Origin of the sequence: Pseudomonas sp. BT-42-2 (assembly GCF_025847435.2) — a bacterium.
GTDB lineage: Bacteria > Pseudomonadota > Gammaproteobacteria > Pseudomonadales > Pseudomonadaceae > Aquipseudomonas > Aquipseudomonas urmiensis.
Genome location: NZ_JAOYTM010000022.1, coordinates 1 through 57073, shown reverse-complemented (window position 1 = coordinate 57073; position 57073 = coordinate 1). Strand labels below are relative to the sequence as shown.

Below are 57073 nucleotides of genomic sequence, written 5' to 3'. Positions count from 1 at the left end.
AGCCCGCTCCCACGCCTGCGCCCTGTTGAAGATAGACAGGCGTGGGAGCGGGCTTGCCCCGCGATAGGGCCTCTACTAGCACTGAGAAACGCACGAAAAGCCAATAAATTCAATTTCTTGCCGTAGAACACGGAATCCCGCTAGCATCGCCCCCGCCATTTGCGCCAATAATAAGTCCAAGCCCGCAGCGCCCAACCATCGAGGCCAGCATGTACATCTATCGTTTGGTCCTGCTTCTGGTCGTGGGGATCTACTTGTTCTCCCCGGCCATCATGGACTGGTGGATCGAGCCGACCGGAGCCTGGTATCGCCCTTACCTGCTCTGGCTGATCCTCATCGTCGTCACCTTCATCCTGCAGAGCCAACGAGATGCCGATGAGCTTTAGCCTGACCCAGATGATCCTGATCAGCGCCGGGTACCTGTTGGTGCTGTTCGGCGTGGCCTGGATCAGCGAACGCGGGCTGATCCCGCGCTCGGTCATCCGCCACCCACTGACCTACACCCTGTCGCTGGGCGTCTACGCCAGTGCCTGGGCCTTCTATGGCTCGGTGGGCCTGGCCTACCAGTACGGCTATGGCTTCCTGGCCTGCTACCTGGGGGTGTCCGGGGCCTTCCTGTTGGCGCCGGTGCTGCTCTACCCGATCTTGAAGATCACCCGCACCTACCAGCTGTCGTCACTGGCCGACCTGCTCGCGTTTCGCTTTCGCAGCACCTGGGCCGGGGCCCTGACCACCATCTTCATGTTGATTGGCGTATTGCCGTTGCTGGCCTTGCAGATCCAGGCCGTTGCCGACTCGATCAGCATCCTCACCGGCGAACCGGTCAAAGCGCGAGTGGCGTTCGCCTTCTGCGCCTTGATCATCCTGTTCACCATCTTCTTCGGCTCACGCCACATCGCCACTCGCGAAAAGCACGAAGGCCTGGTGTTCGCCATCGCCTTCGAGTCGGTGATCAAGTTGCTGGCCCTGGGCGGGGTCGGCCTGTATGCCCTGTACGGCGTGTTTGGCGGGCCGCACGGCCTGGAAGTCTGGCTGCTGCAGAACCAGACCGCCCTGGCCGCGTTGCACACACCTTTGCAAGAAGGCCCATGGCGCACCCTGCTGCTGGTGTTCTTCGCCTCGGCCATCGTCATGCCGCACATGTACCACATGGCGTTCACCGAGAACCTCAGCCCACGCTCGCTGGTCAGCGCCAGTTGGGGCCTGCCGCTGTTCCTGCTGTTGATGAGCCTGGCCGTGCCGCTGATTCTGTGGGCTGGTCTGCGCCTGGGGGCGAGCACTAACCCTGAATACTTCACCCTCGGCCTAGGCATTGCCGCAAACAATGAGGCGCTGGCGCTGTTGGCCTACATTGGCGGGCTGTCCGCCGCCAGCGGCTTGATCATCGTCACCACCCTGGCGCTATCCGGCATGGCGCTGAATCATCTGGTGCTGCCGCTCTACCAGCCACCGGCGGAAGGCAACATCTATCGTTGGCTGAAATGGACCCGGCGCGCGCTAATCGTCGCCATTATCACCGCCGGGTTCATCTTCTACCTGACCCAGAACACTCACCAGAGCCTGGCCAACCTGGGCATCGTTGCCTTCGTCGCCACCTTGCAGTTCCTCCCTGGTGTGCTGTCGGTCCTGTACTGGCCAACCGCGAACCGGCGCGGCTTCATCGCCGGGCTGTTGGCCGGCATGCTGGTGTGGATGGTGACCATGCTGCTGCCGCTGCTGGGTAATCTGCAGGGCTTCTACATTCCGCTGCTGAACATGATCTACGTGCTCGACGACACCAGCTGGCACATGGCGGCAATCGCCTCGCTGGCGGCCAACGTCCTGCTGTTTACGTTGATCTCGTTGTTCACCAATGCCAGCAGCGAAGAAATCAGCGCCGCCGAAGCCTGTGCGGTGGACAACGTGCGCCGACCACAACGCCGCGAGCTGCACGCTGCCTCGCCACAAGAGTTCGCCACCCAACTGGCCAAGCCGCTGGGCGCCAAGGCCGCGCAAAAAGAAGTCGAGCAGGCCTTGCGCGATCTCTACCTGCCCTTCGACGAGCGCCGCCCGTATGCCCTGCGCCGCTTGCGCGACCGCATCGAGGCCAACCTGTCCGGGCTGATGGGGCCAAGCGTGGCCCAGGATATGGTCGAGACGTTCTTGCCGTACAAGTCTGGCAACGAGAACTACGTCACCGAAGATATCCACTTCATCGAAAGCCGCCTGGAAGACTACCACTCGCGCCTGACCGGCCTTGCCGCCGAACTCGATGCCCTGCGCCGCTACCACCGCCAGACCCTGCAGGAGCTGCCGATGGGGGTCTGCTCGCTGGCCAAGGACCAGGAAATCCTCATGTGGAACAAAGCCATGGAGGAGCTGACCGGGATCGCCGCCAAGCATGTGGTCGGTTCACGCCTGATGACCATCAGCGAACCCTGGCGCGGCTTGTTGCAAGGCTTCATCAACGTACCCGATGAGCACTTGCACAAGCAGCGCCTGGGCCTGGATGGTCAGATCCGCTGGCTCAACCTGCACAAGGCGGCCATCGACGAGCCCCTCGCGCCGGGTAACAGCGGCTTGGTCCTGCTGGTCGAAGACCTCACCGAAACCCAGGCCCTGGAAGACAAGCTGGTGCACTCCGAGCGCCTGGCCAGCATCGGCCGCCTGGCAGCCGGGGTGGCCCACGAGATCGGCAACCCGATCACCGGCATCGCCTGCCTGGCGCAGAACCTGCGCGAGGAGCGCGAAGGCGACGGCGAGATCACCGAGCTGTCCAGCCAGATCATCGAGCAAACCAAGCGCGTATCGCGCATCGTCCAGTCGCTGATGAGCTTCGCCCACGCCGGCGGCAGCCAGCAGAACAGCGAAGAGCCGGTGTGCCTGGCGGAGGTGGCGCAAGATGCCATCGGTCTGCTGGCCCTCAACCGGCGCAATTTCGAAGTACAGTTCTTCAACCTCTGCGACCCTGATCACTGGGTCGAGGGCGACCCGCAACGCCTAGCCCAGGTGCTGATCAACCTGCTCTCCAACGCTCGCGACGCCTCGCCACCGGGCAGCGCCGTGCGGGTGCGTAGCGAGATGAGCGAGCACGCCGTCGACCTGATCGTCGAGGACGAAGGCAGTGGCATCCCGAAAAACATCATGGACCGCCTGTTCGAACCGTTCTTCACCACCAAGGACCCGGGCGAAGGAACCGGACTGGGGCTCGCTCTGGTCTATTCCATCGTGGAAGAGCATTATGGGCAAATCACCATCGACAGCCCCGCCGATATCGAACGGCAGCGTGGCACCCGGATCCGCGTGACCCTGCCCCGGCATGTCGTAGCGACGTCCCCTGAAATTCGAGACCGTCGAGAGAATTGAATCAATGCCGCATATTCTGATCGTCGAAGACGAAACCATCATCCGCTCGGCCTTGCGTCGACTGCTCGAGCGCAACCAGTACCAGGTCAGCGAAGCCGGCTCGGTGCAGGAAGCCCAGGAACGCTTCAGCATTGCCACCTTCGACCTGATCGTCAGCGATCTGCGTCTGCCTGGCGCGCCCGGCACCGAGCTGATCAAGCTCGGCCAGGGTACCCCGGTGCTGATCATGACCAGCTACGCCAGCCTGCGCTCGGCGGTCGACTCGATGAAGATGGGCGCGGTGGACTACATCGCCAAGCCCTTCGACCATGACGAGATGCTCCAGGCCGTGGCGCGGATCCTGCGCGACCGCCAGAACGCCCCCGCCGCAGCGCCAGCCAGCGCCGAGCCACGGGCCAATGGCAAGGTGGGTGCTGTCGACAAGGGCACCAACAACGCAGCCAATGGCGAGATCGGCATCATCGGCTCGTGCCCGCCGATGCAGGATATGTACAGCAAGATCCGCAAAGTCGCCCCGACTGACTCCAATGTGTTGATCCAAGGCGAATCCGGCACCGGTAAAGAGCTGGTCGCCCGCGCCCTGCACAATCTATCGCGACGGGCCAAGGCGCCGATGATCTCGGTCAACTGCGCGGCCATCCCGGAAACCCTGATCGAGTCGGAGCTGTTCGGCCACGAGAAGGGCGCATTCACCGGCGCCAGCGCGGGTCGGGCCGGCCTGGTCGAAGCGGCCGACGGCGGCACGCTGTTCCTCGATGAAATCGGTGAACTGCCACTGGAAGCCCAGGCGCGCCTCCTGCGTGTGTTGCAGGAAGGCGAAATTCGCCGGGTCGGCTCGGTGCAGTCGCAGAAAGTCGATGTGCGCCTGATCGCCGCCACTCACCGCGACTTGAAGAACCTGGCCAAGGCCGGCCAGTTCCGCGAAGACCTTTATTACCGCCTGCACGTGATCGCCCTGAAGCTGCCCGCACTGCGTGAGCGTGGCAGTGACGTCAATGAGATCGCCAATGCCTTCCTCGCCCGGCAGAGTGCGCGTATCGGTCGCGATGACCTGCACTTCTCCCACGAAGCCGAGCAGGCCATTCGTCATTACAGCTGGCCGGGTAACGTGCGCGAACTGGAAAACGCTGTCGAGCGCGCGGTCATTCTCAGCGAGAGCCCGGAAATTTCCGCCGAGCTGCTGGGCATCGACATCGAATTGAGCGATCTGGACGATGACGAGCTGTTGAACAACCTGCCGACCATCGGCGGTGTCAGCGCCAACAACGCCAGCCATGAGCCGACCGAGGATCTGTCGCTGGAGGATTACTTCCAGCATTTCGTCCTCGAACACCAGGACCACATGACCGAGACCGAGCTTGCCCGCAAGCTGGGTGTCAGCCGCAAGTGCCTGTGGGAACGGCGCCAGCGCCTGGGCATTCCACGGCGCAAGAGCAACGCTACCAGCGATAACTGATACATCATTCTTGGGGCTGCTTTGCAGCCCTTCGCGGGCAAGCCCGCTCCCACAGGCTGTGCGCCGCTCTCAAGCTTAGCGCTGTACCTGTGGGAGCGGGCTTGCCCGCGAAGGGCCGCAAAGCGGCCCCAAAAGCTTCGGTAACAGATCAGTTCGCGCAAAAATCTGTTACCTCACCCCTCCCGCCGTAACAGATGCCGAGGCGTACGGTAACGAAATTTCTACATTTGCCCGCCCGGCAACCCCGCCAAAATCCCGCAACCCCCTGATTTTGCTGGACCTGCCAAAGTTGGCACGGCACCTGCTATATGTTTGGTACAAGAACAATAACAAGCACTGCAACTCAGAATAAGAACAAGACGAAACGGCTCACGCACAATAAAAACAAGACGGCGGAGGCGCAGCTAACTGATTCTTTTGGAGAGGAGTTGTGTTTGGGGCTTGCCCCACAACCAGGCAGAGAACAACAAAAACTGCACTAAAGCAGCGCCTACACTGGTTGGATCGACAGATCAGCATCACCTCAGCGGCCAAAGCAATCCGTTTGCTCTTTACCCCCGGTTTGGGGGTCGTCCACAAGTTTCGAGCTTTGTGGACAGGGCACTCAACAAAAACAAGAAGCCCAGCAGAAAAACAATAAGAGCACGCAACGACTTCTTGGGGAGCTTAGGCTCCCCTTGTCGTTTCTCCCTCCTGGAACACCCCTTGGCGCATCGCCTACACCATTCCCCCAGTAAATGCTAGAATCCCCGCCCATCATGCGGCCATTCTCCTATCCGTGGCCGAACATTCCTTCAAACAGTGCATCCCATGCTGAAGAAGCTGTTCCAGTCATTCCGTCCGCCCACCGGTGGTCAACACCACAGGCGCACCACGCCTGAAGTGATCAACAAGAGCCAGCACTCGCTGCAACGCAGCCAGTTCAGCCGCCATGCGGTAAGCATCGTCGACCGCCTGCAGGCCGCCGGCTATCAGGCCTACCTGGTCGGTGGCTGCGTGCGCGACTTGCTCCTGGGGATCAACCCCAAGGACTTCGACGTCGCCACCAGCGCCACGCCCGAGCAGATCCGTGCCGAGTTCCGCAACGCCCGAATCATTGGCCGTCGCTTCAAGCTGGTCCACGTGCATTTCGGCCGTGAGATCATCGAAGTCGCCACCTTCCGCGCCCATCATTCGGACGAAGGCGAAGGCGATAGCCATCGCTCATCGCACAATGCCAGCGGTCGCATCCTGCGTGACAACGTCTACGGCACCTTGGAAGAAGACGCGCAGCGCCGCGACTTCACCATCAATGCGCTGTACTACGATCCGGTCAGCGAGCGCATTCTCGACTACGCCAACGGTATCCATGACATCCGCAACCGCCTGTTGCGCTTGATTGGCGACCCGGTCCATCGCTACCAGGAAGACCCCGTGCGCATGCTGCGCGCCGTGCGTTTCGCCGCCAAGCTCGACTTCGGCATCGAAAAGCACACGGTCAAGCCGATTCGTGAGCTGGCGCCACTGCTGCGCGAGATTCCCGCTGCCCGCCTGTTCGAAGAGAGCCTCAAGCTGTTCCTTTCCGGCCAAGGCGCAATCGTCTTTGAAATGCTGGTCGACCTGGAGTTGTTCGAGCCGCTGTTCCCAGGCAGCAGCCATGCCCTGGAAGAGCGTCCGACCTATACCCATACACTGATCAGCCAGGCACTGGCCAACACCGACCTGCGTGTCAAGCAAGGCAAGCCGGTTACCCCTGCCTTCCTCTTTGCCGCCCTGCTCTGGCCAGCCCTACCGGGCCGCGCGCTGTATCTGCAAAGCCAGGGCGTGCCGCCAATCCCGGCCATGAACCAGGCCGCGCACGACTTGATCGCCGAGCAGTGCCAGCGTATCGCTATCCCGAAACGCTTCACCCTGCCGATCCGTGAGATCTGGGACATGCAGGAGCGCCTGCCGCGCCGCAGCGGCAAACGCGCCGACATGCTGCTCGACAACCCTCGTTTCCGTGCCGGCTACGACTTCCTGCTGCTGCGTGAAAGCGCAGGCGAGGAAACCGAAGAGCTCGGCCAATGGTGGACTGACTACCAGGAAGCCAACGACAGCGAGCGTCGCGACATGATCCGCGACCTGGGCAACCGTGACGATGGCGCCGGTGCCGCCCCACGCAAACGCAAGCGCAGTGGCTCCAAGCGCAAGCGCAGCGGTGACGAGGCCTTTGACTGAGCATGCGCAGCCGCGTCTACATCGGCCTGGGCAGTAACCTGGCCGATCCCGCCGAACAGCTGCGCAATGCCCTCGATGCCTTGGACAAGGCCGAGGGCACCTGCCTGGCAGGCGTGTCGAGCTTCTATGCCAGTGACTCGCTGCTGCCAGGCCAGCCGCGCTACACCAATGCCGTGGCCGCGCTGGACACCTCGCTGACCCCGCTGCAGCTGCTCGATGTCTTGCAAGCCATCGAGAATGAGCAGGGGCGGGTCCGTCAGGAGCGCTGGGGGCCGCGCACCCTCGACCTGGATGTACTGCTGTTCGCAGACCAGGTCATCGATATTCCCCGCCTGAAAGTGCCGCATTACCACATGCAGGCGCGCCCCTTCGTGCTCTATCCGCTGGCCGAACTAGTGCCGGCGGATTTCACCCTTGCCGATGGCCGGCGCCTCGCCCAGCTGCTCGAAGACTGTCCGTTCGTCGGTCTGGAACGCCTGTAATTCGGGCGTTGCAGGCGACGGTAACGCCAGTAACACCCGCGCCGTAACAATGCGGTAACAGGGTCATTGACTTCGCCCCCCTCGCTCACGACTATAGGCGTCCCGTGGCGTCGATGTGCCACATATCACCTATTTAGGCCCGGACGGACCTGTGCCCGAACATCACAACCGATGATGTGCCGCTCCGGAAGATGAATGCATGCGTTGTTCGCAGTCGTTTTTCACAGCGCCTGAACGAGGATTTCCTACATGCCTGAATTAACCCTGACCACCCTGCACGGCCGTAAGGCCAAGGGTGAGAAAATCACCATGCTGACCTGCTACGACGCAACCTTCGCCAAGGTCGCCAGCCAGGCCGGTGTGGACGTACTGCTGGTGGGTGACTCGCTGGGCATGGTCCTGCAGGGTCACGACAGCACCCTGCCGGTCACTACCGCCGAGATGGCCTATCACACGGCCTGCGTCAAACGCGGCAATGACGGCGCATTGATTCTTGCCGACTTGCCGTTCATGGCCCACGCCACCCCCGAGCAGGCCTTTGCCAACTGCGCCACACTGATGCAGGCCGGCGCGCATATGATCAAGCTCGAAGGCGCTGCCTGGCTGGCCGAAACCATCCGCCTGCTAGCCGAGCGCGGCGTGCCGGTGTGCGCGCACATGGGCTTGACCCCGCAAACTGTCAATGTACTGGGTGGCTACAAGGTCCAAGGCCGCCAGGAAGCCCAAGCGCGGCAGATGCGCGCTGACGCCATTGCCCTGGAGCAAGCCGGCGCGGCCATGCTGCTGCTCGAATGTGTGCCTAGTGAGTTGGCGGCGGAGATCACCCAGGCGGTGAGCATTCCGGTCATCGGTATTGGTGCCGGCAGTGCAACTGACGGCCAGGTGCTGGTGCTGCACGACATGCTCGGCCTGTCCTTGAGCGGTCGCGTGCCGAAGTTCGTGAAGAACTTCATGGTCGGCCAGCCGGATATCCACAGTGCGTTGGTCGCCTATGTCACGGCAGTCAGAGACGTCAGCTTCCCCGCCAGTGAACACGGATTCAGCGCATGAACACAGTCAAGACCGTGCGCGAGCTGCGCGCCGCCGTTGCCCGCGCGCGTGGCGAAGGCAAGCGAATCGCCTTCGTCCCGACCATGGGCAACCTGCACAGCGGCCATGCTGCGCTAGTGACCAAGGCCGCCCAGCGTGCTGATTTCGTGGTTGCCAGCATCTTCGTCAATCCGCTGCAGTTTGGCGCCGGCGAGGACCTCGACAGTTACCCACGAACCCTGGCCGCCGATCAGGAGCGCTTGCTCCAGGCTGGCTGCCACTTGCTGTTCGCACCCACCGTCGAAGAGATGTACCCCGACGGCATGAGCGTGCAGACCCGGGTCAGCGTGCCGCAGTTGTCCGAAGGCTTGTGCGGCGCCAGCCGTCCTGGGCACTTCGAAGGTGTCGCAACCGTGGTCAGCAAGCTGTTCAACATGGTCCAGCCCGACCTTGCCGTGTTTGGCGAGAAAGACTTCCAGCAGCTGGCGGTAATCCGCGCCATGGTGCGCGACCTGAACATGCCGATCCAGATCATCGGCGAGCCGACCGTGCGCGCCGAGGATGGCCTGGCACTGTCGTCGCGCAATGGTTACCTGAGCCCGGAGCAGCGCGCAGCGGCGCCTGCCCTGTATCGTGAACTGAGTGCGATGGCCGACGCCATTCGCCATGGTCAGCGCGACTATGCAGCGTTGATCGTTGCGGCTCAGGCGCAGCTGCTGGCAGCAGGTTTTCGCCCGGACTACCTGGAGGTGCGGCATGCGCTGACCTTGCGCCCGGCGATGATCGATGATCGCGATGTGGTGGTAATTGCTGCAGCGTACCTGGGTACTACACGACTGATCGATAACCTGTACCTGCATCTGGATGAACTGACTGCCTAGGCCTTGGGGGAGCAACTGACTTTGCTGTGTCAGTGCCGGCCTCTTCGCGGGCAAGCCCGCTCCCACAGGGATTTGCATGTTTCACGCGATCATTGTTGTGCCTGTGAGGCCCATTGTTTGCCGTGAGTCTTAGCGAATCCCTCAAGGTCATCTCGATCCCTGTGCCGGCCCCCACAGGGATTTGCATGTTTCACGCGATCATTGTTGTGCCTGTGAGGCCCATTGTTTGCCGTGAGTCTTAGCGAATCCCTCAAGGTCATCTCGATCCCTGTGGGAGCGGGCTTGCCCGCGAAGGCCGCGCAGCGGCCCAAATTCTCCCTGCCTGCCCCCATTCCCCCCACGCAAGCAATGCCTATAATGATCCCCAGCCTGCAACCGGCAGCGACTGCCCGTTGTCCAAGGCACGATCATGCATCAAGGAAACCATCCGCAATGGCGTATTACCGTACCCCCCATGATGTGACGGCGCTGCCCGCTTGGCAGGCGCTTGTGCAACACCGCGACGCCATGCAGGGCTTCAGCATGCGCGAAGCCTTCGCTGCCGATTCCAAGCGCTTCGACCAGTTTTCCCTGAGCAGTTGCGGGTTGTTCCTCGACTACTCGAAAAACCTGATTACCGAGCAGACCCGCGAACTGCTGGTCAATTTGGCCAATGAAGTCGATCTTGCCCAGGCCATCGAGTCGATGTTCAACGGCGAAATCATCAACGCCTCGGAAGGTCGCCCGGTGCTGCACACCGCGCTGCGCCGCCCGGTGGGCGACAAGCTCAGCGTCAATGGCGTCAACGTGATGCCTGAGGTGCACAAGGTCCTCAACCAGATCACCGAGCTGGTCGGCCGCATCCACGATGGCCTGTGGCGCGGGTACAGCGAAAAGCCGATCACCGACGTAGTCAACATCGGCATCGGTGGCTCGTTCCTCGGCCCGGAGCTGGTTTCCGAAGCCCTGCTGCCCTACGCCCAGCGCGGGGTACGCTGCCATTACCTGGCGAACATCGACGGCAGTGAATTCCATGAACTGTCGGCCAACCTGCGCGCCGAAACCACGCTGTTCATCGTCTCGTCGAAGTCGTTCAACACCCTCGAGACCCTGAAGAACGCCATGGCCGCTCGGACCTGGTACCTGGCCCAGGGCGGCTCCGAGGCCGAGCTGTATCGCCACTTCATCGCCGTCTCGAGCAACAAGGCCGCCGCCGTGGCCTTCGGTATTCGTGAAGAGAACATCTTCCCCATGTGGGACTGGGTCGGCGGGCGCTACTCGCTGTGGTCGGCCATCGGCTTGCCGATTGCCCTGGCCATCGGCACCGCCAACTTCAAGGAGCTGTTGTCTGGCGCCTACACCATGGACCAGCACTTCCAAACCGCGCCGTTCGACAAGAACATGCCGGTCCTGCTGGCCCTGCTCGGCGTCTGGTACGGCAACTTCTGGGGCGCCAACAGCCACGCGATCCTGCCGTACGACCACTACCTGCGTAACATCACCAAGCACCTGCAACAGCTGGACATGGAATCCAACGGCAAGAGCGTGCTGCAAGACGGCACCCCGGTGAAAACCGAGACCGGCCCGGTGATCTGGGGTGGCGTGGGTTGCAATGGTCAGCACGCTTATCACCAGCTGCTGCACCAAGGCACCCACTTGATCCCGGCGGACTTCATCGTCCCTGTGGTGAGCTTCAACCCGGTCGCCGACCATCACCAGTGGCTGTACGCCAACTGCCTGTCGCAGAGCCAGGCACTGATGCTCGGCAAGACCCGCGAAGAGGCGGAGGCCGAACTGCGCGGCAAAGGCCTAAACGAAGCGGACATCGCAAAGCTCGCGCCGCACAAGGTGATCCCGGGCAACCGCCCGAGCAACACCTTGGTAGTCGAGCGCATCAGCCCGCGCCGCCTCGGCGCACTGGTGGCGATGTATGAGCACAAGGTGTTCGTGCAAAGCGTGGTGTGGGGCATCAACGCCTTCGATCAGTGGGGCGTGGAACTGGGCAAAGAGCTCGGCAAGGGTGTTTACCAGCGTCTGGTGGGCGCTCAGGAAGAGTCCGCCGAAGACGGCTCTACTCAGGGCTTGATCAACTACTTCCGTGGGCGTCACCGCGGCTGATCCGCCGCTGCCCACTCTCCAGCGCGGGGTAAGCCCGCTCTCACGCAGCCTTGAGGGGCGTGGGGGCAGGCTTGCCTCGCGATGGTTTCTGCCCTGCCCAATTCGTGGAACACGTTCGCTGACTACACTGTCCATCGAATGATTGCCACGACAAGAGCAGGACAACCCGCCATGTTCGATCTCAGCAAATACCCCACCGCCTTGGCCGTCAGCCAGTCCGCGCAGCTGACTGTGGACGATTACCAACGCCTCTACCGTCAGTCGGTAGACGACCCAGACAGCTTCTGGGCCGAGCAGGCCACACTACGCCTGGATTGGATCAAGCCCTGGACCAGCGTGCAGCAGTCGGACCTGAAAACCGGCGAGGCGCGCTGGTTCGACGGTGGCCAATTGAATGTCAGCTACAACTGCATCGACCGTCACTTGGCCACGCGCGGCAAGCAGACCGCACTGCTTTGGGAAGGTGACGATCCGCAAGACTCGAAAGCCATCAGCTACCGCGAACTGCACCGGCAAGTCTGCCGCCTGGCCAACGCGCTCAAGGCCCGCGGCGTGAAAAAAGGCGATCGGGTATGCATCTATATGCCGATGATCCCTGAAGCTGCCTACGCCATGCTCGCCTGCGCTCGCATCGGCGCGATTCACTCGGTGGTCTTCGGCGGCTTCTCCCCCGACGCCCTGCGCGACCGCATCCTCGATGCCGATTGCCGCACCGTGATCACCGCCGACGAAGGCGTACGTGGTGGCAAACGCATCGCGCTCAAACAAAACGTCGACAAGGCCCTGGCCAGTTGCCCCAACGTCAGCAGCGTGTTCGTGGTGCGGCGCACCGGTGGCGAAGTCGCCTGGGACAACAACCGCGACCTCTGGTACCACAACGCGACCGAACTGGCTGGCGACGACTGCCCGCCCGAGCCAATGGCAGCTGAAGACCCGCTATTCATCCTGTACACCTCCGGCAGCACCGGCAAACCCAAGGGCGTGCTGCACACTACCGGCGGTTACCTGCTGCAAGCCACGCTGACCTTCAAGGTGGTGTTCGATTACCGTGAAGGCGAGGTGTTCTGGTGCACCGCCGATGTCGGCTGGGTCACTGGCCACAGCTATATCGTCTACGGCCCATTGGCCAATGGGGCGATCTCGCTGATGTTCGAGGGCGTGCCCAACTACCCGGACACCTCGCGGTTCTGGCAGGTGGTCGACAAACACCAGGTGAACATCTTCTACACCGCGCCAACCGCCCTGCGCGCGCTGATGCGCGAAGGCTCAGGCCCACTGCAAAGCACCTCGCGGCAAAGCCTGCGGCTACTTGGCAGCGTCGGCGAGCCGATCAACCCGGAAGCCTGGGAGTGGTACTTCGAGGAGGTTGGGCAGAAGCGCTGCCCGATCGTCGATACCTGGTGGCAGACCGAAACCGGCGGCATCATGCTCAGCCCGCTACCAGGCAACCCGCAGCTCAAGCCAGGCTGCGCCACTCAGCCGCTGTTTGGAGTGCAGCCGGTGCTGCTGGACGACCAGGGCAAGCTGATCGAGGGCGCAGGCGCTGGGCTGCTGGCGATCAAGGCCAGCTGGCCTGGACAGATTCGCAGTGTGTACGGCGATCATCAGCGCATGGTCGACACTTATTTCAAACCGCTGCCCGGCTACTACTTCACAGGTGACGGCGCCCGCCGCGACGCCGATGGCGACTACTGGATCACCGGGCGGGTCGACGATGTGATCAATGTCTCTGGCCACCGCATCGGCACTGCCGAGGTGGAAAGCGCGCTGGTGCTACACGACAGCATCGCCGAGGCAGCGGTGGTCGGTTACCCTCACGACCTCAAGGGTCAAGGCATCTACGCCTTTGTCACGCCGATGAATGGGGTGAACCCTGACGATGCTCTCAAGGCTGAACTACTGGCACTGGTCAGCAAGGAGATCGGCAGCTTCGCCAAGCCCGAGCTGATCCAGTGGGCGCCGGCCCTGCCCAAGACACGTTCGGGCAAGATCATGCGGCGTATACTGCGCAAGATCGCCTGCAACGAGCTGGACAACCTGGGCGATACTTCGACCTTGGCCGACCCCAGCGTGGTCCAGGGCTTGATCGACAAACGCCTCAACCAATGACGGCGGCCCATGGCGGGCTGCCCCCAACAGCAGGTCGCCATGGAAGCCTTACGCCGTCGTATCGAAACCCAGGTCATGAGCCTCACCGGGCTGGCCCTCGGCCAGCTCGACCTGGAATCGCCCAAAGGCGATCCTGGCTTGTTTGGACCAAAGAGCATCAGTTGGCAGGTGCATGGCGACTTCCCCAGCATGCTGGTTGGCGGCATTAGTGCGCTGATGCTGCAACTGCTGCATCCGCTGGCGTTGGCCGGGGTGTGGGATCACTCCAACTTTCGTCAGGACTTGCTGGGTCGCTTGCGCCGCACCAGCCAGTTCATCTCCGGCACCACCTTTGGCTCGACCCGCGATGCCCAATGGTTGATCGACAAGGTGCGCACCATCCACCTGCAAGTGGTCGGCACCGCTGCCGATGGCCGCCCGTATGCCGCCAGTGATCCCGACCTGCTGACCTGGGTGCATGTGGCCGAAGTCAGCAGTTTTCTTGCCGCGCACCTGCGTTACCGCAACCCCCATCTGTCGCGCGCCGACCAGGACGCTTATTACGATGAGATCGCACTGATCGCCGAGCGCCTTGGCGCACGCAACGTGCCTCGCTCCTGCCAGCAGATCGACGACTACCTGCAACGCATGCGCCCGCACCTGCAATGCGACGCCCGTAGCCTTGAGGTAGTGAGCATTCTGCTTGAGGCCCCTGCCCCCAGCCGCCTGGCTGAGCCTGTGGGCAAACTCATGCTGCAAGCGGGCATCGACCTGCTGCCGGACTGGGGCCGGGACATGCTCGGTCTGCACCAGGGGCAATTGCGCAGTCGCATGATCCGCCTGGGCATTGCCCGCACCGCGCCGGTCTTGCGCTGGGCCATGCGTGATAGCTCGGCGCATCGGGCCAGGCGGCGCATGGGCATCGACTAAGGTAATTTGGCTGGTTCTGCGGAACCGATTTAACGTGCCATACTCCAAGCACTCCCGCTTGGATAGACGAAGCTGCACATGCCCAAAGGATTGACTCGCGCCATCGGCGCCTTGCTGGCCCTCGTGGCCCTGTATAGCCTGCTCGGCTTCCTCATTCTCCCCGGCGTCGGCCTGCGTATTGCCAACCAGCAGTTGGCCAAGTACGCCACGGTGCCGGCCCAATTGACGCGTATCGAGCTCAACCCCTTCAGCCTTGAACTGACGCTTTGGGGCTTGCAGATTGGCGAGCCGGGTAAAGAGCAGGTCGGCTTCGAACGCCTTTACGCCAACCTCTCGCTCGACAGCCTGTGGAGCGGCGCGCTGCACCTGGATGCAGTGGAGCTGGACAAGGCGCGCAGCGAAGTGCTGTTCGCCAAAGACGGCAGCCTCAACCTCACCCAGCTGTTCAAAGTGCCGCCCAGCGAGCCGAAAGCCGAAGAGCCGGCGAGTGATCCTTTCCCGCTGCGCATTGGCAGCATCAAGCTCAACGAAGGCTACTTGCACTTCAAGGATTTGCGTCCGAGCGAGCCAATCGAATTTCTTTACGACTCGATGAACCTTGAGTTGAAGAACCTCAGCACCCTGCCCGAGGACAACGCCGACATGAGCCTGGTCGCCAATGGCCCGGCCGGTGGCCGCATCGACTGGAAAGGCACCTTGAGTCTGACCCCGATCGCCTCCGAAGGCACCCTGAAGATCACCGACGGCAAAATGAAAGCCTGGTGGCCTTATGTGCGCGATGCTGTGCCGTTGGTCCTGGAAGACGGCGTAATCAGCCTCGACACCCACTACAAGCTCAACCTGGCGAAGGAAACCGAGCTGTTGCTGGACAACACCTCGGTGCGCATCGCCCCGTTCGCCATCAAGGCCCCGGACGGCCGCCCATTGGCCCGCCTGGCGAACCTTGAGGTCAGCGACACCTCTATCGACCTGGCCAAGCAGTTGGTCACCGTCGGCAAAATCCGTAGTGAGAAACTGGAAACCTGGGCAGCACTGGAAAAAGATGGCCAGCTCGACTGGCAGAAGTTATTCGCCAGCCAGCCGGCCAAGGCCAGTCCAAAAGAAAAAGCCGAGCCTGCTGCTGCTGAACCCAGCAGCGAGGAAAAAGCCGCGGCAGAGCCGAGCAAGCCTTGGCAGGTGTTGCTCAAGGATGTACAGGCGCGCAACTACATGATTCACCTGGCTGACCGCAGCCAGAAAGAGCCGGTAGCGTTGGACGTCGGTCCGCTCAATGTTGACCTGCAGGGTTTCGACAGCCTCAACAAGTCGCCCTTCACCCTCAAGCTCGACACTGGCGTCGGCAAGCAAGGCAAGCTGCAGGCCGCAGGCCAAGTCAACCTGGCACCGGTAACGGCCAAGCTCGATGTCACTACCAGCGATATCGACCTGCGGGTGGCCCAGGCCTACATCAGCCCGTTCATTCGCCTGGAACTGCGCAGTGGCATGCTCTCGAGCAACCTCAAGGTCGACCTCAAGAGCACCGAGCCGCTGGCCTTCAGCGTCGGCGGCAAAGCCCAGGTCAACCAACTGCACACCCTCGATACGATCAAGAACCGCGACTTCGTCAAATGGCAGCAACTGAACCTCGACGGTCTGTCCTATGTGCATGGTGATGCCCTGTCGATCGACAAGGTCAATCTGCTGCAGCCGTATGCGCGCTTCATCATCAACGAAGATCGCACCACCAACGTCGATGACCTGTTGATTCCTCAACCGGCCGGTAGCGCGAGCACAGCCCAATCCAAGCCGGCAGCGGCCAATAACGACAAGCCGCTGGGTATTCATATCGGGCAGATCGACATCAACGATGGCTCGGCGAATTTCGCCGACCTGACCCTGACCCCCAACTTCGCCACGGCGGTGCAGCAGCTCAATGGCCAGGTTGGCACCATCGACAACCGCAAGCCGGCTCCGGCGAAAGTCGACATCAAGGGCAAGGTCGACCGTTATGCCCCGGTCACCATCAAAGGTGCGCTCAATCCATTCAACCCGATGGCCAGCCTGGACATCGCTACCAGCTTCAAACGGGTCGAGCTGACCACCCTGACGCCCTACTCCGGCAAGTTCGCAGGTTTCCGCATCCGCAAGGGGCGGCTGAACCTCGACCTGCACTACCTGATCACCAACGGCCAGCTCAAAGCCGAGAACAAAGTGGTGGTCGAGCAGTTGCAACTGGGTGAGAAAGTCGACAGCCCGGATGCCGTGGATCTGCCGATCCGCCTGGCGGTGGCGCTGCTCAAGGATACCGAAGGCAAGATCTCGATCGAGCTGCCGGTCACCGGCGACCTTAATAATCCCCAGTTCAGCGTCATGCCAATCGTCTGGCAGACCCTACGCAACCTGGTGCTGCGTGCAGCCCAGGCGCCGTTCAAGTTCATTGGTGGGCTGGTCGCCGGCGGTGGCTCGGAAGACCTCGGCACCGTGGCCTTTGCTCCAGGTTCCAGCGACCTGAGTGGCGACGCGCAGTCGGCCCTGGACAAGCTGGCCTCCGCCCTTAAAGAGCGCCCGGAACTGCGCCTGGAAATCGAAGGCACCAGCGCCCAGACCAGCGACGGCCCCCTGATCGCCGAACAGCGTCTGGAGCGCGAGTACCAGGCTACTTGGTACAAGATCCTCCAGCGCCGCGGTGACAAGGTGCCGGCCAACGCCTCCATGTTGGTGGTAGATGACAGCGACAAGCCGGCCATGCTCGAAGGCATCTACCGCACGCGCTTGAAACAGCAGCCCCCGGGCGAATGGCAGGAACTGAGCCGCGATGAACGTACGGCCAAGCTGCGCGAAGCGGTGATCAAGTCGTGGGCGGAAAGCGCTGCGCTGCTGCGTCAATTGGGCCAGGAGCGCGCCGGCACTATCAAGGATTACCTGGTGGACAAGGGCAAGCTTGAGGATGACCGGGTGTACTTCATCGATACCACCCTGGGTAAAGCCGAGAGCGATGGGCGGGTGATCACGCCGATGCATCTAGACGCTGAGTAGCTCTCAAGCTTGTATCGTCTGTTTTGGGGCTGCTGGGCAGCCCTTCGCGGCGTCCCGCTGCTCCACCAAGCCCGCATCTACAGAGCGGCGCGGTCCCTGTAGGAGCGGGCTTGCCCGCGAAGGGCTGCAAAGCAGCCCCAAAACAGCCAACTCAAATCGCAACCCTGCAACTGCCCCCCCCGCCTAGACCAACCGCTGCCCCGATACTGCCGGGTGATACAGCGGCTGCACTTTATTGCCCGCAGGATCGAGTAAATGGAAACTGCGCGCGCCATCGCCATGATTGAAAGGCCTGTCCAGCAGGGTGACCCCATGCGCTTTGAAATACTGGTACCAGGCGTCCAACTCTTCCACGCTGTCGACAATGAACCCGTAGTGGTCCAAGGTCTGCAGCCCGTTGGCAGCCCCAGCGCCACGCCCCAGCGATAGGTTGTCGTTGCCGCAAGTGAGATAAATCAGGTCTTCGTTGGCTCGGTGCAGCACTTCCATACCGAGTACATCGACATAAAAGCGCTCGCACTCCTCCAGATTGGGTACCAACAGGGCAATGTGGCGTAGACCGTTGAGTCGACCAGGGCGTGCAGGTAATTCGGACATTGGCAGGGCTCCATTTTTGTATACAATTCAAAACAGAATTTAAAACAAAAAGGACGTCCTGTGTACAGCCTGTTCATCAAGACCCGTGTCAAACCCGGCAGCGCCGATGCTTTCCTGAGCGCAATCACAGCCAACGCCGCTGCTTCCGTGGCGACTGAACCTGGCTGCCTGGTGTTCGACGTATCCCAGGATCGCCTCGACCCAGATGTGATCTATCTCTACGAGATTTATCGCGACGACGCCGCTTATGAAGCGCACACGCAGACTGCGCACTTTCGCGATAGCCGCCCACTGGTAGAGCCGTTGATTGTCGATCAGGCGTGTTTCGAAAGTGACGTGGTGGCGCGTAACCCGGTGAGTTGAAAGTCCCCCAGGCAAATAAAAACCCCGGCCTGAGCCGGGGTTTTTGTGTGGGTGGCCAAATCCTTGTGGCCGTCGGGACAATCCTTATTCGGCTTTCAGGCCGTCAGCCGAAACGGCTTGAACGCCTTTGATTTTCTTGGCGATGTCAACAGCGGTAGTTTTCTGGGCTTCGGTGATAGCGACGTCCGAGGACAGCGAAACAACCCCTTTGTTGGTCTCGACCTTGATGTCACTGCCTGGAATGCCTTTTTCAGTCAGCAGATCAGCTTTCACCTTGGTGGTGATCCAGGTGTCCTTGGTCTCTTCCTTGGCCTTGGTGACTTCACCAGCCGCCAGCATCATAGGCGCCTGGGTTGGCTGCTGGGCAAAGGCCGCGTTAGCCATGGTCAGGGTCAGAGCGGTTGCAGCAGCGGCAGCAATGGCGAACTTCTTCATACGAGACACTCCTGTTGTTCGAAAGGTCTGCGCCAGGTCTTTTGGCGTCAGGTGAAGATACTATTGCAGGGGCTGTGCCAGGTTTTTATATTCAATAAAATCGTTATAAATCAATAGATTAAGATTTTTACTCAGGAGTAGCTATCGTGCATTTTGCATGTAGCGGGATAAACCTGCGTGCAAGATGCAAGTACACCAAGGGTTTGTTGCCAGAGAACCAGCGGTAAAACCCAGGCCAAAAAAAAGGACCCCGAAGGGTCCTTTTCTTACGCTACAGCTGTGCTGTTAAACGCCCGAAGCCTTGGCCGCGGCAACGTCTTTGATCGACAGCTTGATACGGCCGCGGTTGTCCACGTCCAGTACCAGTACTTCAACTTCCTGACCTTCTTTGAGCACGTCGGTGACTTTCTCGACACGCGCATCGCTGAGCATCGAGATGTGCACCAGGCCGTCTTTGCCAGGCAGGATGTTGACGAACGCGCCGAAGTCGACGATGCGCTCAACTTTACCCACGTAGATCTTGCCGATCTCGGCCTCAGCGGTGATACCCAGAACGCGCTGGCGTGCTGCTTCAGCCGCTTCCTTGGTTTCGCCGAAGATCTTGATCGAGCCGTCGTCTTCGATATCGATCGAAGCCTTGGTCTCTTCGCAGATGGCACGGATGGTCGCGCCACCTTTGCCGATCACGTCGCGGATCTTGTCGGTGTCGATCTTCATCGCGATCATGGTCGGAGCGTTGGCCGACAGCTCGGTACGCGATTGACCGATGATCTGGTTCATCTGGCCGAGGATGTTCAGGCGCGCTTCCAGGGCCTGGCCCAGGGCGATTTCCATGATCTCTTCGGTGATGCCGTTGATCTTGATGTCCATCTGCAGCGCGGTAACACCTTTGGCGGTACCGGCTACCTTGAAGTCCATGTCGCCCAGGTGGTCTTCGTCACCGAGGATGTCGGTGAGGATGGCGAACTTCTCGCCTTCCTTGACCAGACCCATGGCGATACCGGCAACCGGCGCCTTCATCGGTACACCAGCGTCCATCAGGGCCAGCGAAGCGCCGCAGACCGAAGCCATGGAGCTCGAGCCGTTGGATTCGGTGATTTCCGAAACGACACGGATGGTGTACGGGAACACGTCAGCAGCAGGCAGCATGGCCTGAACCGAACGACGAGCCAGACGGCCGTGGCCGATTTCGCGACGGCCAGCACCGCCCATACGACCACACTCACCTACCGAGAACGGTGGGAAGTTGTAGTGCAGCATGAAGGGGTCTTTCTTCTCGCCTTCGAGGGTGTCCAGCAGCTGGGCGTCACGGGCAGTACCCAGGGTCGCAACGACCAGGGCCTGGGTTTCGCCACGGGTGAACAGGGCCGAACCGTGAGTCTTTGGCAGAACGCCGACTTCGATGTTCAGCGGACGTACAGTCTTGGTGTCGCGACCGTCGATACGTGGCTTGCCGTTAACGATGTTTTCGCGAACGGTGCGGTACTCGATCTCACCGAAGATCTCTTTGACTTCGGCGGCAGAAGGCTGGCCTTCTTCGCCGGAGAACTTGGCGATCGCTTGATCGCGCAGCTCGCCCAGGCGCGCGTAACGGTCGGCCTTGACGGTGATGGTGTAGCCCTGGGAAATAGCGTCGCCGAACTCAGCGCGGATAGCGTTGAGCAGTTCGGTGTTGGCAACGGCAGGTTTCCAGTCCCAGGTCGGCTTGGCAGCTTCGGCAGCCAGCTCTTTGACAGCCTGGATAACGGCCTGGAATTCATCGTGAGCGAACAGCACAGCGCCCAGCATCTGGTCTTCGGTCAGCTCTTTGGCTTCCGATTCAACCATCAAGACGGCGTCGGCAGTACCGGCGACGACCATATCCAGGCTCGAAGCGGCCAGTTGCTCGTAGGTTGGGTTGAGCAGATAGCCGGTGCTCTCATGGAAAGCAACACGGGCGGCGCCGATCGGGCCTTCGAATGGAATGCCGGAGATCGCCAGGGCAGCCGAGGTACCGATCATCGCAGCGATGTCCGGATCGGTCTTCTTGCTGGTGGAAACGACGGTGCAGACAACCTGCACTTCGTTCATGAAGCCTTCTGGGAACAGCGGACGGATCGGACGGTCGATCAGGCGCGAAGTCAGGGTCTCTTTCTCGGAAGGACGGCCTTCACGCTTGAAGAAACCACCTGGGATCTTGCCCGCGGCGTAGGTTTTTTCCTGGTAGTGAACAGACAGCGGGAAGAAGCCCTTGCCTGGATCAGCTTGCTTGGCACCGACCACGGTCACCAGCACGGTGACGTCGTTGTCGACGGTGACGAGCACGGCGCCGGATGCCTGACGGGCAATGCGGCCGGTTTCGAGCGTAACGGTCGATTGACCGAACTGGAATTTCTTGATTACCGGGTTCACGGTTTCCTACCTTTTCAGTGGCTCTGGGGGAACTGGTTTCTTACGAATTCTTGGGCAGAACGGGGAATCGGCCCCATTGACCGTCCAGATACAAATCGAGGCTGGGAGCCTGGCTACTGAGCGGATAAACCGCTCAGCGATGCCAGGCTGCCAACCTCGAAGATACGCGTAGCGTGTCCGACGGTAGCGCTGCCAAGCAGCACTGCCGAAGAATGCGACACGCCATGCACACCACTGGCCAGGCCGCTATTAGCGACGCAGACCCAGACGACCGATCAGGGCGCTGTAACGAGTGGTGTCTTTGCCCTTCAGGTAGTCCAGCAGCTTACGACGCTGGTTAACCATACGGATCAGGCCACGACGCGAGTGGTGGTCTTTACCGTTGGCCTTGAAGTGGCCTTGCAGTTTGTTGATGTTGGCGGTCAGCAGAGCAACCTGCACTTCCGGGCTACCGGTGTCGCCGGCGGCTTGCTGATAGTCGGCAACGATTTGAGCTTTTTCTTCAACGCTGAGGGCCATTTGGCATCTCCAGATAAACGGATCCCGCAAGCGGGGTCCAATAGGCCAGGGACGAACCCTGTATTAATAAAAAGAGGTGTGACCGTGCCTACTGACAGCCATCCTCGTATCCACCTGTGTCAGCCGAGGCCTTCGCAGCTGGTATCGGTCATTCCGACCGAATCAAACGACGCGGCGCAATGCGCCCGTCTTCGCTCACTTCACCGATACCGATGAAGCGACCATTGTGATCTTGTACCCGGACCATGCCGAACTGCGGCGCATCCGGCGCACGTACTGCCTGGCCATGCAGCCAGTAGAACGCACTGTGCTCGGATAGGTGCACCAGCGGCCAGTCCTGCAACCCGCTGTCAGACGGCATCAGGAAGCGATCGAGCGCTTCATTGCCACCTTCGGCATGGGCTTGTTCGAGCTCCTCGAGGGTCACGGTCTGTGCCAACTCGAAGGGGCCAGCCTGGGTTCGACGCAGTTCGGCGACATAGGCACCACAGCCCAGCGCCTCACCGATATCCTCCACCAGGGTGCGGATATAGGTGCCTTTGCTGCAACCAACCGACAGGCGCGCACGGGTGCCTTCGCACTCGAGCAGCTCCAAGCGGTTAATAGTAACAGAACGCGCCTCGCGCTCCACTACCTCTCCTGCACGGGCCAATTTGTACAACGGTTGACCGTCACGCTTGAGCGCCGAGTACATCGGCGGGATCTGGCTGATCGGGCCGCGAAAACGTGGCAGCAAGGCCTCGATATCGGCGCGACCAACGGTCACCTCGCGAGTCTGCAAGACTTCGCCTTCGGCATCGGCGGTATTGGTAGTCTGCCCCAACTGCATGACCGTCTCGTAACCTTTATCGGAATCGAGCAGGTATTGGGAGAACTTGGTCGCTTCACCGAAGCACAGCGGCAACACGCCGGTGGCCAGGGGATCGAGACTGCCGGTATGGCCGGCCTTCTCGGCATTGAGCAACCAGCGGACCTTCTGCAAGGCGGCGTTGGAGGTGAACCCCAATGGCTTGTCGAGCAGGATGATGCCGCTAACGTTGCGGCGGATTCGTTTGACCTGGGCCACCCGTTACTCCTTGGTGTCCGGCTCGTTGGAACCCTGATGCAGACGGTCTTCAGCCACTGCACGCTCGATCAGTGCCGACAGGTGCACACCGCGGCTGACGCTTTCATCGAAATGGAAATGCAATTGCGGCACGCTGCGCAGTTGCATCGAGCGCCCCAGGTGCAGGCGCAGGAAGCTGGCGGCGCTGTTCAGCGCCTTGACCGACTGCTTGATCGCGTCGGGGGCATCTTCCTGGCCCATGACCGTGATGAACACCTTGGCATGGCCCAGGTCACGGCTGACGTCGACGGCGGTGATGGTCACCAGGCCGACGCGCGGGTCTTTGACTTCACGGCGGATCAGCTCGGCCAGCTCACGCTGCATCTGATCGCCAATGCGTTGGGTACGGCTATATTCTTTTGCCATTCTTTGCTACCTGTAACTTAAAGCGGCAAACGCCCGGCCAGGCTTGAAGCCGGACCGGGCGCTACCTGCAGAGGCGTTGCCAACCGCCCTGGGGCGGGGCTTCTGCCAGCTCGACCCTTACAGGGTACGAGCCACCTGGACTTTCTCGAAGACTTCGATCTTGTCGCCGACCTTGACGTCGTTGTAGCTCTTGACGCCAATACCGCACTCCATGCCCGAGCGGACTTCGGCCGCGTCGTCCTTGAAGCGACGCAGCGATTCCAGCTCGCCTTCGAATATCACCACGTCCTCGCGCAGTACGCGGATCGGACGGTTGCGGTGAACGGTACCCTCGATGACCATACAGCCAGCGATGGCGCCGAACTTCGGCGAACGGAACACGTCACGCACTTCGGCGACACCCAGGATGTTCTCGCGAACATCGCTGCCGAGCATGCCGGTCAGGGCTTTCTTGACGTCTTCGATGATGTCGTAGATCACGTTGTAGTAACGCATATCCAGACCTTCCTGCTCGACGATCTTGCGTGCACCGGCATCGGCACGCACGTTGAAGCCGAACAGCACCGCGTTGGACGCCAGGGCCAGGTTGGCGTCGCTCTCGGTGATACCACCGACGCCACCACCAATCACGCGCACCTGCACTTCGTCGTTGCCCAGGCCGCCGAGCGAGCCCTGCAGCGCTTCGAGAGAACCACGAACATCGGTCTTGAGGACGATGTTGAGGGTCTTCTTCTCTTCTTGACCCATGGTCTCGAAGATGTTTTCCAGCTTGCCAGCGTGAGCACGGGCCAGCTTGACCTCACGGTATTTGCCTTGACGGAACAGAGCGACCTCACGGGCCTTCTTCTCGTCAGCCACTACCGACAGCTCGTCACCGGCTTCCGGCGTGCCGTCCAGGCCGAGGATCTCGACTGGAATGGCCGGACCGGCTTCTTTCACAGGCTTGCCGTTCTCGTCGAGCATGGCGCGAACGCGGCCATAGTTCGAACCGCACAGGACCATGTCGCCCTGACGCAGCGTACCGTCCTGAACCAGGATGGTGGCAACTGGGCCGCGGCCCTTGTCCAGGCGCGATTCGACCACGACACCACGGCCAGGCGCGGTTGGGGTGGCCTTGAGCTCGAGGATCTCGGCTTGCAGCAGTACGGCTTCGAGCAGCTCGTCGACACCGGTACCCATCTTCGCCGAAACCTTGACGAATGGAGTGTCGCCACCCCAGTCCTCGGAGGTCACGCCCTCGACGGACAGCTCGTTACGAATGCGATCGAGGTCGGCACCCGGCTTGTCGATCTTGTTCACTGCAACGACCAGCGGAACGCCAGCTGCCTTGGCATGCTGAACGGCTTCGCGGGTTTGCGGCATTACGCCGTCGTCCGCCGCCACCACCAGGATGACGATGTCGGTCGCCTTGGCACCACGGGCACGCATCTGGGTAAACGCAGCGTGACCTGGGGTGTCGAGGAAAGTGACCATACCGCGGTCGGTTTCGACGTGGTAGGCACCGATGTGCTGGGTGATACCACCGGCTTCGCCAGCGGCAACCTTGGCACGACGGATGTAGTCGAGCAGCGAGGTCTTACCGTGGTCAACGTGACCCATGACGGTCACTACCGGAGCACGCGGTACGCTCTCACCTTCGAACTTCAGCGATTCGGCCAGGGAATCTTCCAGGGCAGTGTCGCTGACCAGGGTGACCTTGTGGCCGAGCTCTTCGGCGACCAGCTGAGCGGTCTCCTGATCGAGCACCTGGTTGATGGTGACCGGAGTACCCATCTTGAACATGAACTTGACCACTTCAGCGCCCTTGACGGACATCTGGTTGGCCAGGTCGGAAACCGTGATGGTCTCGCCGATGGTCACGTCACGGATGACTGGACCGGTCGGGCTCTGGAAGCCATGCGCGTTGCGCTTTTTCAGCTTGCCCTTGCCACGGCCACCGCGACGGAAGCCATCGCTTTCTTCTTCGGTGGTACGCGGAGCGGCACGAGGCGTCGGAGCTTTTTCTTTCTCCTTGACCTTGACCTTGATCGAGACGCGCGGCGCTTCGCCACGACCACCACGACGATCTTCATCGCGGGTGCGGTTTTCGGTGCGACGCGCTTCTTCTTTCTTGCGCTCGGCTGCGCGGACTGCGGCTTCTTCGCTCACAGGCTCCTGGGCCGCAGCTGGGGCAGCAGCCACCGGGGCAGCGGCAGGCGCGGCCTCAGGCTTGCTGGCAACAGCGGCTTGTGGCGCTTCGCGACGGGATTGCTCCTCGGCGCGCTGACGCGCTTCGGCGTTAGCCTTGTCGCGTGCAGCGTTTTCAGCGGCGCGGCGCTCTTCCAGCTCGCGGTTCTGCTCAGCCTGGATCTCTTCCGGGCTGCGCTGAACGAAAACTTTCTTCTTGCGTACTTCTACGCTGATGCTCTTGCTACCGGCGACACGCAGGGTGCTGGTGGTTTTGCGCTGCAAGGTGATCTTGCGTGGCTCTTCCACTTTTGCCTTGTGGCTGCTCTTCAGATGAGCCAGCAAAGCCTGCTTCTCATTGTCGGTCACTACCTGACCGGCGTCGGTGTGCGGCAGACCTGCCTCACGCATCTGCTGCAGCAGGCGCTCAACCGGTGCAGCGACCTCTTGGGCCAATTCTTTCACCGTGACTTGCGTCATGCACTTCTCTCCTCAGGCCGCGCCTAATTACTCGAACCAGTGGGCTCGGGCGGCCATGATCAACTTGCCGGCACGCTCTTCGTCGATGCCGTCGATGTCGAGCAGGTCGTCAATCGACTGCTCGGCCAGGTCTTCGCGGGTAACCACGCCGCGCACCGCCAGTTCGGCCGCCAGGTCCTTGTCCATGCCCTCAAGCGAGAGCAGGTCTTCGGCCGGATGGGCGTCTGCCAGTTTTTCCTCGGTAGCGATGGCTTTGGTCAACAGGCGGTCCTTGGCACGAGCGCGCAGCTCGTTGACGATATCCTCGTCGAAGCCATCGATGTTGAGCATTTCTTCCAACGGTACGTAGGCAATTTCTTCCAGGCTGGTGAAGCCTTCGTCGACCAGCACCTGGGCGAGTTCTTCGTCGACTTCCAGCTCGTCGATGAAGTTGCGCAGGATGTCGCCAGTCTCGGCTTGCTGCTTGGCCTGGATGTCCTTCTCGGTCATCACGTTCAGGGTCCAGCCGGTGAGCTGGCTTGCCAGGCGAACGTTCTGACCACCACGACCGATGGCCTGGGCCAGGTTGTCCTCGGCCACGGCGATATCCATGGCGTGGGCATCCTCATCAACGATGATCGCCGCGACTTCAGCCGGCGACATGGCGTTGATGACAAATTGCGCGGGGTTCTCGTCCCATAGGACGATATCCACACGCTCACCGCCCAACTCGCCGGACACCGCCTGGACACGCGAACCACGCATGCCGATGCAGGCGCCTTGCGGGTCGATGCGTTTGTCCTTGGAGCGAACGGCGATCTTGGCGCGCGAACCCGGATCACGGGAAGCGGCCATGACCTCGATGAGGCCTTCGGCGATTTCCGGCACTTCGATGCGGAACAGTTCGATCAGCATCTGCGGCGCGGTACGCGACAGGATCAGCTGCGGACCGCGGTTCTCGGTGCGGATTTCCTTGAGCAGCGCACGCAGGCGCACGCCAACTCGGAAAGTCTCGCGTGGAATGATGTCTTCGCGAGCCAGCAACGCCTCGGCGTTGTTGCCCAGGTCGACGATGACGTTGTCGCGGGTGACCTTCTTCACGGTACCGGAGATGATCTCGCCAACACGTTCGCGGTAAGCGTCGACCACTTGCGCACGCTCGGCCTCGCGGACCTTCTGCACGATGACCTGCTTGGCGGTCTGAGCGGCGATACGACCGAATTCGATAGACTCGATCTTCTCTTCGATCACGTCACCGACCTTGGCTTCAGGGTGGGTATCGCGAATCTTGTCCAGCCAGGTCTCGATCGCCGGATCATCAAGATCGGCTTCGTCGACCACGGTCCAGCGACGGAAGGTCTCGTAGCTACCGGTGTGGCGGTTGATTTCCACACGCAGGTCGACTTCGTCCTCAAAACGTTTTTTGGTTGCAGTGGCCAGAGCCACTTCCAGCGCCTCGAAAATGACGCCGGGCGGTACACCCTTTTCGTTGGATACCGATTCAACAACCAGCAGTACTTCTTTGCTCATCGTACGCCTCGCCTTGCGCAAGCCATTGGGCCCGGATAGTCCGCCGGGTCCGGCACGTCTCAGTCAAAACTGGGAATAATATTGGCCTTGTCGATCGAGTCGATCGGCAACAGGAACTCTTGATCGTCTACCTGGACGACCACATCCTGCTCCTCCACGCCGCGGAGAAGGCCCTGGAAGTTACGACGACCCTCGAAGGGTGAACGCAGCTTGATCTTCACTTGCTCGCCGGCATGCGAGGCAAACTGTTCGAGCGTGAACAGCGGGCGATCCATGCCAGGAGAGGACACTTCAAGGGTGTATTCGGAAGTAATCGGATCTTCCACATCGAGGATCGCGCTGGCCTGTCGGCTGACTGCTTCGCAGTCGTCCACCAGGATTCCGCCTTCCTTGTCGATGTAGATACGCAGCACCGAATGCTTGCCCTGGGAGATGAACTCGATCCCCCAGCACTGATAGCCCAGACCCTCGACAACCGGGGCCAACAAGGCCTGCAACTGTTCTAGCTTGCTCGACACCTGAACCCCCTCGTGCATGCTGTGCAAATAAAAAATGGGCAAAGCGCCCATCCCTGAAAGCGCCGTTGGACAACGACGCCTAAAACTGTTCGGCTAGCAAAAAGCCCCTGAAAAGGGGCTCCGCTGAAGCTGGTTGCGGGGGCTGGATTTGAACCAACGACCTTCGGGTTATGAGCCCGACGAGCTACCAAGCTGCTCCACCCCGCGACAAAGCTGGGGCGAAAGTATAAGACTGAACCCGCTACTGGGTCAATCCGACCTCCACCTACAAGAAAGCCCGCTAAAGCGGGCTCTCTTGCTTCAATTGGTACCGAGAAGGGGACTCGAACCCCTACACCCTATGGGCACAACCACCTCAAGGTTGCGTGTCTACCAATTCCACCACCTCGGCAATACTACTTCTGAAACCCGTTACTTCTGCTCTTGGCTCGGAGGAGGTACATCACCAGTGTTGGTGGTTTCGCTCTTCTGCTCCTGGAGCACCGGTACATCATCATTTACTGCCGGCTTCTGCTCTTTAACTTCCAAAACTGCTGGATCTGGCAGACCTGCTTGAGTCAGCTGGTGAGCTTGCTCTTTCGCGAAGTATCCTAACCCAAGTGCAGTTAAAAAGAAAGTGGCAGCGAGTATAGCAGTAAATTTACTCAGGAAGGTAGCAGAACCTTGACTTCCGAACACAGTATTAGAAGCACCTGCGCCGAAAGATGCACCTGCTTCCGCACCTTTACCCTGTTGCAGCAATACCAGCACTACCAGTGCCAGTGCAGCCAACAGATGAAAAACAACTACGACTGTTTCCATCATTTGTTCAGTTTCCTGCGGCGCGACAAATTGCACCGAATTCGTCTGCGTTCAGGGACGCTCCACCAATGAGCCCCCCATCGATATCCGGCATGCCGAACAGTTCGGCCGCATTGGCCGCCTTCACGCTGCCGCCGTAGAGAAGCTGCACATGCTCGGCAACTTCGGCGTTCTCTGCCGCCAACTGCTTACGGATGGCAGCATGCACATCCTGAGCTTGTTGAGGCGAGGCCGTCAAACCCGTACCAATGGCCCATACAGGCTCATAGGCGATTACAGCATTGGCAAAAGCCTTAACACCGAACTCATCGATGATACTGCTTAGTTGACGCCCTACAACTTCGAGCGTCTTGCCTGCCTCACGCTCTTCGAGGGTTTCCCCTACACAGAGCACTGGCGTTAAACCACTTGCCTGAGCGGCTGCAAACTTGCGGTTGAGCACTTCATCGCTTTCACCAATGATTTGGCGACGCTCAGAGTGCCCGACCAGCACCAACTTGCAACCCACTTCAGCTAACTGACTCGGTGCAACTTCGCCGGTCAGCGCGCCCTGTTCGGACTGTACAGCAGAATTCTGTGCTCCAACGATAATTCCTTTACCAGCCAACCCATCAATCACGTGATTGATGAACAAGGCGGGAGGAAAAACCGCAACTTCTACACCGCTCGGCAGGGACAGATTGCTCAAGCCCTGGGTCAGCTCAGCGACGCTGGCGCGGGTACCGTGCATCTTCCAGTTACCAGCTACCATGGGGCGACGCATGCTTTACCTCGTCGGTCAAAGTGGGCGCAGATCTTACCCAACCCGAACTGCGCTGGCAAGGGTCTTTCACGCACAAACTTCGGCAACCAGCTTGGCCAAGGCTTCGGCATGGCCACGGACTTGATGCTCATCATCGCCTTCGACCATCACCCGCACCAGCGGCTCGGTGCCGGACTTGCGCAGCAGCACCCGACCGCGACCGGCCATCGCCTCGGTGGCCTTGGCACTGGCTTCTTTCACCGCAGGGTTTTCCAGCGGATCGTCGGCCCCGGCACCATAGCGCACATTGATCAGCACCTGAGGGCACTTGCGCACCGCCTGACGCGCCTGGGCCAGGTTCTCGCCACGACGCTTGAGCGCCATCAGCACCTGCAGCGCGGCAATGATCGCATCACCGGTGCTGGTGTGGTTACAGCACACCACGTGCCCGGAGTTTTCCCCACCGAGGATCCACTCACGCTCGATCAACTCGGCCATCACGTAGCGGTCGCCGACCTTGGCGCGCACGAAGGGGATATCAAGCTCCTTGAAGGCCAGTTCCAGGCCCAAGTTGCTCATCAGGGTACCCACCACCCCACCCTGCAGCTTGTCGCGCTCCTGCAGGTCCCTGGCAATGATGAACAGCAGTTCGTCGCCGTCGACGATAGCGCCGGTATGGTCAACCATCAGCACCCGATCGCCATCACCATCGAAGGCGATGCCCAAATCGGCATGACCGACCAACACCGCAGCCTGCAGCGACTCGATATGGGTCGAGCCACAGTTCAGGTTGATGTTCAGGCCATCGGGCTGTGCATGCAGCACCGTGACATCGGCGCCCAACTCGCGAAACACGCTTGGCGCGACCTTGTAGGTAGCACCGTGAGCACAATCGATCACCAGCTTCAGACCTTCGAAGCTGGTGCTGCTCGGGACACTGCTCTTGCAGAACTCGATGTAGCGTCCCGCGGCATCGTTGATCCGGGAAACTTTGCCCAGCTTGCTCGATTCGACCACATTCATCGGCTGGTCGAGGAGCTCCTCGATCATCATCTCGACTTCGTCGGGCAACTTGGTGCCCTGACCGGAGAAGAACTTGATGCCGTTGTCATCATGAGGATTGTGCGAAGCACTGATAACGATCCCCGCCTCGGCGTGGAAAGTACGTGTCAGGTAGGCGATCGCCGGAGTGGGCATCGGCCCGAGCAACATCACATCGGCACCGGCCGCAGACAAACCAGCCTCCAGCGCAGATTCGAACATGTAGCCAGAAATCCGCGTGTCCTTGCCCACCAACACTCGGCAAGCACCCTGCTTGCGGAAGGCCATGCCTGCCGCCCAGCCCAGCTTGAGCATGAAATCCGGAGTAATCGGATATTCGCCAACGCGGCCACGGATACCATCGGTACCAAAGTATTTTCTGCTCATAGGAACTCCAGTGTTCTTATTCGGCGTTCTGCACGGCGGCGATCATGCGCACCACGTCGACGGTCTCAGCCACATCGTGCACACGCAGGATGCTTGCACCCTTGGTCATGGCCAGGGCTGCCAAGGCCAAGCTGCCATACAACCGTTCACCGACCGGACGATCCAGGGTCAGGCCGATCATGCTCTTGCGCGACACGCCCACCAACAGCGGGCGACCGAGGCGATAGAGCGCCTCCATGTGCTTGAACAGGCTCAGGTTGTGCTCGAGGGTCTTGGCAAAACCAAAGCCCGGGTCGAGGACGATCTGCTCGGCGCTGATTCCGGCCGCCACGCAGGCCGCCATACGCTGTTCAAGATAGCGCGTCACGTCGACGGTGACATCGTCGTAGTGGGGGTTGTCCTGCATGTTATCCGGGTCACCGCGCATGTGCATCAAGCACACCGGCAAGCCGGTCGCCGCGGCGGCGTCCAACGCGCCATCACGCTCCAGCGCGCGCACGTCGTTGATCAGGCCAGCGCCCAGACGGGCCGACTCGCGCATCACTGCCGGGGTAGAGGTATCGACCGAGATAACCACATCCAGGCGACTGTTGATCGCCTCGACCATCGGCGCCACGCGCTCGAGCTCCTCGGTGACAGACACTGCCCGGGCACCTGGACGAGTGGACTCGCCGCCGATGTCGATCAAGGTCGCACCTGCCGCGACCATGGCTTCGGCATGGCGCAGGGCTTCGTCGCGCTGGCTGAACCGGCCACCGTCGGAGAAGGAATCAGGGGTGATATTGAGGATACCCATGACATGGGTACGGGACAAATCAAGAACCCGGTTGCCGCAAGGCAACCGGGTCGGGTACAGCTGTGAGGTCATGATAACCCTTAGTGTTGAGCCGCAGGACCGCCGATCGGCGACTCCGGTCGATCACCCTGGGAAGCCTGGTTGCCGGAGGTGCCGGCATCGTTATCCCAGTCACGAGGCTCGCGTGGTGTACGACCGGCCATGATGTCGTCGATCTGGTCGGCATCGATGGTTTCGTACTTCATCAGGGCCTCGGCCATTGCGTCAAGCTTGTCGCGGTTCTCGGTGAGGATCTGCTTGGCCGTGGCATAGCACTGGTCGATGATGCTACGTACCTCGGAGTCGATCAGCTTGGCGGTTTCGCCCGACACGCTGGCGTGCTGGGAACCTGCACTGCGACCCAGGAACACCTCGCCTTCTTCCTCGGCATACATCAGCGGCCCCAGCTTCTCGGACAGGCCCCACTTGGTGACCATGTTCCGCGCAATCTGGCTGGCACGCATGATGTCGTTGGAGGCACCGGTGGTGACGCCATCGAAGCCCAGGGTCATTTCTTCGGCGATACGACCGCCGTAGAGCGAGCAGATCTGGCTGATCAGCGCACGCTTGGACAGGCTGTAACGGTCTTCCTCAGGCAGGAACATGGTCACACCCAGCGCACGGCCGCGCGGAATGATCGAGACCTTGTAGACCGGGTCATGCTCAGGCACGACACGACCAACGATGGCGTGACCTGCTTCGTGGTAAGCGGTGTTCTGCTTTTCTTTCTCGGACATGACCATGGATTTGCGCTCGGCGCCCATCATGATCTTGTCTTTGGCCAGCTCGAACTCCTTCATTTCAACTACCCGCTTGCTCGAACGAGCAGCGAACAGCGACGCTTCGTTGACCAGGTTGGCCAGGTCGGCACCGGAAAAGCCCGGAGTACCACGTGCAATAACGGCAGGGTTGACGTTCTCGCCAATCGGCACCTTGCGCATATGCACTTTGAGAATTTGTTCGCGACCACGGATATCCGGCAGCCCCACCACCACCTGGCGGTCGAAGCGACCAGGACGCAGCAGCGCCGGGTCGAGCACGTCTGGACGGTTGGTGGCAGCGATAACGATGATGCCATCGTTCATCTCGAAGCCATCCATCTCGACCAGCAACTGGTTGAGGGTCTGCTCGCGCTCGTCGTGACCGCCGCCCATGCCGGCGCCACGGTGGCGACCGACGGCGTCGATTTCATCGATGAAGATGATGCACGGCGCGTGCTTCTTGGCTTGCTCGAACATGTCACGGACGCGGCTTGCACCAACACCCACGAACATTTCGACGAAGTCGGAACCGGAAATGGTGAAGAACGGCACCTTCGCTTCACCGGCGATGGCCTTGGCCAGCAGGGTCTTACCGGTACCTGGTGGGCCAACCATCAGCACGCCACGCGGGATACGACCGCCCAAGCGCTGGAATTTGCCCGGATCACGCAGGAACTCGACCAGCTCGCCAACTTCTTCCTTGGCCTCGTCGCAACCGGCGACGTCAGCCAGGGTAGTCTTGACCTGGTCTTCGGAAAGCAGGCGCGCCTTGCTCTTGCCAAAGCTCATCGGCCCGCCCTTGCCGCCCGCACCGCCCTGCATCTGGCGCATGAAGAACATGAACACCGCGATGATCACCAGGATCGGGAAGCTGGCTACCAGCAGTTGGGTCCAGATGCTTTGCTGCTCAGGCTGCTTACCTTCGACAACAACGTTGTTGTTGACCAGGTCGCCAATCAGGCCGTTGTCGGCAATGGCCGGACGTACGGTCTTGAAGTTGTCGCCATCGGTGCGCTTGCCGGTAATGACGGCGCCGTCGACCGTGACTCGCTCGACCTTACCGTCTTTGACCTGCTGGATGAAGTCAGAGTAGTTGAGGGTTTGCGGCTCGTTCGGGCTGGAGAAGTTGTTCATCACCGTCACCAGGACGGCCGCGATGATCAACCACAGGATCAAATTCTTTGCCATGTCGTTCAATTAGCTACCCTCTGAGGTCGGCGCACGACGCAGCCGTGCCTCGCATGATATTCACCGCCCTAACTTACTACATTACCCACGCATCCGCAGGTGCCGTCTGTAACCCTTTGTGAAACCTAGACTACACGAAGTTCGGACAATCCTGACGCGGCGGCTGATTGGAATTAACTATCACCCACCACGCGAAGTGCCTTCTCACGCCCCTTTGAAGCCCCTGCCGAGCAGATATTGCTCACGGGATCGATCCCGCGAGGAGGACGGCTTGCGCATCTGCACCTTGTCGAACTTGCTGCGCACGTCCTTGAGGTACACATCAAAACCTTCACCCTGGAAGATCTTGATCAGGAAATCTCCGCCTGGACGCAGAACCCGGGTCGCCAGGTCCAGTGCCAACTCACAGAGGAACATGGCACGCGGCATGTCCACCTCAGGCGTACCACTCATATTGGGGGCCATATCGGAAATCACAAGGTCCACGTGTGAATTGCCGACCGCTTCAAGGATGCTTTGCAGCACCGCGTCCTCGGTGAAGTCGCCCTGAATGAAGGTCACATCCGGGATCGAGTCCATTTCCAGGATGTCGGAGGCGATCAGCCGACCTTGGCCACCAATCAGACGACTGGTCACCTGCGACCAGCCACCCGGGGCCGCGCCCAGGTCGATTACGCTCATGCCAGGACGGATCAACTTGTCCTTTTCCTGGATCTCCAGCAGTTTGTAGCTCGCACGCGAGCGATAGCCATCCTTCTGCGCCTGCTTGACGAAAGGATCGTTGAAATGCTCTCTCAGCCAGTTATGGCTGCTTTTAGAACGCTGTACCACGGGGCACCTCGATGATTAGCGTCGTGATTGACTGGGCGGAGCCACAGGCCCTCGGGTAAAATGGCTACCAATTTTACAGAATCAGACGAAAAGGGTCAGATTATGCCGCTCAATAACGAGCAGAAGAAGCAGTACAAGTCTATTGGTCACGACCTGAAGCCGGTCTTGATCGTTGCCGGCAACGGCCTGAACGAAGGCGTTATCGCCGAATTGGAACGCGCCCTGGCCGACCATGAGCTGATCAAGGTCGAAATTCGCTCCGAGGATCGCGAAGAACGTGCCGCTGCCATCGCCGGGCTGTGCAAGGCCGGCCGCGCCGAACTGGTGCAGACCATCGGCAAAAAAGCGCTGATCTACCGCAAGAATCCGCAACCGAACAAGCAGCTGTCGAACATCCACCGCTTCAAGTAACGGTGGCTCCGATCAGTGGCGCGCCTTGCGCGCCCTGACCGGTACCGGCTGGGCCACCAGCACGATGCCGGAGAAACCCAGCACCAAAAAGCAGAACATCTGCCAACGTTCGCCCACGGACATCCCATAGCGTAGCGTGTAGTAGCTGACGCAGGCAGCAAAGCCGAGCAGCAGCATCTGGCCGCGAAATTGCCGCCACCAGGCCGCCAGGCCCTCCACCCTCGCCAACACCGCCAGCTGGGTCATCAACCCGAGCCAAGCCACGCCAATCAACCAACGGTCGATCTGCGCAGCCACGTCGTGCACCAGCAACGGCGCCAGGCCACTGACCTTGAGCGCCGGCACCAAGCCTACATGGAACACCCACAAGCCGCCGACCCAGAATACCTGGGCCAGCTGCCAGAGGATCCCCTCGAGGGATGGCGCGCGCTGGCGCCGGTCAGATGTGTTTGACTTCGACAATCTCGTACTCGACCACACCGCCAGGTGTCTTGACCGCTGCAACATCACCCTCTTCCTTGCCAATGATGGCACGGGCGATAGGTGCGCCAGCAGAGAGCTTGCCCTGCTTGATATCGGCTTCGTCTTCACCAACGATCTGGTAGGTCACTTCTTCACCGGTCTCGGCGTTAGCCAAGAGCACGGTGGTACCGAAGATCACTTTGCCAGTATGCGGAATGGTGGTGATATCGATCACCACCGAGTTCTGCAGACGGCCTTCGATGTCGCGGATGCGCGCTTCGACCATGCCCTGCTCCTCACGGGCGGCATGGTATTCGGCGTTTTCCTTGAGATCGCCCAGCTCGCGGGCTTCGCCAATAGCCTGACTCAAGCGCGGACGCTCGGTCTTGCTCAAGAACAGGTGCTCTTCTTCCAGGGCGCGAGCGCCCTGGACGGTCATCGGGTACTTGGTAATGCTCATGCTTTGAGTCCTGCATGCAGATCCTGCAAGCGACGAACGGTCTTTTCAGGGCCGAATTTCAGCGCTTCACAGATGGCTTCACCGGCCGCAATGGTAGTTGTGCAGTAAATCTTGTGCTGCAGCGCATTGCGACGAATCGAGTAGGAGTCAGCGATCGACTGGCGGCCTTCGGTGGTGTTGATGATCAGCGACACTTCGTCGTTCTTGATCATGTCGACCACGTGCGGACGACCTTCGGTCACCTTGTTCACACGGCGCACCTTCAGGCCAGCCGCTTCGATAACCTTGGCGGTGCCGACAGTTGCAACCACTTCGAAGCCCAGAGCGATCAGGTCGCGGGCAACGCCAGCCACTTGTGGCTTGTCGTCGTCACGCACGCTGATGAACGCGGTACCACCGGTCGGCAGCACTTCGCTGGCACCCATCTGGGCTTTGGCGAACGCTTCACCGAAGGTGTCACCGACGCCCATGACTTCACCAGTCGATTTCATCTCAGGGCCGAGGATCGGGTCAACCCCCGGGAACTTGGCGAACGGGAAGACGGCTTCCTTGACGCTGTAGAAGTTCGGGATGATTTCCTGGGTGAAGCCCAGCTCTTTCAGGGTTTTGCCGGCCATTACCCGGGCAGCGATCATGGCCAGGGAAGTGCCGATGCACTTGGACACGAACGGCACGGTACGCGAGGCGCGCGGGTTGACTTCGATCACATAGATCTTGTCGCCCTGCAGGGCCAGCTGCACGTTCATCAGACCGACAACACCCAGCTCCAGGGCCATTTTGGCGACCTGTACGCGGACTTCGTCCTGCACTTCCTTGCTCAGCGAGTAAGGTGGCAGCGAGCACGCCGAGTCGCCGGAGTGAACGCCGGCCTGCTCGATGTGCTGCATGATCGCGCCGATCACCACGTCAGTGCCGTCGCACACGGCATCCACGTCCATCTCGATGGCGCAGTTAAGGAAGTGGTCGAGCAGTACCGGGCTGTCGTTCGACACCTGTACCGCTTCACGCAGGTAGCGCTTGAGCTCGTCCAGTTCGTAGACGATTTCCATGGCGCGGCCGCCCAGTACGTACGACGGGCGCACAACCAGCGGGTAACCGATGCTGCCAGCAGCGCGGATGGCTTCTTCTTCGCTGCGCACGGTGGCGTTTGGCGGCTGCAGCAGGTTCAGACGCTGAACCATCTGCTGGAAGCGCTCACGGTCTTCGGCACGGTCGATGGCATCCGGGCTGGTACCGATGATCGGTACGCCGGCTTCTTCCAGGGCACGCGCCAGTTTCAGCGGGGTCTGGCCGCCGTAGTGGACGATCACGCCTTTTGGCTTCTCGACGCGGCACACTTCCAGCACGTCTTCCAGCGTCAGTGGCTCGAAGTACAGACGGTCGGAGGTGTCGTAGTCGGTGGAGACGGTTTCCGGGTTGCAGTTGACCATGATGGTCTCGTAACCGTCTTCACGCAGCGCCAGGGCGGCGTGTACGCAGCAGTAGTCGAACTCGATACCTTGGCCAATACGGTTCGGGCCGCCACCCAGGATCATGATCTTGTCGCGGGTGGACGGGTTGGCCTCGCACTCTTCCTCGTAGGTGGAGTACAGATAGGCGGTGTCGGTGGCGAACTCGGCGGCGCAGGTGTCGACGCGCTTGTATACCGGGAACACTTCCAGCTTGTGGCGGTGACGGCGCAGGTTCTTGTCGGTGATACCCAGCAGCTTGGCCAGACGCTGGTCAGAGAAACCTTTGCGCTTGAGGCGCAGCATCAGGTCTTTGTCGATAGCCGACAGGGCCAGGGTCTTGACCTTCTCTTCTTCCTTGATCAGATCTTCCATCTGCACCAGGAACCACATGTCGATACCGGTCAGGGCAAAGATTTCTTCGCAAGTCATGCCCGAACGCATGGCATCGGCGACGTACCAGATACGTTCGGCGCCCGGCACGGTCAGCTCGCGCTTGAGGATGCCGGCAGCTTCCGGGCTGGCCAGGTCGACTTTCGGGTCCAGGCCGCAGGCACCGACTTCCAGGCCACGCAGGGCTTTCTGCAGGGACTCCTGGAAGGTACGGCCGATGGCCATGACTTCACCCACGGATTTCATCTGGGTGGTCAGGCGCGCGTCGGCTTTCGGGAATTTCTCGAAGGCAAAGCGTGGCAGCTTGGTGACGACGTAGTCGATCGACGGCTCGAAGGAAGCCGGGGTGCGGCCGCCGGTAATATCGTTTTGCAGCTCGTCGAGGGTGTAACCAATGGCCAGCTTGGCGGCGATCTTGGCGATCGGGAAGCCGGTGGCCTTGGAAGCCAGGGCGGACGAACGCGATACGCGCGGGTTCATCTCGATGACGACCATGCGGCCGGTGTTCGGGCAGATACCGAACTGCACGTTGGAACCGCCGGTTTCGACACCGATTTCACGCAGCACCGCCAGCGAGGCGTTGCGCATGATCTGGTATTCCTTGTCGGTCAGGGTCTGCGCTGGAGCAACGGTGATCGAGTCACCGGTGTGCACGCCCATCGGGTCGAAGTTTTCGATCGAGCAGACGATGATGCAGTTGTCCTTTTTGTCGCGGACCACTTCCATCTCGTACTCTTTCCAGCCGATCAGCGATTCGTCGATCAGCAGCTCTTTGGTCGGCGACAGGTCCAGACCACGGGTGCAGATTTCTTCGAACTCTTCACGGTTGTAAGCGATACCACCGCCAGTGCCACCCATGGTGAACGACGGGCGAATGATGCATGGGAAGCCGAGCTTCTCGAGGACCGCATTGGCCTCTTCCATGCTGTGGGCGATACCGGAGCGCGGGCATTCCAGGCCGATGTCCTTCATGGCCTTGTCGAAGCGCGAACGGTCTTCAGCCTTGTCGATGGTGTCGGCGTTGGCACCGATCATCTCTACGCCGAACTTCTCCAGAACGCCGTGGCGCTCCAGGTCCAGGGCGCAGTTCAGTGCGGTCTGGCCACCCATGGTCGGCAGAACGGCGTCCGGGCGCTCTTTCTCGATGATCTTGGCCACCGACTGCCACTTGATCGGCTCGATGTAGGTGGCGTCGGCCATGGCCGGGTCGGTCATGATGGTGGCTGGGTTGGAGTTCACCAGGATGACGCGGAAACCTTCCTCGCGCAGGGCCTTGCAGGCCTGGGCGCCGGAGTAGTCGAATTCGCAGGCCTGGCCGATCACGATCGGGCCGGCACCGAGAATCAGGATGCTTTTGATGTCTGTACGTTTTGGCATGGTGGTCACTCAAATCCGGGGTCAGTCGGCAAGCCGCTTTGAACAATCTGGGTCAGGCGCATCCGGGCGCGGCGCGAGCCGGCCCGGGGCCTTGAAGCAGGATGCTCAGCGGCGCTTGGCCATGGCATCGGTGAAACGATCGAACAGTGGCGCGACGTCGGTCGGGCCAGGGCTCGCTTCAGGGTGGCCCTGGAAGCTGAACGCGCTCTTGTCGGTGCGCTCGATACCCTGCAGAGTGCCATCGAACAGCGACTTGTGAATGGCGCGCACGTTGCCCGGCAGGGTGGCTTCGTCAACAGCAAAACCGTGGTTCTGGCTGGTGATCATGACTACGCCGGTATCCAAGTCCTGGACCGGGTGGTTGGCACCGTGGTGACCGTGGCCCATTTTCACGGTCTTGGCGCCGGACGCCAGGGCCAGCAGCTGGTGGCCGAGGCAGATGCCGAATACCGGAATCTCGGTTTCGAGGATTTCCTTGATTGCCTGGATGGCGTAGTCGCACGGCTCGGGGTCACCAGGGCCATTGGACAGGAACACGCCGTCCGGATTGAGCGCGAGCACTTCGCTGGCCGGGGTCTGGGCTGGCACCACAGTCACGCGGCAGCCACGGGCGACCAGCATGCGCAGGATGTTCAGCTTGACGCCATAGTCGAAGGCAACCACGTGGTACGGCAGGTCGGCAGCTTCGATGGTCGGGTGGCTGTCGGTTTTCAGCTCCCACACGCTGGAGCGCCACTCGTAGCGTTCCTTGGTGGAAACGACCTTGGCCAGGTCCATGCCCTTCAGGCCTGGGAAGCCGCGAGCAGCAGCGATGGCGGCTTCTTCGCTGATGTTATCACCGGCGAGGATGCAACCGTTCTGGGCGCCCTTTTCACGCAGGATGCGGGTCAGGCGGCGGGTGTCGATGCCGGCGATGGCGACGACGTTGTGTTCTTTCAGGTACTCGGACAGCGACTGGGTCTTACGCCAGTTGCTCGCCACCAGCGGCAGGTCACGGATAACCAGGCCGGCAGACCAGACGCGGTTGGATTCGGCGTCTTCCGGAGTCGTACCGGTGTTGCCGATGTGCGGGTAAGTCAGGGTAACGATTTGCTGGGCGTAGGAAGGGTCTGTAAGGATTTCCTGGTAGCCGGTCATAGCGGTGTTGAACACCACCTCACCAACGGTCTGCCCGTCGGCTCCGATGGCTTCACCGCGAAAAATGCTGCCATCGGCAAGGGCGAGTATGGCTGGCTTAGTCAAGAAGACCTCCCGTAAATCAAGCCTGAAAGGGCGATCGCAGGTTGCAAAAAAGCGGAGTGACGTATGGACACGTCACCCCGCTTCATGTGCTGAATTTCTCTGCGCGCTTTTAGTGGACACACTAAAGCTGTAGCTTACAGGAATGAGGGTTTTCGGTCTACCGCATATGTGTCTCTAAAACACAGGATTGCGACAGCTGCCCTCATACCGAGTCGACCCATTCGCGGGCAAGCCCGCTCCCACAGGCCCCTGCACACCCACATATGGGTACCACGCGCACCTTGTGGGAGCGGGCTTGCCCGCGAAGCAGGCACCACCGACCCAATTGATTCAACGCAGCTCGAGCACGTCCTGCATGTCGTACAGCTTCGGCTCGCGGCCATCCAGCCACAGCGCGGCACGCACCGCGCCCTTGGCGAAGGTCATCCGGCTGGAAGCCTTATGGGTGATTTCCAGGCGCTCGCCTTCAGCCGCGAACAGCACAGTGTGATCACCCACTACATCGCCAGCGCGCACAGTGGCGAAGCCAATGGCCTTGCGATCACGCGCACCGGTCTGGCCTTCACGGCCATACACCGCCACTTCCTGCAGGTCACGACCCAGCGCATTGGCAACCACTTCACCCATGCGCAGGGCGGTACCCGATGGCGCATCGACCTTGTGCCGGTGGTGAGCTTCGATGATCTCGATATCGACCTCATCGCCCAGCACCCGCGCTGCCATATCCAGCAGTTTGAGGCTGAGGTTGACGCCAACGCTGAAGTTGGCCGCGAATACGATCGGAATCTCTTTGCCCGCCTCGGCCAGCAACTGCTTCTCTTCGACAGAGAAGCCGGTCGTGCCGATGATCATCGCCTTGCCGTGCTTGCGGCAGAACGCCAGGTTCTTCAGGGTCACCGAAGGGTGAGTGAAGTCGATCAGCACGTCGAATTCTTCAACGACCTTGGCCAGGTCGTCGGACAGCAACACGCCAATCCGACCCAGCGCCGCCAGCTCACCCGCATCGGCGCCGACCAGCGAGCTATCTGGGCGATCGATCGCCGCCGTCAGCCCAGCACCCGGAGTCTGCTGCACAGCCTCGATCAGGGTCTTGCCCATCCGCCCCGCTGCACCCATTACCGCAATACGTCGCATAGCCTATTCCTTCTCAGAGATCGCCGAAGAAGCGCTTCACACCCTCGAACCAACCGCTGGCCTTGGGCGAATGAGAGCTGTCACCTTCGAGCGAGTCACGCAGCTCTTCGAGCAGCTCACGCTGACGACGGCTGAGGTTGACCGGGGTTTCCACCGCCACGCGGCACAGCAGGTCGCCGGCCGCGCCACCACGTACCGGGGCTACGCCCTTGCCGCGCAGACGGAACTGCTTACCGGTCTGGGTACCTTCCGGGATCTTCAGCTTGACCCGACCGTCGAGGGTCGGTACTTCCAGCTCGCCACCCAGGGCAGCGTCGGTGTAGCTGATCGGCACTTCGCAGTACAGGTGCTTGCCGTCGCGCTGGAAGATCGCGTGCTCACGCACGTTGATCACCACATACAGATCGCCAGTCGGGCCGCCGTGAGCGCCCGCCTCGCCTTCGCCCGACAGGCGAATACGGTCGCCGGTATCGACGCCAGCCGGCACCTTGACCGACAGGGTCTTGTATTCCTCGACCCGACCTTCGCCATGGCAGGAATTGCACGGATCGGTGATGATCTTGCCCTGGCCATGGCAGCGCGGACAGGTTTGCTGCACCGAGAAGAAGCCCTGCTGCATGCGCACCTGGCCGATACCACCGCAGGTTGGGCAAGTCGACGGGGTCGAACCCTTCTTCGCGCCACTGCCGTCACATGGCTCGCAGTTGACCAGTGTCGGCACCCGGATATTGACCGTGGTACCGCGCACCGCTTCTTCCAGATTGATCTCCAGGGTGTAGCGCAGGTCGCTGCCGCGCTGCGCGCCGCCACGTCCACCGCCGCGACCACCCCCGAAGAAGTCACTGAACACATCGCCAAAGATGTCGGAGAAGTTGGCGCCGCCAAAGCCTGCACCGCCGCCGCCCATGCTCGGGTCGACACCGGCGTGACCATACTGGTCGAACGCTGCGCGCTTGCTCGCATCAGACAGCACTTCGTAGGCCTCGTTGGCCTCCTTGAACATGTCTTCGGACTCTTTATCGCCCGGATTACGGTCCGGGTGGTACTTCATCGCCAGCCGGCGATAAGCTTTCTTGAGGTCAGCTTCGCTGGCGCCGCGCTCGACACCCAGGACCTCATAATAATCACGCTTGGACATAGGTCATTTGCACCTTGTTGGGCGTTCGGCATCCGCGCCGCGCCATCAGCTCCTGTCTGCCGCCAACTAAATGGCCGCTGACAGATGCTGTAAAAATTCTCGAATTACAGATACGCCAACGCGGGAGCAAGCCCCCGCGCGGCGACATCCTACCAGCTCACCGCCATACGGCGGTGGCTGGGCGACAACTTGCAGGGATTACTGCTTGTTGTTGTCTTTCACTTCTTCGAACTCGGCGTCAACCACGTCATCGTGCTTGGCTTCCGGCTCAGCCTGCTGCTGGGCGCCGCCCTGAGGCTGCTCAGCTGCCTGCTCGGCGTACATCTTCTGAGCAACCGGTGCGGAAACCTTGGACAGCTCCTCGACCTTGGCTTCGATCGCAGCCTTGTCGTCGCCTTTGACAGCGGCTTCCAGGGCAACCAGGGCAGCTTCGATCGCGGTTTTCTCTTCAGCAGTAACCTTGTCACCGGCGTCAGCGACCATTTTGCGCGTCGAGTGGACCAGCGCATCACCCTGGTTACGGGCAGCGGCCAGCTCTTCGAACTTGCGGTCTTCTTCCGAGTTCGCCTCAGCGTCGCGGATCATCTGCTGAATTTCTTCATCAGACAGACCGGAGTTGGCCTTGATCACGATCGACTGAGTCTTGCCAGTCGCCTTGTCCTTGGCACCCACGTGCAGGATACCGTTGGCGTCGATGTCGAAGGTCACTTCGATCTGCGGCACGCCACGTGGTGCTGGTGGGATGTCGGCGAGGTCGAATTTACCCAGCGACTTGTTCTGCGCAGCCTGCTTACGCTCACCCTGCAGCACGTGAATGGTCACAGCGCTTTGGTTGTCGTCAGCGGTGGAGAACACCTGCGACTTCTTGGTCGGGATGGTGGTGTTCTTCTCGATCAGCGCAGTCATCACGCCGCCCATGGTTTCGATACCCAGGGTCAGCGGGCTGACGTCCAGCAGCAGTACGTCCTTGACATCGCCGGCCAGAACCGCGCCTTGGATGGCTGCACCCATGGCAACCGCTTCATCCGGGTTGACGTCTTTACGTGCTTCTTTGCCGAAGAAATCGGTAACCGCTTTCTGCACCAGCGGCATACGGGTCTGGCCGCCGACCAGGATCACGTCGTTGATCGAACCCACGTCGATACCGGCATCTTTCAGAGCGATACGGCAAGGCTCGATGGTGCGCTGCACCAGATCTTCTACCAGCGACTCCAGCTTGGCGCGGGAGATCTTCACGTTCAGGTGCTTAGGACCGGTGGCATCTGCAGTGATGTACGGCAGGTTGACGTCGGTCTGCTGGCTCGAGGACAGCTCGATCTTGGCCTTTTCCGCAGCTTCTTTCAGGCGCTGCATGGCCAGCGGGTCACCCTTGAGGTTCATGCCGGTTTCTTTCTTGAACTCGTCGACGAGGTAGTCGATCAGGCGAATGTCGAAGTCTTCACCACCGAGGAAGGTGTCACCGTTGGTGGCCAGAACTTCAAACTGATGCTCGCCATCGACTTCGGCGATTTCGATGACCGAAACGTCGAAGGTACCACCACCCAGGTCATAAACGATCACGGTGTGATCGCCCTTGGCCTTGTCCATACCGTAAGCCAGTGCAGCTGCGGTTGGTTCGTTGATGATACGTTTTACGTCAAGACCGGCGATGCGACCGGCATCCTTGGTGGCTTGACGCTGGCTGTCGTTGAAGTAAGCCGGAACGGTGATGACCGCTTCGGTGACAGGCTCGCCGAGGTAGTCTTCGGCGGTCTTCTTCATCTTTTTCAGGATCTCGGCAGAGATCTGTGGCGGCGCCATTTTCTGGCCGTTGACTTCGACCCAGGCGTCGTTGTTGTCAGCCTTGACGATCTTGTACGGGACCATCTGAATGTCTTTTTGCACGACTTCTTCGTCGAAGCGGCGACCGATCAGACGCTTTACCGCGTACAGGGTGTTGTGCGGGTTGGTGACCGCCTGGCGCTTGGCCGACTGCCCCACCAGGATCTCGCCATCGTTAGCGTAGGCGATGATCGAAGGGGTAGTACGCGCGCCTTCGGCGTTCTCGATAACCTTGACGTTACCGTTTTCCAGGATGGAGACGCACGAGTTGGTGGTCCCCAGGTCGATACCGATGATTTTACCCATGTTAACTCTCCCGAAACTTTGAATTAGCTAGCAGCGACTACATTGGCCAACTGCGGTAATACTTGAATGCTTGACACCTAAATGGGGACGCCCCAGAGGATTTCAAGCCTTTTCATCGATCGAAGGTTGAGCTGCAGCAGGCGACTTGCTGACCACCACCATGGCGGGGCGCAGCAGGCGGCCGTTGAGCAGATAACCCTTCTGGAACACCTTGAGCACGCTGTTGGGCTCGACCTCGTGGCTTTCTTCCATAGCCATGGCCTGGTGGTGCTCGGCGTTGAACGGCTCGCCGTGCGGGTCGACAGCCTCAAGGTTGTAGCGCTTGAGGGTGTCGTGGAACATCTTCAGGGTCAGCTCGATACCTTCGCGCATCGGCTTGATGGTTTCGTCGTCGGCGCTGGACAACTCCAGGCCACGCTCCAGGCTGTCGATCACAGGCAGCAGGTCGCCGGCAAACTTCTCCAGGGCGAACTTGTGTGCCTTCTCGACGTCCTGCTCAGCGCGGCGACGCACGTTCTGCAGGTCTGCGGCAACGCGCAGGGACTGGTCCTTGGCGGCGGCCAGCTGCTCCTCGAGCACCTGGACGCGGGTACCGAGATCCTCAGAACCTGCCTCTTCGGTGTTAGGGGTTTGTGGATCCAGCTGTTCGTCAGCCATTGGCTATCTCCTCCGCAATTTCTGGTATGCGAGACGTACTCGCCTTGTCTGTCGGCTATATGGGGTCGTAAAAATCAGGTTCAAGGGGCAGACAGCTTTCCGTGGTGACAAATCAATCTCCAAACGGGCATTGTCAGCCAGGCAAAAAGCACTGTATAAATATCCAGACATGACCCTTCGGGAGCGCCCTCATGCTGGTCCACCTGTCCATTCATAACTACGCCATCGTCGAACACCTGGACCTCGAGCTCGCTCGCGGCATGAGTGTGATCACCGGCGAAACCGGCGCCGGTAAATCGATCATGCTCGACGCCCTGGGCCTGGCCCTGGGCGACCGGGCCGACAGCGGCGTGGTGCGCCCCGGCGCGGACAAGGCAGACATCCTCGCCACCTTCGATTTGGTCGACATCCCCGAAGCCAGCGTATGGTTGAGCGAGCGCGACCTGGAAAGCGACGGCCCGTGCATCCTGCGCCGGGTGATCACCGCCGAAGGGCGCAGCCGCGGCTATATCAACGGCACGCCCTGCCCACTTGGCGACCTCAAGGCGCTGGGTGAGCTGTTGATCGACATCCACAGCCAGCACGAACACCAATCGCTACTCAAGACCGACACCCACCGCCGCCTGGTCGATGAGTATGCCGGCGCGATCGACCTGTCCCGCCAGGTGCAACTGGCCGCACAGCGCTGGCGCCAGACCCGCCAGGAGCTCGAGCGCCTGTCCAACTCGGGCGACGAGCAACGCGCACGCCAGCAACTGCTCAGCTATCAGCTCGAGGAGCTGGACAACCTCGGCCTGGGCGAGAACGAACTGGAGCAGCTGGAGCAGGAACATAAAAGCCTGACCAATGCCGAGGCGCTGTTCGGCATCTGCCGCCAGGTCATCGATCAATGCAGCGAAAGCGATTCGGGCAATGTGCTCAACGCACTGACCGTCAGCCTCAACCGTCTCACTGCAGTAGCCAGCGCCCCCAAGGCCTTGGGCGAGGCCGCCACCCTGATCGCCAGCGCACAGATCCAGGTAGAGGAAGCGGTTGGCGAACTCAACCGCTTCCTCGATAACTTCGACGCCGACCCGATGCGCCTACAAGCCCTGGAAGAGCGGCTCGATACTATCTATACGCTGGCGCGCAAACACCGCGTGCACCCCACCGAGCTGCCGCACCTGCAGCAGCGCCTGATGGAGGAGCTCGAAGGGCTCAATGCCAGCGACGAATCCATCGAACGCCTGGGCGAAGAACTGGCAGCCTACGCCCAGCATTATCAGGACAAAGCTGTCGAGTTGAGCGCACTGCGCCAGCAGGCCGCCAAACAATTGGCCACAGCGGTAGAGCAGGAAGTCCAGCGCCTGGGTATGCCTGGCGGGCGCTTCTGTATCGAGCTCACGCCGTTCGACAGCCCCGAGCCGTCACCGCACGGCCTGGAGCAGATCGAACTGCTGGTCAGCGCCAACCCCGGGCAGCCATTGAAGGGCCTGGCCAAGGTGGCCTCGGGTGGTGAACTGTCGCGGATCAGCCTGGCGATTCAGGTGATCACCGCCCAGACCTCGCGAATTCCCACCCTGGTGTTCGATGAAGTGGACGTGGGCATTGGCGGGCCTACCGCCGAGATCGTGGGCCAGCTGCTGCGGCGGCTCGGCGAACGCGGCCAGGTGCTGACAGTGACCCACCTGCCGCAGGTGGCGGCGCAGGGGCATCATCACCTGTTCGTGCACAAGGTGCGCAACAGCGAGACCACCCATACCGCAGTGGCCAACTTGGGCAAGCGTGAACGGGTCGAGGAAGTGGCGCGGATGCTGGGCGGGATTGACCTGACCAAAGAATCGCTGGCGCATGCGCGCAAGATGGTGGTCAGCGGTAAGGCCTGAAATAGGCGTATTGGGGCCGCTGTGCGGCCCTTCGCGGGCAAGCCCGCTCCCACAGGGTCCGATGTGCCAGACACACCGCAACCCACCAGATCAACTCCATTCCTGTGGGAGCGGGCTTGCCCGCGAAGAGGCCTGTTGCAGCACCCTCAGTGTACGGCGAGGGCTTCGCCCTCGTTCGCGGGCAAGCCCGCTCCCACAGGGGTCAGCGGCGCCCTAAAGGGACCCTGACAGTTTCAGCTCAGCCAGAAAGCACAAAGGCGACCCGAGGGTCGCCTTTGTATTTGATAACGATCGAAATCGTTACTTCTTCTTACGCACATACAGGACCAAATTGTGGTCCACCAGCTCGTAGCCGTGCTCGGCCACGATCTCTTTCTGGCGCTTTTCGATTTCCGAATCGAAAAACTCGATGACTTCATTGGTGTCCAGGTTGACCATATGGTCGTGGTGGCCGCCATCAGCCAATTCAAACACCGCGTGACCGCCGTCGAAGTTGTGGCGAACAACCAAACCCGCCGCTTCGAACTGAGTCAATACGCGGTAGACGGTCGCCAGACCGACGTCCTCACCTGCTTCCATCAGCGCCTTGTAGACATCCTCGGCACTCATGTGACGCTGCTCGGTGGAGTCCAGCATCTGAAGGATCTTTACTCGAGGCAGTGTCACCTTGAGACCAGCTTTGCGCAGTTCGCTATTTTCAACCATGGTCAGCTTTCTCGCCGATGCTGCTTCGCAGCTTCTCTTAATACGGGTATGATCGGGGTTTACGTTGTCCAGCCAAGATAGTGGAAGTCGCCCACCGATGCAAAAGTCCAAGCTCTTGCTAACCAGCCTCACCATTGTGGGACTGCTCGCACTCGCCGGTTGCTCGTTTCCCGGGGTTTACAAAATCGACATCCAGCAGGGCAATGTCGTCACGCAGGACATGATAGACCAATTACGCCCCGGAATGACCCGACGGCAAGTAAGGTTTATCATGGGCAACCCGCTGATTCAGGACACGTTCAACACCAATCGCTGGGATTATCTCTACAGCCTGCAACCTGGCGGCGGTAAGCGTCAGCAGGAGCGTATGAGCATCTTCTTCAACGAAAGCGATCAGCTGGTGAGTCTGTCCGGCGACTTCATGCCAGGCGTCAGCCGCGACCAGGAGATCCTGGGTGGCAGCGGCGACACCACTGTCAGCCCGAACGCCCAACCAGGCCAGCCGACTCAGCCAGAAGAGAAGCCGGCCAAGCCAGGTTCGGTCGAGGAGTCGATTCAGCGCGAGATCGACACCATCGAAACCACGCCGGTGCCGACCCCAGCCCCGCTGGACACCAACCCGCAATAACGGCGGCGTTAATAAAAAGCCCGGAGCAAGGTCCGGGCTTTTTTGTGCCTGCTATGGACCGAAGCTTCAGCTATTGAGCTGCTTGGCGCGCTGGCAGAAGGCATCGACCAGGGTGTTGGCCGCCTGGTTGAACAGCGGGCCGAGGGTCGCTCGCACCAGTGGCCCGGCATAGTCGAAAGAGAGATCGAGGCTGATCTTGCAGGCCTTGTCGCCCAGCGCCTTGAACACCCATACACCATGCAACTGGCTGAACGGGCCTTCTTCAAGGTTCATCTCGATCGACTGCCCCGGCACCAGCACATTGCTCGTCACAAACTGCTGGCTCATGCCGCCCTTGGCCACTTCCAGCCGCGCCCGCATGTGGGTTTCGCTGCTCTCGATCACTGTCGAGGCCGAGCACCAAGGCAGAAACTGCGGGTAGCTGGCCACATCGTTGACCAGATCGTAGAGCGCCTGGGCAGGGTACGGCAGCAGGGCGGAACGTTGAATATGGGTTGTCATCCAGGCGTCACTTCCAAGGCTGGGCGGCGGCGCTTCTCAGCGCACCGAAAACAGGTTCTGCGCATTGCACAGCGCCTGCATTGTCCGGGATTCGATCCGCAGGCTCAAGCACACCGAAATCCCATAGCCGACGACGCAACGACTGCCTATAATGCGGCCCCTATGGCTAAGCAAAAGAAACATCCGACCGGGACCATCGCGCAAAACAAGAAAGCGCGACACGATTACTTCATCGAACACAAGTTCGAGGCCGGGCTGGTCCTGTCCGGTTGGGAAGTAAAGAGCCTGCGGGCCGGCAAGGCGCACCTGACCGACAGCTACGTGCTGCTCAAGGATGGCGAAGCCTGGCTGTTCGGCAGCCACATCACCCCGCTGACCGCCGCCAGCACCCACGTGATCGCCGACCCGATCCGTACGCGCAAACTGCTGCTGAACAAGCGCGAGCTTGAGCGCCTGGAAGCGGCTGTGGCGCAGAAAGGCTACACCTGTGTGGCCTTGGCGCTGTACTGGAGCAAGCACCTGATCAAGTGCGAGATCGCGCTAGGTAAGGGCAAGAAGGAATTCGACAAGCGCGATACCCAGCGCGAGCGCGATTCCAACCGCGAGATCCAGCGTGCGGTGCGCAACAAGGGCAAGGAAGACTAATTCCTGCTCACCCGCTGTGGGAGCGGGCTTGCCCCGCGATAGCGATGGTGAATGTACCGCCGCCATCGCGGGCAAGCCCGCTCCTACAGGGTCATGCGCTGCTTGTGGGGGCGCGGCTTCTCAGCGTCCGCTGCGCCGCTCTGCCCGCGCCACGCGCTGGGCCTCTTGCTGCGCCTCTTCGAGCACCTCCTGCACATACAGAATGTGCCGGCTCGACACCTCACGCGCCTCTTCCGCCCGCCCCTCGACAATCGCCTGATACAGCTCGCGATGCTGGCTGATGAGCATGTCGCGCGTCTCTGAACGCTGCTGATACATGCCACCAATGTTGGTCACCACGTTGCGCTTGAGCAGGTCGAACAACCCCCGGATGGTATGCAGCAACACGGCGTTGTGGCTGGCCTCGGCAATCGCCAGGTGGAAACTGGCATCCGCCGCGCCCTCCTCCGCCCGGCTGACTTCGTCCTTGCGCGAATAGCAATCTTGCAACGCATCGAAGGCGGCCTTGAGCCGCTCACGATCAGGCTCGGTCGCCCGCTGCGCCGCGTAGTAGGCGCATGACGCCTCCAGCGTGTGGCGAAACTCGAGCAAATCGCGCTGCGCCTCAGGGCTGTGCTCGAGCAACTGCAGCAGCGGGTCGCTGAAGGTCGCGCCGAGCGAGGCCGCAACATAGTTGCCACCGCCCTGGCGGCTGACCAACAAGCCCTTGGCCACCAATTTCTGGATCGCCTCACGCAGCGATGGGCGCGACACGCCGAACTGCTCGGCCAGAACGCGCTCAGCCGGCAAGCGCTGACCCGAGGTCAGCGTCCCTTCGAGAATCATCCCTTCCAGCCGCTCGACAATGTCGTCGGACAGGCGCCGTTGGCGGACCTGATCAAAAACCATCACATGCTCTCCACAAACCCCCGTACCGATTTCGGGGGCGCCTATTCTGGCCTATCCAGGCGCAACCGACACGCATCAGTTGGCGATTTTCGCCCACCGACAACGACCCGTTCATCGGCATCCGACCAAAGTTTGCCGCGAGACAAATTGACACAGCCGCAGCCACGCTTTTAACCTAGCGTCCAGACATTGTAAATTGGTCTTACCAATTATCCAATGCCAGTGCTGACCAACAACAATTAGGGGCCACCCCATATGCAAACCTGGCAACAACTCTATACCCCTCTGGGAAGCCTTGGCCTGTCCGCACTGGCGGCGGTCATTCCCATCGTATTCTTCTTCCTCGCCCTCGCCATGTTCCGCCTCAAAGGCCACGTGGCCGGTAGCATCACGCTCGGGCTGTCGATCCTGGTAGCGATCTTCGCCTTCAACATGCCGGTGGACATGGCCCTGGCCGCCGCTGGTTATGGCTTCCTATACGGCCTCTGGCCAATTGCCTGGATCATCGTTGCCGCGGTGTTCCTGTACAAACTGACGGTCAAGAGCGGCCAGTTCGAAGTGATCCGCAGCTCGGTGCTGTCGATTACCGACGACCAACGCCTGCAAGTGCTGCTGATCGGCTTCTGCTTCGGCGCCTTCCTCGAAGGCGCAGCCGGCTTCGGCGCCCCGGTGGCCATCACGGCCGCGCTGCTGGTGGGCCTGGGCTTCAACCCACTGTACGCCGCCGGCCTGTGCCTGATCGCCAACACCGCGCCCGTAGCGTTCGGCGCGCTCGGCATCCCGATCATCGTCGCCGGCCAAGTGACTGGCATCGACGCCTTCCACATCGGCGCCATGACCGGCCGCCAGCTGCCGCTGCTGTCGCTGTTCGTGCCGTTCTGGCTGGTGTTCATGATGGACGGCCTGCGCGGCGTCAAAGAAACCTGGCCTGCCGCCCTGGTCGCCGGCCTGAGCTTCGCCGTGACCCAGTACTTCACCTCGAACTTCATAGGCCCAGAACTGCCGGACATCACCTCGGCCCTGGCCAGCCTGGTCGCGCTGACCCTGTTCCTGAAAGTGTGGCAGCCCAAGCGCTCGTTCGCCGAAGCCAAGGGCAGCGTCGGCGCCGCCGTGGTGCAGTCCAGCGGCAGCCAGCCTTCGCCGTACAGCCTGGGTGAAATCTTCAAGGCCTGGTCGCCGTTCCTGATCCTCACCGTGCTGGTGACCATCTGGACCCTGAAGCCATTCAAGGCCGCCTTCGCCCCGGGCGGCGCGATGTACAACTTCGTGTTCAACTTCGCCATCCCGCACCTCGACCAGCTGGTGATCAAGACCGCTCCGATCGTCGCTGCACCGACTGCAATGCCAGCGGTGTTCAAGCTCGACCCGATCTCGGCCACTGGCACGGCGATCTTCCTCTCCGCACTGATTTCCATGGCAGTGCTGAAGATCAACTTCAAAACTGGTCTGACCACTTTAAAAGAGACCTTCTGGGAGCTACGCTGGCCGATCCTGTCGATCGGCATGGTGCTGGCCTTCGCCTTCGTCACCAACTACTCGGGCATGTCCTCGACCATGGCCCTGGTCCTGGCGGGCACCGGCGCTGCGTTCCCGTTCTTCTCGCCGTTCCTGGGCTGGCTGGGCGTATTCCTGACCGGCTCGGACACCTCGTCCAACGCCCTGTTCGGCTCGCTGCAGGCCACCACTGCGCACCAGATCGGGGTCAGCGATACCCTGCTGGTAGCGGCCAACACCAGCGGCGGCGTGACCGGCAAGATGATCTCGCCGCAATCGATCGCCGTGGCCTGCGCCGCGACCGGCCTGGTCGGCAAGGAATCGGACCTGTTCCGCTTCACCGTCAAGCACAGCCTGTTCTTCGCCACCATCGTCGGCCTGATCACCCTGATCCAGGCGTACTGGCTCACCGGCATGCTGGTTCACCACTAAAGTGACAGGGGCCGGATGCGTCGCGGCGCATCCGGCAGCCGCCCCTTTCAACCTTTGCAGCGAGATTCCATGATCATTTCTGCCTCCACCGACTATCGCGCCGCGGCCCAGCGCAAGCTGCCGCCGTTCCTGTTCCACTACGCCGACGGTGGCGCCTACGCCGAGTACACCCTGCGCCATAACGTCGAAGACCTGGCCAGCATCGCCCTGCGTCAGCGCGTGCTGAAAAACATGTCCGAGCTGAGCCTTCAGACGCAACTGTTCGGCGAGACCTTGAGCATGCCGGTCGCCCTGGCTCCGGTCGGCCTGACCGGCATGTACGCCCGCCGCGGCGAAGTGCAGGCGGCGCGTGCGGCAGCCGCCCACGGCATTCCATTCACCATGTCGACGGTGTCGGTGTGCCCGATCGAAGAAGTCGCCCCGGCCATCAACCGGCCGATGTGGTTCCAGCTGTACGTGCTCAAGGACCGCGGCTTCATGCGCAACGCCCTGGAGCGGGCCAAGGCCGCTGGGGTCAAGACGCTGGTGTTCACCGTCGACATGCCCGTACCCGGCGCGCGCTATCGCGATGCCCACTCCGGCATGAGCGGCAAGAACGGCCCGCTGCGCCGCGTGCTGCAAGCCATGACCCACCCCGAGTGGGCCTGGGATGTCGGCGTGATGGGCCGCCCGCACGACTTGGGCAACATCTCCACTTATCGAGGCAACCCCACGGGCCTGGCCGACTACATCGGCTGGCTGGGCAACAACTTCGACCCGTCGATCTCCTGGAAAGACCTGGAGTGGATCCGCGAGTTCTGGGACGGCCCGATGATCATCAAGGGCATCCTCGATCCGGAAGACGCCCGTGACGCCGTCAAGTTCGGCGCCGACGGCATCGTCGTGTCCAACCACGGTGGCCGCCAGCTCGACGGCGTGCTGTCGAGCGCCCGCGCCCTGCCGGCAATCGCTGATGCGGTCAAAGGCGAGATCAAGATCCTCGCCGACTCCGGCATCCGCAGCGGCCTCGACGTCGTGCGCATGATCGCCCTCGGCGCCGACAGCGTGCTGATCGGCCGCGCCTTCCTCTGGGCCCTGGCCACCCATGGCGAAGCCGGGGTGAAGAACCTGCTCGAACTGTTCGAAAAAGAAATGCGCGTCGCCATGGTGCTCACCGGCGCCAAGTCGATCAGCGAGATCACACGCGATTCGCTGGTGCGCGAACTGGGCGCCTGAACGCCTGCACCCAATACCGCCTGATAATCACCGGGGCACCTCGCGCAACAGACGCGACGGCCCCGCGAGGAGATTGCATGAGCTTGCCTGCCGCGTTCCTCAGAGATGCCGAGCGCCTGATCCCCGCAGACCGCCGTTTTGACGACCCGACCTCGACCCTGGCCTTTGGCACCGATGCCAGCTTCTATAGGCTGATCCCCAAGCTGGTGGTGCGCGTCGAGTCCGAGGACGAGGTGGTCGGCCTGCTGCACCTGGCCCAGCGCGAGCGCGTGCCAGTGACCTTCCGCGCCGCCGGCACCAGCCTGTCTGGCCAGGCCATCAGCGACTCGGTGTTGATCGTGCTGGGGGATAACTGGAACGGCAAAGAGATCCGTCGCCAGGGCGAGCAGATCCGCCTGCAACCCGGCGTGATCGGCGCCCAGGCCAACGCCTGGCTGGCCCCGTTCGGGCGCAAGATCGGTCCCGACCCGGCCTCGATCAACGCCTGCAAGATCGGCGGCATCGTCGCCAACAACGCCAGCGGCATGTGCTGCGGCACTGCGCAAAACACCTATCACACCCTCGCCGGCCTGCGCCTGGTACTGGCCGACGGCACCCGCCTGGACAGTGAAGACCCGGCCAGCGTCGCCGCCTTCGAACAGAGCCACGCCGAGCTGCTCGGCGAACTCGCCCGGCTCGGCCGCGAGACCCGCGCCAACAGCGAACTGGCGGCCAAGATCCGCCACAAATACCGCCTGAAGAACACCACAGGTCTGTCGCTCAACGCACTGGTGGACTACGACCAACCGCTGGATATCCTGCAGCACCTGCTGGTCGGTTCCGAAGGCACCCTGGGCTTTATCAGCGCGGTGACCTACGACACGGTGCTCGACCACCCGCACAAGGCCTCGGCGCTGATCGTCTTCCCGACCGTGGAAAGCTGCTGCAAGGCGGTGACGGTGCTCAAGCACCAGCCGGTTTCTGCGGTCGAATTGCTCGACCGCCGCAGCCTGCGCTCGGTACAGGACATGCCCGGCATGCCGGTGTGGGTCAAGGCGCTGTCGGACAACGCCTGCGCCCTGCTGATCGAGTCGCGCGCCGCCAGCCAGAGCCTGCTGCACGAGCAACTCGAACTGATCATGGCCTCGATCGCCGACTTCCCGCTGGAGCAGAAAGTCGACTTCAGCGAAGACCCGGCCGTGTACAACCTGCTGTGGAAGATCCGCAAAGACACCTTCCCCGCCGTCGGCGCAGTACGCCAGACCGGCACCACGGTGATCATCGAAGACGTGACCTTCCCGGTCGAGCAACTGGCCGAAGGCGTCAACCGGCTGATCCAGCTGTTCGACAAGCACCACTACGACGAGGCGATCATTTTCGGCCACGCGCTGGAAGGCAACCTGCACTTCGTCTTCACCCAAGGCTTCAATAGCGCGCAAGAAGTGGCGCGCTATCAAGCGTTCATGGATGACGTCGCGCAGCTGGTGGCGGTCGAATTTGGCGGCTCGCTCAAGGCCGAGCACGGTACCGGACGCAACATGGCGCCCTTCGTCGAGCTGGAATGGGGGCATGACGCCTACCAACTGATGTGGCAGCTCAAACGCCTGCTCGACCCCAACGGCATCCTCAACCCGGACGTGGTCCTGAGCGAAGACCCAGCCATCCACCTCAAGCACCTCAAGCCCCTGCCGGCGGCCGACGAGATCGTCGACAAGTGCATCGAGTGCGGCTTCTGCGAACCGGTCTGCCCGTCCAAAGGCCTGACCCTCAGCCCGCGCCAACGCATCGTCATGTGGCGCGACATCCAGGCCAAGAAGCGCGCTGGCGAAGACGTGCGCGAACTGCTGCGCAGCTATCAATACCAAGGCATCGACACCTGCGCCGCCACCGGCCTGTGCGCCCAGCGCTGCCCGGTCGGCATCAACACCGGCGAGCTGGTGAAGAAACTGCGCGGCCAGGCCGCCGAGCACGAGAAGACCGCCGACTGGCTGGCCGAACACTTCCACACCGCCCTGCGCGGCGCCCGCTTCACCCTGGCCGCCGCCAACGGCGCACGCAAGCTGCTCGGCGCGCCACGCCTGGGCCGGATCAGCGCCTCATTGAGCAAAGCCAGCAACGGCCGCCTGCCGCAGTGGACCCCAGCGATGCCGCAGCCACTGCGCGCCATCGACTTCGGCCCGGCAAGCAACGACGCCCGGCCACGGGTGGTGTACCTGGCCGCCTGCGTATCGCGGGTCATGGGCCCGGCCTACGCCGACCGCGAGCAAAGTTCGCTGCTCGACAAGACCCGCGCCCTGCTGGAGAAAGCCGGTTACCAGGTGGTGTTCCCCGACAACGCCGACAGCCTGTGCTGCGGCCAGCCGTTCGCCTCCAAAGGCTACGCCGAGCAGGCCGAGCACAAGCGCCAGGAGCTGATCAACGCCCTGCTGCATGCCAGCCGCGGCGGGCTTGACCCGATCTACTGCGACACCAGCCCCTGCACCTTGCGCCTGGTGCAAGACCTGGGCGAAACCCGCCTGGACCTGTACGACCCGGTGCGCTTCATCCGCACCCACCTGCTCGAGCGCCTGGAGTTCACCCCCCAGGAGGAGCCGGTGGCCGTGCATGTCACCTGCAGCACCCAGCACCTGGGCGAAAGCCAGGCGCTGATCGACCTGGCGCGGCGCTGCAGCAAACAGGTGATGATCCCCGAAGGCATTCACTGCTGCGGCTTCGCCGGCGACAAAGGCTTCACCACCCCCGAGCTCAACGCCCACTCGCTGCGCAGCCTCAAGGATGCGGTGCAATATTGCAGCGAAGGCATCTCGACCAGCCGCACCTGCGAGATTGGCCTGTCGAGCCACAGTGGGATCGACTATCACGGGCTGGTCTATCTGGTAGACCGCGTGACCCGGGCGCGGAGTATCTGATCGAGCGCGGTGTTTGTGGGGCGATTTGAATGATCACATCATCCATGATCGCCCCCGGCCCTTTGCAGGGTTCTGAATGAACACTTCATCCACAGCCGCCGCGAATCCCTTGGATCTGAATGAACACTTCATCCCTAGCCGCCGCGAATCCCTTGGATCTGAATGAACACTTCCTCCATAGCCGCCGCGAACCCCGTGGATCTGAATGAACACTTCATCCATAGTCGCCGCGAATCCCTTGGATCTGAATGAACACTTCATCCATAGCCGCCGCGAACCCCGTGGATCTGAATGAACACTTCATCCATAGCCGCCGCGAACCCCGTGGATCTGAATGAACACTTCATCCATAGCCGCCGCGAACCCCGTGGATCTGAATGAACACTTCATCCATAGCCGCCGCGCA

General features: G+C 61.3%; 45 protein-coding genes and 2 tRNA genes. 19 read left to right on the top strand and 28 right to left on the bottom strand.

Annotated features, from left to right (window positions below; all coding sequences use genetic code 11):
- Nucleotides 1-209 precede the first annotated feature (209 nt).
- The 11 genes from OIU19_RS22950 to OIU19_RS22900 all read left to right on the top strand — a co-directional run bounded on the left by OIU19_RS22950 (nucleotide 210) and on the right by OIU19_RS22900 (nucleotide 17522).
- A complete protein-coding gene (locus tag OIU19_RS22950; protein WP_003250005.1) occupies nucleotides 210-386 on the top strand; it encodes a hypothetical protein in 177 nt (58 codons plus the stop codon).
- Complete coding sequence (locus OIU19_RS22945; RefSeq protein ID WP_186556474.1) at nucleotides 370-3345, top strand: sensor histidine kinase; 2976 nt, start codon at nucleotides 370-372, stop codon at nucleotides 3343-3345. Before OIU19_RS22950 ends, OIU19_RS22945 begins: the two co-directional genes overlap by 17 nt.
- Nucleotides 3346-3349: 4 nt before the next feature.
- Nucleotides 3350-4801 carry a sigma-54 dependent transcriptional regulator gene (locus OIU19_RS22940; protein WP_264236930.1) on the top strand — a complete coding sequence of 484 codons (1452 nt, stop codon included), beginning with the start codon at nucleotides 3350-3352 and terminating at the stop codon, nucleotides 4799-4801.
- An 810-nt stretch (nucleotides 4802-5611) separates the two neighbouring features.
- Complete coding sequence (locus OIU19_RS22935) at nucleotides 5612-7000, top strand: polynucleotide adenylyltransferase PcnB (RefSeq protein WP_186556476.1); 1389 nt, start codon at nucleotides 5612-5614, stop codon at nucleotides 6998-7000.
- 2 nt (nucleotides 7001-7002) lie between these two features.
- Entirely contained in the window at nucleotides 7003-7482 is a 480-nt protein-coding gene (gene folK, locus OIU19_RS22930) for a 2-amino-4-hydroxy-6-hydroxymethyldihydropteridine diphosphokinase (RefSeq protein ID WP_264236929.1), read from the top strand.
- Nucleotides 7483-7731: 249 nt separating this feature from the next.
- Nucleotides 7732-8532 carry a 3-methyl-2-oxobutanoate hydroxymethyltransferase gene (gene panB / locus OIU19_RS22925; RefSeq protein ID WP_264236928.1) on the top strand — a complete coding sequence of 267 codons (801 nt, stop codon included), beginning with the start codon at nucleotides 7732-7734 and terminating at the stop codon, nucleotides 8530-8532.
- Nucleotides 8529-9392 (top strand): pantoate--beta-alanine ligase, encoded by an 864-nt coding sequence (gene panC / locus OIU19_RS22920; protein ID WP_186556479.1) that lies wholly within the window; start codon nucleotides 8529-8531, stop codon nucleotides 9390-9392. Before panB ends, panC begins: the two co-directional genes overlap by 4 nt.
- Nucleotides 9393-9824: 432 nt before the next feature.
- Nucleotides 9825-11489, top strand: a complete 1665-nt coding sequence (gene pgi, locus OIU19_RS22915) for a glucose-6-phosphate isomerase (protein WP_264236927.1) — start codon at nucleotides 9825-9827, stop codon at nucleotides 11487-11489.
- Nucleotides 11490-11660: 171 nt separating this feature from the next.
- Entirely contained in the window at nucleotides 11661-13598 is a 1938-nt protein-coding gene (gene acs, locus OIU19_RS22910; RefSeq protein ID WP_264236926.1) for an acetate--CoA ligase, read from the top strand.
- A gap of 39 nt (nucleotides 13599-13637) precedes the next feature.
- A complete protein-coding gene (locus OIU19_RS22905) occupies nucleotides 13638-14507 on the top strand; it encodes an oxygenase MpaB family protein (RefSeq protein ID WP_264236924.1) in 870 nt (289 codons plus the stop codon).
- Between the two features lie 78 nt (nucleotides 14508-14585).
- The gene (locus OIU19_RS22900) at nucleotides 14586-17522 is read left to right on the top strand and encodes a DUF748 domain-containing protein (protein WP_264236922.1); all 2937 of its coding nucleotides are present in this window, start codon (nucleotides 14586-14588) and stop codon (nucleotides 17520-17522) included.
- 183 nt (nucleotides 17523-17705) lie between these two features.
- On the opposite strand, the gene OIU19_RS22895 is transcribed toward OIU19_RS22900, so the two are convergent.
- Nucleotides 17706-18119, bottom strand: coding sequence for a VOC family protein (locus OIU19_RS22895; RefSeq protein WP_264236921.1), 414 nt, complete (start codon nucleotides 18117-18119; stop codon nucleotides 17706-17708).
- Nucleotides 18120-18179: 60 nt separating this feature from the next.
- Here OIU19_RS22895 and OIU19_RS22890 point away from each other — a divergent pair, with 60 nt between their 5' ends.
- Complete coding sequence (locus OIU19_RS22890) at nucleotides 18180-18482, top strand: putative quinol monooxygenase (RefSeq protein ID WP_264236920.1); 303 nt, start codon at nucleotides 18180-18182, stop codon at nucleotides 18480-18482.
- Nucleotides 18483-18566: 84 nt separating this feature from the next.
- Here OIU19_RS22890 and OIU19_RS22885 read toward each other — a convergent pair whose 3' ends face one another.
- From OIU19_RS22885 to rlmE, 16 genes are all read right to left on the bottom strand, one after another.
- The gene (locus OIU19_RS22885; RefSeq protein ID WP_264236918.1) at nucleotides 18567-18917 is read right to left on the bottom strand and encodes a BON domain-containing protein; all 351 of its coding nucleotides are present in this window, start codon (nucleotides 18915-18917) and stop codon (nucleotides 18567-18569) included.
- Between the two features lie 285 nt (nucleotides 18918-19202).
- Nucleotides 19203-21308, bottom strand: coding sequence for a polyribonucleotide nucleotidyltransferase (gene pnp / locus OIU19_RS22880; protein WP_264236917.1), 2106 nt, complete (start codon nucleotides 21306-21308; stop codon nucleotides 19203-19205).
- Nucleotides 21309-21557: 249 nt separating this feature from the next.
- Complete coding sequence (gene rpsO / locus OIU19_RS22875; protein WP_009404303.1) at nucleotides 21558-21827, bottom strand: 30S ribosomal protein S15; 270 nt, start codon at nucleotides 21825-21827, stop codon at nucleotides 21558-21560.
- A 148-nt stretch (nucleotides 21828-21975) separates the two neighbouring features.
- Complete coding sequence (truB, locus tag OIU19_RS22870; protein ID WP_264236915.1) at nucleotides 21976-22893, bottom strand: tRNA pseudouridine(55) synthase TruB; 918 nt, start codon at nucleotides 22891-22893, stop codon at nucleotides 21976-21978.
- Nucleotides 22894-22896: 3 nt separating this feature from the next.
- Nucleotides 22897-23298 (bottom strand): 30S ribosome-binding factor RbfA, encoded by a 402-nt coding sequence (gene rbfA / locus OIU19_RS22865; RefSeq protein WP_186556489.1) that lies wholly within the window; start codon nucleotides 23296-23298, stop codon nucleotides 22897-22899.
- 117 nt (nucleotides 23299-23415) lie between these two features.
- Nucleotides 23416-25944: a translation initiation factor IF-2 gene (infB, locus tag OIU19_RS22860; RefSeq protein WP_186556490.1), complete on the bottom strand. Its 2529-nt coding sequence runs from the start codon at nucleotides 25942-25944 to the stop codon at nucleotides 23416-23418.
- A gap of 27 nt (nucleotides 25945-25971) precedes the next feature.
- A complete protein-coding gene (gene nusA / locus OIU19_RS22855; protein WP_264236913.1) occupies nucleotides 25972-27453 on the bottom strand; it encodes a transcription termination factor NusA in 1482 nt (493 codons plus the stop codon).
- 59 nt (nucleotides 27454-27512) lie between these two features.
- Nucleotides 27513-27971, bottom strand: coding sequence for a ribosome maturation factor RimP (rimP, locus tag OIU19_RS22850; RefSeq protein ID WP_186556492.1), 459 nt, complete (start codon nucleotides 27969-27971; stop codon nucleotides 27513-27515).
- A gap of 130 nt (nucleotides 27972-28101) precedes the next feature.
- Nucleotides 28102-28178, bottom strand: a tRNA-Met gene (locus OIU19_RS22845).
- 98 nt (nucleotides 28179-28276) lie between these two features.
- A tRNA-Leu gene (locus tag OIU19_RS22840) sits at nucleotides 28277-28362 on the bottom strand.
- Between the two features lie 20 nt (nucleotides 28363-28382).
- Nucleotides 28383-28775 (bottom strand): preprotein translocase subunit SecG, encoded by a 393-nt coding sequence (gene secG / locus OIU19_RS22835; RefSeq protein WP_264236912.1) that lies wholly within the window; start codon nucleotides 28773-28775, stop codon nucleotides 28383-28385.
- A 4-nt stretch (nucleotides 28776-28779) separates the two neighbouring features.
- Nucleotides 28780-29535, bottom strand: coding sequence for a triose-phosphate isomerase (gene tpiA, locus OIU19_RS22830; protein ID WP_264236911.1), 756 nt, complete (start codon nucleotides 29533-29535; stop codon nucleotides 28780-28782).
- 66 nt (nucleotides 29536-29601) lie between these two features.
- Nucleotides 29602-30942 carry a phosphoglucosamine mutase gene (gene glmM, locus OIU19_RS22825; protein WP_186556495.1) on the bottom strand — a complete coding sequence of 447 codons (1341 nt, stop codon included), beginning with the start codon at nucleotides 30940-30942 and terminating at the stop codon, nucleotides 29602-29604.
- Between the two features lie 16 nt (nucleotides 30943-30958).
- Nucleotides 30959-31810 (bottom strand): dihydropteroate synthase, encoded by an 852-nt coding sequence (folP, locus tag OIU19_RS22820; RefSeq protein ID WP_186556496.1) that lies wholly within the window; start codon nucleotides 31808-31810, stop codon nucleotides 30959-30961.
- Between the two features lie 8 nt (nucleotides 31811-31818).
- Nucleotides 31819-33726, bottom strand: a complete 1908-nt coding sequence (ftsH, locus tag OIU19_RS22815) for an ATP-dependent zinc metalloprotease FtsH (RefSeq protein ID WP_186556497.1) — start codon at nucleotides 33724-33726, stop codon at nucleotides 31819-31821.
- Between the two features lie 204 nt (nucleotides 33727-33930).
- Nucleotides 33931-34557 (bottom strand): 23S rRNA (uridine(2552)-2'-O)-methyltransferase RlmE, encoded by a 627-nt coding sequence (rlmE, locus tag OIU19_RS22810; RefSeq protein WP_186556498.1) that lies wholly within the window; start codon nucleotides 34555-34557, stop codon nucleotides 33931-33933.
- A 102-nt stretch (nucleotides 34558-34659) separates the two neighbouring features.
- Here rlmE and yhbY point away from each other — a divergent pair, with 102 nt between their 5' ends.
- Nucleotides 34660-34968 carry a ribosome assembly RNA-binding protein YhbY gene (gene yhbY / locus OIU19_RS22805; protein WP_186556499.1) on the top strand — a complete coding sequence of 103 codons (309 nt, stop codon included), beginning with the start codon at nucleotides 34660-34662 and terminating at the stop codon, nucleotides 34966-34968.
- Between the two features lie 12 nt (nucleotides 34969-34980).
- Here the strand turns inward: yhbY and OIU19_RS22800 are convergent, their stop codons facing one another.
- The 8 genes from OIU19_RS22800 to grpE all read right to left on the bottom strand — a co-directional run bounded on the left by OIU19_RS22800 (nucleotide 34981) and on the right by grpE (nucleotide 45406).
- Complete coding sequence (locus tag OIU19_RS22800) at nucleotides 34981-35430, bottom strand: MFS transporter (protein WP_264236910.1); 450 nt, start codon at nucleotides 35428-35430, stop codon at nucleotides 34981-34983.
- Nucleotides 35408-35890: a transcription elongation factor GreA gene (greA, locus tag OIU19_RS22795; RefSeq protein ID WP_264236909.1), complete on the bottom strand. Its 483-nt coding sequence runs from the start codon at nucleotides 35888-35890 to the stop codon at nucleotides 35408-35410. The genes OIU19_RS22800 and greA overlap by 23 nt, the downstream gene beginning before the upstream one ends.
- On the bottom strand, nucleotides 35887-39108 hold the full coding sequence (carB, locus tag OIU19_RS22790) for a carbamoyl-phosphate synthase large subunit (RefSeq protein WP_264236908.1): 3222 nt from the start codon (nucleotides 39106-39108) through the stop codon (nucleotides 35887-35889). The genes greA and carB overlap by 4 nt, the downstream gene beginning before the upstream one ends.
- A 105-nt stretch (nucleotides 39109-39213) precedes the next feature.
- The gene (carA, locus tag OIU19_RS22785) at nucleotides 39214-40350 is read right to left on the bottom strand and encodes a glutamine-hydrolyzing carbamoyl-phosphate synthase small subunit (protein WP_186556503.1); all 1137 of its coding nucleotides are present in this window, start codon (nucleotides 40348-40350) and stop codon (nucleotides 39214-39216) included.
- 330 nt (nucleotides 40351-40680) lie between these two features.
- Nucleotides 40681-41484: a 4-hydroxy-tetrahydrodipicolinate reductase gene (gene dapB, locus OIU19_RS22780; RefSeq protein ID WP_264236907.1), complete on the bottom strand. Its 804-nt coding sequence runs from the start codon at nucleotides 41482-41484 to the stop codon at nucleotides 40681-40683.
- A 13-nt stretch (nucleotides 41485-41497) separates the two neighbouring features.
- Complete coding sequence (gene dnaJ, locus OIU19_RS22775; protein WP_186556505.1) at nucleotides 41498-42622, bottom strand: molecular chaperone DnaJ; 1125 nt, start codon at nucleotides 42620-42622, stop codon at nucleotides 41498-41500.
- Between the two features lie 198 nt (nucleotides 42623-42820).
- The gene (dnaK, locus tag OIU19_RS22770; protein ID WP_186556506.1) at nucleotides 42821-44749 is read right to left on the bottom strand and encodes a molecular chaperone DnaK; all 1929 of its coding nucleotides are present in this window, start codon (nucleotides 44747-44749) and stop codon (nucleotides 42821-42823) included.
- A gap of 102 nt (nucleotides 44750-44851) precedes the next feature.
- Nucleotides 44852-45406, bottom strand: a complete 555-nt coding sequence (gene grpE, locus OIU19_RS22765; protein ID WP_264236906.1) for a nucleotide exchange factor GrpE — start codon at nucleotides 45404-45406, stop codon at nucleotides 44852-44854.
- 191 nt (nucleotides 45407-45597) lie between these two features.
- Here grpE and recN point away from each other — a divergent pair, with 191 nt between their 5' ends.
- Nucleotides 45598-47271, top strand: coding sequence for a DNA repair protein RecN (recN, locus tag OIU19_RS22760; RefSeq protein WP_264236905.1), 1674 nt, complete (start codon nucleotides 45598-45600; stop codon nucleotides 47269-47271).
- A gap of 300 nt (nucleotides 47272-47571) precedes the next feature.
- On the opposite strand, the gene fur is transcribed toward recN, so the two are convergent.
- Nucleotides 47572-47976, bottom strand: a complete 405-nt coding sequence (fur, locus tag OIU19_RS22755; protein WP_186556509.1) for a ferric iron uptake transcriptional regulator — start codon at nucleotides 47974-47976, stop codon at nucleotides 47572-47574.
- A 97-nt stretch (nucleotides 47977-48073) separates the two neighbouring features.
- Here fur and OIU19_RS22750 point away from each other — a divergent pair, with 97 nt between their 5' ends.
- Nucleotides 48074-48604, top strand: a complete 531-nt coding sequence (locus OIU19_RS22750) for an outer membrane protein assembly factor BamE (protein WP_264236904.1) — start codon at nucleotides 48074-48076, stop codon at nucleotides 48602-48604.
- A 66-nt stretch (nucleotides 48605-48670) separates the two neighbouring features.
- Here the strand turns inward: OIU19_RS22750 and OIU19_RS22745 are convergent, their stop codons facing one another.
- The gene (locus tag OIU19_RS22745; RefSeq protein ID WP_264236903.1) at nucleotides 48671-49105 is read right to left on the bottom strand and encodes a type II toxin-antitoxin system RatA family toxin; all 435 of its coding nucleotides are present in this window, start codon (nucleotides 49103-49105) and stop codon (nucleotides 48671-48673) included.
- Nucleotides 49106-49267: 162 nt separating this feature from the next.
- Here OIU19_RS22745 and smpB point away from each other — a divergent pair, with 162 nt between their 5' ends.
- Nucleotides 49268-49750, top strand: a complete 483-nt coding sequence (gene smpB / locus OIU19_RS22740) for an SsrA-binding protein SmpB (protein ID WP_186556512.1) — start codon at nucleotides 49268-49270, stop codon at nucleotides 49748-49750.
- A 120-nt stretch (nucleotides 49751-49870) separates the two neighbouring features.
- On the opposite strand, the gene OIU19_RS22735 is transcribed toward smpB, so the two are convergent.
- Nucleotides 49871-50638 (bottom strand): FCD domain-containing protein, encoded by a 768-nt coding sequence (locus OIU19_RS22735; RefSeq protein WP_186556513.1) that lies wholly within the window; start codon nucleotides 50636-50638, stop codon nucleotides 49871-49873.
- A 255-nt stretch (nucleotides 50639-50893) separates the two neighbouring features.
- Between OIU19_RS22735 and OIU19_RS22730 the strand changes: the two genes are divergently transcribed.
- The 3 genes from OIU19_RS22730 to OIU19_RS22720 all read left to right on the top strand — a co-directional run bounded on the left by OIU19_RS22730 (nucleotide 50894) and on the right by OIU19_RS22720 (nucleotide 56667).
- On the top strand, nucleotides 50894-52564 hold the full coding sequence (locus OIU19_RS22730; protein WP_264236902.1) for a lactate permease LctP family transporter: 1671 nt from the start codon (nucleotides 50894-50896) through the stop codon (nucleotides 52562-52564).
- A 69-nt stretch (nucleotides 52565-52633) separates the two neighbouring features.
- Nucleotides 52634-53779, top strand: coding sequence for an FMN-dependent L-lactate dehydrogenase LldD (lldD, locus tag OIU19_RS22725; RefSeq protein ID WP_264236901.1), 1146 nt, complete (start codon nucleotides 52634-52636; stop codon nucleotides 53777-53779).
- 77 nt (nucleotides 53780-53856) lie between these two features.
- Entirely contained in the window at nucleotides 53857-56667 is a 2811-nt protein-coding gene (locus tag OIU19_RS22720; RefSeq protein ID WP_264236900.1) for an FAD-binding and (Fe-S)-binding domain-containing protein, read from the top strand.
- Nucleotides 56668-57073: the final 406 nt, after the last annotated feature.

What these genes read in the sequence shown, in the direction of transcription:
- OIU19_RS22950 (WP_003250005.1), top strand. Translation starts at nt 210, where the DNA reads ATGTACATCTATCGTTTGGTCCTGCTTCTGGTCGTGGGGATCTACTTG.
- OIU19_RS22945 (WP_186556474.1), top strand. Translation starts at nt 370, where the DNA reads ATGCCGATGAGCTTTAGCCTGACCCAGATGATCCTGATCAGCGCCGGG.
- OIU19_RS22940 (WP_264236930.1), top strand. Translation starts at nt 3,350, where the DNA reads ATGCCGCATATTCTGATCGTCGAAGACGAAACCATCATCCGCTCGGCC.
- OIU19_RS22935 (WP_186556476.1), top strand. Translation starts at nt 5,612, where the DNA reads ATGCTGAAGAAGCTGTTCCAGTCATTCCGTCCGCCCACCGGTGGTCAA.
- folK (WP_264236929.1), top strand. Translation starts at nt 7,003, where the DNA reads ATGCGCAGCCGCGTCTACATCGGCCTGGGCAGTAACCTGGCCGATCCC.
- panB (WP_264236928.1), top strand. Translation starts at nt 7,732, where the DNA reads ATGCCTGAATTAACCCTGACCACCCTGCACGGCCGTAAGGCCAAGGGT.
- panC (WP_186556479.1), top strand. Translation starts at nt 8,529, where the DNA reads ATGAACACAGTCAAGACCGTGCGCGAGCTGCGCGCCGCCGTTGCCCGC.
- pgi (WP_264236927.1), top strand. Translation starts at nt 9,825, where the DNA reads ATGGCGTATTACCGTACCCCCCATGATGTGACGGCGCTGCCCGCTTGG.
- acs (WP_264236926.1), top strand. Translation starts at nt 11,661, where the DNA reads ATGTTCGATCTCAGCAAATACCCCACCGCCTTGGCCGTCAGCCAGTCC.
- OIU19_RS22905 (WP_264236924.1), top strand. Translation starts at nt 13,638, where the DNA reads ATGGAAGCCTTACGCCGTCGTATCGAAACCCAGGTCATGAGCCTCACC.
- OIU19_RS22900 (WP_264236922.1), top strand. Translation starts at nt 14,586, where the DNA reads ATGCCCAAAGGATTGACTCGCGCCATCGGCGCCTTGCTGGCCCTCGTG.
- OIU19_RS22895 (WP_264236921.1), bottom strand. Translation starts at nt 18,119, where the DNA reads ATGTCCGAATTACCTGCACGCCCTGGTCGACTCAACGGTCTACGCCAC.
- OIU19_RS22885 (WP_264236918.1), bottom strand. Translation starts at nt 18,917, where the DNA reads ATGAAGAAGTTCGCCATTGCTGCCGCTGCTGCAACCGCTCTGACCCTG.
- rpsO (WP_009404303.1), bottom strand. Translation starts at nt 21,827, where the DNA reads ATGGCCCTCAGCGTTGAAGAAAAAGCTCAAATCGTTGCCGACTATCAG.
- rbfA (WP_186556489.1), bottom strand. Translation starts at nt 23,298, where the DNA reads ATGGCAAAAGAATATAGCCGTACCCAACGCATTGGCGATCAGATGCAG.
- infB (WP_186556490.1), bottom strand. Translation starts at nt 25,944, where the DNA reads ATGACGCAAGTCACGGTGAAAGAATTGGCCCAAGAGGTCGCTGCACCG.
- nusA (WP_264236913.1), bottom strand. Translation starts at nt 27,453, where the DNA reads ATGAGCAAAGAAGTACTGCTGGTTGTTGAATCGGTATCCAACGAAAAG.
- secG (WP_264236912.1), bottom strand. Translation starts at nt 28,775, where the DNA reads ATGATGGAAACAGTCGTAGTTGTTTTTCATCTGTTGGCTGCACTGGCA.
- tpiA (WP_264236911.1), bottom strand. Translation starts at nt 29,535, where the DNA reads ATGCGTCGCCCCATGGTAGCTGGTAACTGGAAGATGCACGGTACCCGC.
- glmM (WP_186556495.1), bottom strand. Translation starts at nt 30,942, where the DNA reads ATGAGCAGAAAATACTTTGGTACCGATGGTATCCGTGGCCGCGTTGGC.
- folP (WP_186556496.1), bottom strand. Translation starts at nt 31,810, where the DNA reads ATGACCTCACAGCTGTACCCGACCCGGTTGCCTTGCGGCAACCGGGTT.
- ftsH (WP_186556497.1), bottom strand. Translation starts at nt 33,726, where the DNA reads ATGGCAAAGAATTTGATCCTGTGGTTGATCATCGCGGCCGTCCTGGTG.
- yhbY (WP_186556499.1), top strand. Translation starts at nt 34,660, where the DNA reads ATGCCGCTCAATAACGAGCAGAAGAAGCAGTACAAGTCTATTGGTCAC.
- greA (WP_264236909.1), bottom strand. Translation starts at nt 35,890, where the DNA reads ATGAGCATTACCAAGTACCCGATGACCGTCCAGGGCGCTCGCGCCCTG.
- carB (WP_264236908.1), bottom strand. Translation starts at nt 39,108, where the DNA reads ATGCCAAAACGTACAGACATCAAAAGCATCCTGATTCTCGGTGCCGGC.
- dapB (WP_264236907.1), bottom strand. Translation starts at nt 41,484, where the DNA reads ATGCGACGTATTGCGGTAATGGGTGCAGCGGGGCGGATGGGCAAGACC.
- dnaJ (WP_186556505.1), bottom strand. Translation starts at nt 42,622, where the DNA reads ATGTCCAAGCGTGATTATTATGAGGTCCTGGGTGTCGAGCGCGGCGCC.
- dnaK (WP_186556506.1), bottom strand. Translation starts at nt 44,749, where the DNA reads ATGGGTAAAATCATCGGTATCGACCTGGGGACCACCAACTCGTGCGTC.
- grpE (WP_264236906.1), bottom strand. Translation starts at nt 45,406, where the DNA reads ATGGCTGACGAACAGCTGGATCCACAAACCCCTAACACCGAAGAGGCA.
- recN (WP_264236905.1), top strand. Translation starts at nt 45,598, where the DNA reads ATGCTGGTCCACCTGTCCATTCATAACTACGCCATCGTCGAACACCTG.
- fur (WP_186556509.1), bottom strand. Translation starts at nt 47,976, where the DNA reads ATGGTTGAAAATAGCGAACTGCGCAAAGCTGGTCTCAAGGTGACACTG.
- OIU19_RS22750 (WP_264236904.1), top strand. Translation starts at nt 48,074, where the DNA reads ATGCAAAAGTCCAAGCTCTTGCTAACCAGCCTCACCATTGTGGGACTG.
- OIU19_RS22745 (WP_264236903.1), bottom strand. Translation starts at nt 49,105, where the DNA reads ATGACAACCCATATTCAACGTTCCGCCCTGCTGCCGTACCCTGCCCAG.
- smpB (WP_186556512.1), top strand. Translation starts at nt 49,268, where the DNA reads ATGGCTAAGCAAAAGAAACATCCGACCGGGACCATCGCGCAAAACAAG.
- OIU19_RS22735 (WP_186556513.1), bottom strand. Translation starts at nt 50,638, where the DNA reads ATGGTTTTTGATCAGGTCCGCCAACGGCGCCTGTCCGACGACATTGTC.
- OIU19_RS22730 (WP_264236902.1), top strand. Translation starts at nt 50,894, where the DNA reads ATGCAAACCTGGCAACAACTCTATACCCCTCTGGGAAGCCTTGGCCTG.
- lldD (WP_264236901.1), top strand. Translation starts at nt 52,634, where the DNA reads ATGATCATTTCTGCCTCCACCGACTATCGCGCCGCGGCCCAGCGCAAG.
- OIU19_RS22720 (WP_264236900.1), top strand. Translation starts at nt 53,857, where the DNA reads ATGAGCTTGCCTGCCGCGTTCCTCAGAGATGCCGAGCGCCTGATCCCC.